The organism is Metabacillus lacus, from assembly GCF_009674805.1.
Lineage (GTDB): Bacteria > Bacillota > Bacilli > Bacillales > Bacillaceae > Metabacillus_C > Metabacillus_C lacus.
Genome location: NZ_WKKI01000017.1, coordinates 1 through 55,366 on the forward strand (window position 1 = coordinate 1; position 55,366 = coordinate 55,366).

Consider the following 55,366-nt stretch of genomic DNA (forward strand, 5'->3'; position numbering starts at 1 on the left):
TAGGCACGCCGCCAGCGTTCGTCCTGAGCCAGGATCAAACTCTCCAATAAGATTGTTTGACTTGCTCATAGTAAAAATTTAAAACTAGATTTAACGTTGACGTTCTGCTTTGTTTAGTTTTCAAAGATCATCTTCCGCTCAATCAGCGGCTTAAATAATATATCACATCTTCTTAAGATGGTCAACAACTTTTTTGTTTTTTTATTTCACTTTCAAATCCGCCTTTATTTAGCGAACGTTTATTAATATACCATCGTTAGTGGTGACCGTCAATATGTTTTTTCATTTTCTTTAAATTAAGCCATGTTGCAGAATCACCTGATTTTCCATAGTGAATGAAGGACCTCTCAAAAGGTTTGTTGTTGTCCATCTGTACGAGCCCCAATCAATATACGAGGTAATTTCATGATGCCAATTACATATAAGAAACACCTTCAATATGTCAGCCCTTCAGTTTCTTCACTGTTTTCAGCAACGTAACCAATGAAAAGAGGAATACAATAACTCGTTTACAGTTTAACCTGCTATTAACGCTTTATAGGAATCCGTTATATATTCTAGTTCCACAAGACGTCTATCCATCCTAACAAAGAAAGAATAAGCGTAAAAATTCCGGTTAAATACAAAATAGGCCGTTTTTTAGAGAATATAAGGGAATAAATTCCGCTTAAGCTGCTGAAAATACTGCATTACAAGGTTTTTTAGGTGCATAGACGGAAACCCTCCGTTTATTTCACTCCTTTTTCGTTGTTTTTTCTAAATAGGCGGAGTTCCTCCGTTTATATATGTATAGCGGCCTTCACAAGGTGCCACTCCACCCCTTCAAAAAGCTATTTATTTATGCAGAATACTTGTAAAACTTATGGACTTGACTCATAAAGAGAAATTTTACCGTCTATATAGAATGGTTAAAGCACTTGCTCGATTCCTCAATCACGTTCTATGTTATACCCTCCGGCTGTATTGCTGATTGTTTGAACGGCAAAGAATACAAGCGAAACAAATGTCCTCCTCATTATTTATCAACAGATTATTAACACAGCCTTTAATAAAACGTTTGTTTAATTTTTGAAAGAACCTCTCTTCTCTCAGTCAATGCCCTTAAGATCAAAGGTGACCGATGTTTTTCTGACATCAGCTTTTCAACTTCATTCAATTCCTTTTGAGCCAGCAGGCTGATTTCCCTTATCGATTTTTCATCAATCAAAAATCCTCTCATTATATTTTGTCCTCCTATTCATTTTCTAATTTGAACAAGCATACACATAACCATAAATATTAAGAGCCGGGAGGATGAACAGCGTGAATAATTTTTATGTATTTCATATAAAGAAGCTGAAGCAATTTATTGTCGTTGTGCTTGCTGCATTTGTGACAGCCGGCATTCTTTACCTTGAAAACACCATTCAGTACCCTGTGTTTTCAACAGCTGAAGGACCAAAGGCCATTTATAAGGGAGAAAATAAGGGAAATAAAGTTGCGTTAACCTTTAACATCAGCTGGGGAGACACTAAGGCAGTTCCTATTCTTGACGAGCTGAAAGAGAATGCATTAACCAATGCCACCTTTTTTGTTTCCGGAGCATGGGCGGAGCGCCACCCTGATGTTGTCAAACGCATCGTGAAAGACGGCCATCAGTTAGGAAGTATGGGATACTCCTATAAAAACTATACTTCCATTGAACCTGAAGAGCTGAAAAAGGATTTGATGCTGACAAGAGAAGTCTTTAAGAAGCTGGAGATAAAGGATGTACACTTGCTGAGGCCTCCTACAGGAAACTTTAATAAAGAGGTGCTGGAAATAGCGAGCTCTTATGGCTTTACTGTTGTCCACTACAGTATAGACACAGATGACTGGACCAACCCCGGCGTAAAAGAAATCGTCAAGCAGGTAAGCAAAACGCGAGCAGGCGACATCGTACTCCTGCATGCCTCAGATTCTGCCAAGCAAACAGCAAAGGCCCTGCCCCAGATTGCCTCTACACTTAAAAAGAAAAATTTGAGCAATGTGACTGTCGAGGAATTGATTGCCAACGTTAATGCACAAACTTCCGAGATAAACTAAAAAGGAGCCATCTGAGCTCCTTTCAGTCGTTTATATAAAAAGCTGACTTCTTATGAAGAAATCGGTAACCGCTGCAGCTGCTTCCTCATCCCAGCTCATTGTTTTTGCTTCGTAAACCTCGGAAGCATCAAGAGCTGATAGGCATTGCAGGCCAGCAGCGGAAAGAGCATTAAATACAGCCAGCTCTGTTCATTAATCCGCAGTACTGGAAACCATTCCACTGTTGTGACAACGACCATAAAAAACAACGCAGGCACAAAAGCTTCCCTGCTGGTAAATTTTTGTTTGAGATAAGCCGTTAACAGGCCTACACCAAGAAGAAACAGTCCAAGGAATATGTATGAAGCAATTGATTCATTATCATCCGCAAACAGCTGAAATCTAAAATAAATAAGATCAAAAATAACAAATGCGACAAGCAGGAGCTGTACGGCGTTCCATAATGAGGCAGATCGGAATATTCCCAGTCCAAAACGGTGAATCGTTAAATATGCGAAAAAACCCATTTGGCTGATAATACTGAAAATCAAGCCAATACCAATAAACCAAAACAGAACAGATACTATTTCCCCAATTTCAAATGAAAGGAATAAATGCTGATATTCACCCCACTTAACCGCAAAACCCACAATACCGGCCGTAACAGCTCCGACCAGCAGGGTCGAAAGAAAAAATCTAACCCAGTTTCTACTTTTCAAGACAGTTTCCCCCATAAGTTGATATCTTTTTGATTTTACCAATCCTTCATAAAAATTGCTATAAAGAGTAAATGTTTTCAGGATAAAAAGACATGAAAACATTCATATTAAAGGTAGGCAAGCTATTTGAAAGGAGCTCATTTTCATGCTAAAAAAAGCCCTGCTCCTCTTTCTACTTTCCAGCACATGTCTTGCTGCCTGTGCTCCCAGAGAAGAATCGGGGAGGCAAATGGATTATGACGAAACAAAAAAAATGATTGTTGATATTTTAAAGTCCGATGAAGGAAAAAATGCATTAAAAGATATTATGCAGGATGAAGAAATTAAGCAAAGTCTTGTATTGGATCAAAAAACAGTTACTGACACAATCAATACAACCCTCACGTCTCCAAAAGGAGTGGAGTTTTGGCAGAAAACCTTTGATGATCCAAAGTTTTCTGAAGGATTTGCAAAAACCCTTGAAAGCGAACATGAAGCTGTGATTAAAGACTTGATGAAGGACCCTGAATATCAGGCTATGCTGATGGACGTTCTGAAGAATCCTGAAATGGAAGAAGAAATGATTACTGTACTGCAAAGCCAAAAATTCCGCAAGCATCTTCAGCAGGTGGTAACGGACACACTGACAAGCCCACTCTTTAAAGTAAGGCTTGAAGAAACCCTTTTAAAAGCAGCCGAAGAAGCCGGCAAGGAAAAAGAAGGTGGCGGCGGAGATGAAGAAGGCGGCGGCGGAGGGCAAGGAAGCGGAAGCGAAGGCGGCTGACATTCCCTCCCCCGTTTCTTCCCTTGTTATACACAGCAAAACAAAAAGCGCATTTCTGCGCTTTTTATTATTTCTCGATTTCACCCAATACTTTTTGTGCAATTTCTTTATAAATTTTCCCTGTCGGGTGATCTTCTGCATACACCGACGGGGCGAAATCCTCTTCGTTCCAGTCAGGCTGCTGCAGCGGAATTTTACCAAGCAGAGGAACCCTTAGTTCCTCAGACAGCTTTTCTCCACCGCCTTTTCCAAATACATACTCCCGCTCTCCCGTTAATTTGCTTTCAAAGTATGCCATGTTTTCAATTACGCCTACCACTTCATGATCTGTCTGAAGCGCCATCGCTCCAGCTCTTGCTGCAACAAATGCTGCGGTAGGATGCGGTGTGGAAACGATGATTTCTTTACAGGCAGGAAGCATTGAGTGAACATCAAGCGCAACGTCTCCAGTGCCTGGCGGCAGATCAAGCAGAAGATAATCGAGATCTCCCCACTCTACTTCATGGAAGAAATTATTGAGCATTTTTCCGAGCATCGGCCCTCTCCATATAACAGGGGCATTATCTTCAACAAAGAAGCCCATAGAAATAACCTGAACACCGAAGCGGTTCACAGGAATGACCTGGTCCCCTCTTACCACAGGGCGCTTCGTAATCCCCATCATATCCGGAACGCTGAATCCGTAAATATCTGCATCTATCAAACCGACCTTTTTCCCAAGCCTGGCCAAAGCGATTGCCAAATTGACAGAAACAGTTGATTTCCCTACCCCGCCTTTACCACTGGCAATCGCAACAAATGTTGTTTTAGAATTTGGCGACAACAGACTAGCGCCGGCTTCCGGAGCAGCATCTTGATATTTTGCTATGACCTCGGCTGAAAGCTCCGTAAAACGAAGGCCGACAGATTCCGCACCCGCTTCTTTCAGCTTGGCTACAATTGCCTGCTGAAGCTGCAGCTGTTCACCTGTCCCCGTTTTGGAAATTCCAATCTTTACACTCACATGTTTCTTTTCTTCTTTTATGGAAACTTCTTCAACAGCGCCAATTTCCCCAAGTGTTTTATGTAGAAAAGGATCCGTTAATGAACCGATGATCTCGCGTACTTCCTGTTCTTGTATCACTATACTCACCCTTTGTATTCGTTTACACAAAATTATAGCATACTTGCTTTTTTTATATGGAGATTATGTTTTTCTATAACTGATGTGAAGGGGTGTGAGAAGAGATACTTCGGGTGATGACAGGCACTGTTCCCCTTCTCCACCGTGAAACAAGATGTGAAACAAGATTTTTCGGGTGGTGACAGGCACTGTTCCCCTTCTCCACCGTGACACTATTCAGGAGGATCCTCTTTGCTTGTATAGTATCTGAGCACACCTCTGTAGATGGATGCTGCCAGCTGATTCTGATACGCTTCATCTGCAAGCAGTTTATCTTCCTGTGGATTAGACAGGAAACCTACCTCCACAAGGGCACCCGGCTTTTCTGCGTATTTCATTAGGTATATGCCGTTTATTTGCTTTGCACGCCTGTCTGTATTATTTAAAACGGTTCTCAGTTCATCCTGGATAAACCGGGCCGCTCTCTTGTTTTCCTCAAACTTTCCGAAGTAAAATGTTTGAGCTCCGCTCCATTTGGGAGAAGGAATGGCATTCAGGTGAATGCTTAAGAACAGGTCGGCATTGGAGTCATTAATCATGTTTACCCGATTTCTCAAGTCCTCTTCTTTTCTTCTGCTGTATCCCTTTGTGCCGGGATCGGCGAGATCAGTATCTTTTTCCCTTGTCATGAGCACCAGCGCCCCCTGCTCCTGGAGGTAATCACGAAGCTTTAAGGAAATTGAAAGGGCAACCTCCTTCTCAAGCTTTGAGGCACCTGTTGCTCCTCCATCCGGGCCGCCATGCCCCGGGTCCAGATAGATGACTTTGCCGGTCAGCGGCAGATTCCATGCTTTCCAGGAGTCATCTTCGGTAAACTGATATTTTAAAATCATCATCAATAATATAAAGCCAGCGGTAAACCATACCCATCGCAGCTTCCTGTTCATCACTCATCCCCCTTGCTCGTCCCTAGATTATATGGGACAGGTAGGGCGATTATGATGAATTAGTTCAGCCTGAGCTTATATCTTTTTTCTCCCCTGAAAAATCCTTCTTTCCACCAGCTTGTAATAAAGAATTCGCAGGCAATAAAGATGGATTCATCAATAAACGGGTATTCTTTCGCTTTTCCCCAATAAAGGAGGTACTCGTATAAATCATCCACCAGATACTTTTCCTCCCGGCGGCATCTCAAACTTGCAGTTTCCATGGTTTCTCCAAAAAAACCAAAGCGGCTGTAGGAAGCTCCCAGAAGAAAAGACTCAATCGCAAAGTCCACGCAGCCTTCTTCTATTCTGGAAAGTTGAATGGATCCGCAGTGGGTCATTTCTCCAAAACAATGTTCAATGCTTCCCTGGATTTCTTTCAGAGACAGTTCTTTCAGCATGGTTTTTTCGTATTTCAGCTGCTTTTCCCGCCGCTTATCTTTTAACAAAAATGGTTTGTCCATTAAGCTGCCCCCTTTTCATTATCTTTTAACGAGGCAATTTATCTCATACAGAATTCAGCTTCCAAATAATGAAAAGGGCAGATTTTTATTTTACAGAAATTTTATAGAAGAGGGTCTTGGCCAAAGCCTTTAGCTTTTCTTCTGCTTCAGGAGGGTATACTGCGATAAAGCAGGTGGAAGGGCCTGATGACTTATGAAGATTCAAGTGACTTTCCAGCTTGTCTGAAGAAAAGCCGGCTTCAGGAAATAACGTGTTCAGCTCCTTTAAGATCCCTCTTGATCCGACAGGCAGGGTAACCACAGAATGTAACATGCTGATTTCCCGGAAGAGCTGTAAAGAAGCAATGTATTCACCCTCCTTCTTAACCTCCTCTCCAACCAGGGGCTTTCCGATTACCGCAATACCCATGCCCTTCGAAAAAACAGGGTTGCTGCACCTATCATGTTCCGTTTGGAGCTTTCCCAATACTGACATTCCGACTGCTGACTGCATTAGCTCAAAGTTGCTTTCCGTGCTGCCTGTCAGCTCAATTTCCCCAGCATCCAGTTCTGTTATGCCTTTTTCCACACCTGCTGCAAGATCAAGCCAGGCGTTATCTCCGCAGAAGTTGTGCAGTACTGCGGCAAATGGTTCTGCACCTGCTGCTATACATTCCATGACAGCCACTCGGAAGCAAAAATAGCCCACTGTTTCATAATCCGCTGAGACAACATCTCTGTTCTTCATGCCAACGCCCCCGCTGTTATCAGAGGCGATGACGATATACTCACTATCTCCTGCTGGTATCTTTATAACATCCCGCATCTCTTTTCACCTGCTTTACCTTCTGATTCAAACCATGCCAAATTACATCTACTTCGTCCGCTGATCCTGCCGCTTCCCTGAAAGTTCTTCCGGCAAGATCGCGCCAAGCCCTGTTTTCTGCCTCTACCGGAACAATTCCTTTTGTTATATCACTGCCAATCAGTACAGCACGGCGTCCAATTTCCTCCGCTTCCCACTTTACTAAGTTTTGAAAAAAGAGGACCATATTCTCGAGAATTTCCTCTTCTCTTTTTTCAATCAGCTGCTGTTTCAAAAGTGCTTCCAGCCCCTGCAGCACAATGATCTCCTCTCCCCAAGCTGTTGGAAAGCAATCATCTTTGTATGCCGAGATCCAGCGATGCTCCCTCTCTCTCAGCCGGTAGTGCTGCCTGACCCATTCGGATTTTCCGTTAAAAGCGCCTCCTGTAACAAAGTGCATAGCTCTCCCCTCCTAAGTGCCTCTCGGCTCCAGCCAAGCGTATATCCGCATGAATAATCTATTTTCCATTCCCAAAACTCTTTTTTAAACGGTGCGAGCACTGACAGCAAATGCCTGATCACGCCTCCATGCGTAACCACAGCAGCTGTATTGGAACCGGTGTTCAGTATAATTTCTGCGGCTGCTTTCCAGCCCTGCTCAACTCTGCCTGCAAATTCTTGATAAGTTTCCCCGGCTGGCGGCCTCAAACAAAAGGGGTCATCAAGCCATTTTTGATAATGATCAATCCCCGCTAAATCCTTATACGTTTTTCCCTCCCATTCTCCAAAGTTCATCTCTCTGAATTCACTGCAGAGGATAGGCGTGCTGGCAGGGAACATCAGCTCTGCCGTTTTTTTGCACCTTTGTAGATCACTTGAAAAGACCAGATCCTGCGCTGCAGGAAAGGGCTTTTGCCTGTCAGGAAAACATAGAGGAGAATCTGTCCAGCCCATGTACGCATGCTGTTTATTGGAAAGCGTCATAGCATGGCGTAATAATGTAACAGCCACAATATCATCCACAAAAACACCTCCGCTCCTTCTGTGCTTGCACCCAGCACATCACCGGTCATGCCCCCGAACCAGCTATTTGCTTTTTTCGCAGCTGTGAAGGCTGCAATTGCGGCCGCTGCAGCCAGGATGAGGCTTCCTGGAAGCAGGCCTGCAAAGAAGGATGCTGCCCATGCCGCAATCATGCAAATACTGTAGAAACCAAGAGTGCCAAGACCTGCTGCTTGTTTAAAAAGCGTGCCTAGCCCTTCCTTTCTGGCTGATTTAACTGTGACCAGCAGCAGCCCCATCAATGTTTTGCTGAAGTAAGGGATCAGCACTACTAAAAAATATGTACCAGAGTTCTGCAGAAGGAGAATTTCATATATGAAGAAAAAACGCAGGCTTAACAAAACAATGACAGATAGAACGCCAAATGCACCAGTTCTCGGATCTGACATAATATCCAGCCTTTTTTCCTTATCTCCATATGAAAAGTAAGCATCGCTCGCATCTATCCAGCCGTCCAGGTGTATACCTCCTGTAAAAATAATTCCGGCCAGCCAGAGAATCATGGCTGCAGTGAGTGTGGAAAAAGGAGTCCATTCACTCACCCCATACAGCAAGGCTGCATAAAGAAATCCCTGAGTCAGTCCCAGCAGGGGAAACATCTTGACAGCTTTATTCAAATGCCTACTGTCCATCGGCAGCTTCAGCGGAACAGGAACAGAAGTGAAAAATTGAAAAGCGATCAGCATACCTCGCAGCCATACCACTATGCTGCCGGCATCACATGCAGTCCAATTGCCATGCCTGCCTGCCTCCCTTCATCTTCATTGCAATCCCTGCCTCAACCAGGTATGCATCCCGCGCTTCTTTTACAATTTCCTGATGAAGCTCTCCCAGCAGTTTCATATAAGCATAGACGAGTGTTGAATTCTGTACCGTATCAAAGAAAACCTCATTGCTCACAAGAATCAGCGTGCTGCATTCCCGGCTTAGCATGACTGCAGCAGACAGGATAGAGTGTTTAATTTCCTCCAGCTGATCAGCATTCCATTCTTCTTTAGCACTGTGAAAAAGTTCATTGTTAACAAGCGTGGTTAAACAATCCAGCAGCACTACATCACTTCTGTCGAAGTTCCCTGACAACAGATGCAGAGAACGGTGCTGTTCCCACGTTTTCCAGCTTTGTCCGGAACGCATCCTGTCAGCCTGATGTTTTTGAATTCTGCTCTTCATCTCATCATCACTTGGTGTGCCGGGTGCGATATAATGCAGGCAGCCTCCATGCTTTGCGGCCTTCTGGATAGCAAGCTCTTCAGCAAACCTGCTTTTCCCGCTCCGAACGCCTCCGCTGATAAAAATTATTGTGTGGTGTTCATCCATTTTTCTACAGCCTCCATCAGGCGGTCATTTTCTGCTTCTGTGCGAATGGCAAATCTCAGCCATCGTCCTTCTATGCCCTTGAAATTCATCGAATGCCTGGGAATGATTCCGTGTTTCACCAGATATTCATAAAACTGAAACTGATCCTGCAAACCTGGAATTCTCAGCAAATAATAATTGGTACTGGAAGGAGAAACAAGAAGGTTCAGCGAGTGATAAAACTGAAACAGTCTTTCTCTCTCTCTGCTAACAGCCTTTTGGGTCTCCTGAACATGGCTTTCACAATCCAGGCACCACTCTCCCGCCTGCAGGGCAAGTGCGTTCACACTCCAATGGGGCTGAAGTTTGCTAAGAGAGCTGACCACCTCTTCATCAGCAAGAAGATATCCGAGGCGAAGCCCGGGGATTGCGTACATTTTTGTCAGTGATCTGATGATAATCAGCTGGGGAAATTCCTTTAAGAGCGGAACCAGTGATTCATATTCCTCCAGAAAGTCATAAAACGCTTCATCAATAATCAGCTTGCAATCATATTTTCTGCACTCCATAAGCAGCCTTACAATGTCTTTTCTGCCATAATAAACACCAGTAGGGTTGCTGGGATTGCACAGAAAAAGTGCATCTGAACGTTTTATCGAAAGAAGTATGTCTTCCTCTCCCCATCTCCAGCTCCCTTCCTCTGCCTGTACATAGGAAACAGCACAGTGATTCACTCTGCACGCTTCCTCATATTCTGTAAAAGAAGGCTGGACAATGGCAGCCTCCCTTCCAGCCAGCAGCCTTCCCAGTAATGAAATCAGCTCTGATCCTCCGTTGCCAATTAAAATACATCTTTCTGAGATTTCAAGAGCTTTTGACAGCTTTCTTTTTAAAGCTGCTCCATAAGGATCGGGATACTCTGTCACTAGTCCGGACAGTTCTCCCCACCGTTCTCTTATCACCGAAGGAGGTCCAAGCGGGTTTATATTTGCACTGTAATCCATTCTTTCTGTTGGCATAGGCAGATTCATAGCTTGATATACGTATTGCGGATTAGATCCATGAGCGGGCCATTTCAAAAAGCATTCCTCCCAGCCACATGATTATTAAAAAAAGAGGCACCGTTTTAGTCACAATTTTATTGGCTTCAGCGATATGTGTGACATTCAGCTCCAACAGCGGATCACCCATCCTTGCCCTGTTTGACGGTATCCCTTTATAGTAATTCAATCCTCCAAGCTGAATGCCAAGCAGAGCTGCCACGGCTGCTTCTCCCCAGCCGCTGTTCGGACTGGGATGTTTCTTGGCATCCCGCCTGACCACATTCCATGCTTTTTTCCTGCTGCCAGTTACAGGATTTGTTGAGAACACCATGCACAAAGCTGTCAGCCTGCTTGGTATCCAATTCACAACATCATCAAACACCGCCGATGCCCAGCCGAATTCTCTGTATTGCTCATTTTTATAGCCCACCATAGAGTCGCACGTATTTACAGCACGATAAATCAGGGCGAGCGGAGCACCTCCAATCAGCGCCCAGAACAGAGGTGCGGTAATGCCGTCGCTTGTATTCTCGGCAACTGTTTCAACAGCTCCCCTCACAATCTCCTGTTCTCCAAGTAATTCTGTGTCTCTGCCAACAATATAAGAAAGCTTAACCCTGGCCGCTGCAAAATCTTTTTCTACAAGCGGCTCATAAACGGAGAGAGCCGCTTCTTTTAATCCTTTTTGGGCAATGGCCGCTGAAATCAGCATTGCCTCCATGAAAATTCCTGCAGCAGGATGAAGGCTGTAGAAGGCCGCCACAAGCAGCAATGCGGCACCTCCTGATACGATCACCACCGCTGTTAACATGACAGTACCCTTTGCTCTTCTGTATTTTCCTTGGTTCAACTTCCTTTCAAGCTTATGTATAAGAGAACCGATCCACTTTACCGGATGCGGCCAATTGGGCGGATCTCCTGCTATTAAATCAATGAACACAGCGAGTGTTAAAGCTATCAGATGATATATCAGCATGTTTGCTGCCTTCTTTGGCTTTTCTCAATTGCTTTTCTCGTACATTGATAGACTCCTTTTCCAACACTTTTGCCAAGCGGCGTGATAGTTCCACCATATTCAAGCAGAGGCCCTGTCTGGGTAGCCGCTATGAGGATGCTGTCGGTTGATGTGCCTGATGCAGCTGTTCCGGTTATAGCATCTTTTATTCCTTCATCCTGCAGCGCCCTTGCTTTTGCTTCCGTTGCCGTCATGATGCATTGAATAAAAGCTTCATCAGTCAGTTCTCCATTTATGATGACCCATGTGTTAATCGTGCCCGGCATCATCAGCGGAGCATGCAGGCTGCTCATGGAGGCATCCACTGCATTTCCAGTTCCTGCAGTCACAGCTATGATGACGGAAAAATCTTTTTCTTTATATTCGCAGTATACTGCGTCCTCCGGAAAAACAGCTGTCATCATGCCAACCGTTTCAGCTGCCGGGAATCCCCTTCTCTCCAGATAGTCTGCCATCTCTGTCCGATGGCCGCTGCAGTCGTAATTCTTGTCCACATGCCTGTTCACAAAATATCTGTTCCAGCCGGCTCCTGCTCCTGTTACCCCGGAAGACATTGTTTTCAAGTAAACAGGTGACCGGTACACCACACAGCCGTGACTGATTTCCAAAAATGATGCATCGAGAACTGTCCGGACCTTTCTGGTATTCGGCAGCAGGACCATTTGCGGAACAGGCAGCTGAGGATGCTGCTGTTTACCAATGCTTGTTTGGTACACATCTCTAATACTTTTTTCTGCTAGAACTTCAGAAGGAGCACCGCTCTTGCTGATGCTTCCCTTGTTTAACAGAAGAAGCCGGTCACAATATAGAGCTGCAAGGTTCAGATCATGGAATATGGATAACACAGTCAAATCTCTTTCCTTTGTCAGCAATTTCAGCAGATCCAGCAGGTCTTTTTGAAACGCAAGATCCAAATGGTTTGTCGGTTCATCCAGCAAAAGAATCTCAGGCTCCTGGGCAAGTGCCTGTGCAAGGTATACCCTCTGCTGTTCTCCTCCTGATATTTCCACCATTTGCCGATGCTCCAGATGCTGTATCCCTGTTTGTCCCATTACTTCCCTCACAATATTTTCATCTTTCTCCGACCATGAATGCAGCAAGCCGCTTTGATGCGGATAGCGCCCAAGTGACACTGTTTCCCTGACTGTATACGAAAAGGACAGGGAGGAATGCTGAGGAAGAACAGCCATGCATCTGGCCCGCTCCCGTGAAGAATAATCATTGAGAGGCTTACCTTTTACAGAAATGGAGCCCTCATCTGCCGGATGAATTCCGCTGATCATTTTCAGCAGGGTGGTTTTGCCGCTTCCGTTGGGACCCAGTATGCCGAACAGCTCTCCTTTCTTTACGTGAAAGGATATGCCTGCAGCTGCAGGCTTTCCTGAATATGAACCAGTAACATCTTGAACATCCAGCATCCTTTATCCTCTTTTCTTCTTTTGTTTATTTACTAGTATGAGTGCAAATACCGGTGCGCCTATCAATGCAGTGATGACTCCGATAGGGAGCTCAGCCGGGGAAATGATCGTCCGGGCAAGAAGGTCGGCCAGAATGAGAAAACCTCCCCCTGTCATAGCTGAAAGCGGCAGAAGATGCAAATGATCCGGCCCCCAAAGCATTCTGCAGAAATGCGGAATGACCAGACCGACAAATCCAATGGTTCCTGAGACGGCCACCGCTGCACCTGTTAAAATGGAGCCTGCCAACAAAATCACAAGCTTTCTGCGCTGCACATTTACTCCAATGTGGTGCGCCCGCTCTTCTCCATAGCTCATCGCATTCAGCTCTCTTCTGTTGAAAAGGAGCAGCATCAATCCTATTAAAAAGAAAGGAAGGATAATCGCAACATACTCCCAGCCCCTCATCGAAACACTGCCGAGCAGCCAGCCAATAATCTGCCTGAGCTCCTCTCCAGTTAAAGCGATCATCAATGAGATGAGAGCTCCCATAAATGAACTGAAAATGATGCCCGTCAGGATGATTGTTTCCACTTTCAGGCTCTTGTCAATACTTCTGGCAAACAGCAGCACAATAAAAATGGTGAAGAACGCAAACAGGATACTGACAACCGGAAGTGTATACAACCCTAAGCCCGGCAGAGAAATGCCCAGAAATAAAATGGCAACAGCTCCGACAGATGCACCTGATGAAACACCAAGCGTGTAGGGATCAGCCAGCGGATTTCTTAACAAACCTTGAAATGCTGCCCCGGCAATTGCAAGAGATGCACCTACAAGGCCCGCAAGCAGCACTCTTGGAAGCCTGATATTCATCACAATATTAATATGCATGCTGTCTATGAAAGCAGGTGGTGTCAGCCCCAGTAACTCTGCTCCAAGAATACCCGCTATATCCATAGGCCCAACGGACACACTGCCAGCGGATATGCCTGCAAGTACAGCTGCAAGGAGAAAAAGTGCCGCTGCAAGGTAAGCAGCCCAATATGATTTTATCAACCAGCGTTTCGCCAACTCATCTACCCCTTTATAAACAAAAAACACCCCCACGAATGCATGGAGATGTTTGTGACGGCTCTATAACAAAAAAGAAATAGCCCTTCCAAACACCCCCTATCCTCGTAGGTTGAATGGTGTTAAGAAAAAGGCAGGTCTCCTGGCTCATGGTCATTGCTCTCGAAGCGCCTTCCCATACGGCAGACCGTACAGTGGCTATTGCTCTGAGCTTCCATTTACAGTGGCGGGACCGCGCTGGAATTACACCAGCTTCCCTTTTAAGCTTCCGTCTGTCCGGCGGAAGCACCCTCTTCTGTTTCTATGTATACTTCATATATCTTTGATTATACACCAACTATCAGGGACCGGGGTAGAAGAACTCATTTTGCTGCTTAGGTGACGGGTGATTCCCTTTGAAGTACAAGTGGAATAGGTGCAGCGTGGAAATCTTTAAAATAAGGTTCGTCCTTCTGAAAAATAATAAAAAAACCCTGTCCACAATAGTGGACAGGATCTTCCAAACGCATATTAACGTTTTGAGAACTGAGGTGCACGACGAGCGCCTTTAAGACCGTACTTCTTACGCTCTTTCATACGAGCGTCACGAGTCAATAGGCCAGCACGCTTAAGAGTGCCGCGGTATTCAGGATCTGCTTCAAGAAGCGCACGAGAGATACCATGACGGATTGCACCAGCTTGGCCGGCAAATCCGCCTCCGTTTACATTTACAAGCACATCGTAAGTGCCGGCAGTTTCCGTTAGGTTTAACGGCTGCTTTACATCTTCGATTAGTGCTTCAAATGGAATGTAATCATTAATGTCGCGATTGTTTACAACGATACGTCCTTCGCCTGGAACTAGGCGCACACGTGCTACTGAGCTCTTGCGACGGCCAGTACCGTAATATTGAACTTGTGCCAAATTAGTAACCTCCCTTTATAATTAACCGCGAAGTTCGTAAACTTCAGGTTGTTGTGCTTGATGTGGATGCTCTGCTCCGTTGTATACATGAAGCTTTTTGAACATTTGACGGCCTAGAGAACCTTTTGGAAGCATTCCGCGAATTGCTAGTTCAAGCATTTTCTCAGAATAGTTCGTACGCATTTCCAAAGCAGTTCTTGATTTCAATCCGCCTGGGAATTGGCTGTGACGGTAGTAGATTTTGTCAGTTAGTTTTTTACCAGTTAGTTCGATTTCACCTGCATTAACGATGATCACATGGTCACCAGTGTCTACATGTGGTGTGAAAGTTGGTTTATGTTTACCACGTAAGATAGATGCAACTTCGCTGGCAAGACGGCCTAGAGTTTTGCCAGAAGCATCTACTACGTACCATTTACGCTCGATTTCGTTAGCTTTCGCCATAAACGTTGTACGCATGAATTTCCCTCCTAGAATTTCAATCTGAAAATGAATTAGATTTATTTTATTTCAAAACACAAGATAAGACTTTCCGGGGCTTATTTGTGGGGTTGAAATACATACCATATGATATGTTATCCTGTATTTGACCTAATGTCAAGAAAATGTTACACCTGGTTTAGTTGTCATAAGACACTTTCCAAAGATACAAGCCATGTCCCGGTACGGTCCTGCCGCTCTCCGCTCTGTTTCTAGCCTCTAAAATCCGTGGAATATCTTCCGGAAAAATTTTTTTCCTGCCAACTTCCAGCAGCGTTCCTACCATTATACGAACCATATTATACAGAAATCCGCTGCCTGTTACATGAAAATAAAGCATACTTCCTTCTTCTACCAGCTGGAAGGAATAGATGGTCCTAATTCTATTCTCCACTGCCGTCTTGATAGAACAGAAGCTGGTAAAATCATGAGTTCCTTCCATAAGAGCGGCTGCTTTTCTCATAGAATCAATATCAAGCTGATAAGGATAGGAAAAAGCATATTTTCTGTTATAAACGTTACGTACAGGTGATAAAGAAACATGATATCGGTATTCCTTTTTTTTCACTTGGAACCTTGCATGAAAATCCTCAGGTGCAGGCTGTACGTTTAAAAGCGCTATGTCCTCGGGCAGCAGTGAATTTAGTGCAGCCGGCCATTTCTGGTTTGGAATGGCCAGGTTTGTTTCAAAATGAATCACCTGGCCGGCTGCATGTACTCCAGCATCAGTTCTTCCAGAGGCTATGATTTTTATTTCAGTACCCTTATGAAGTTTTCGCAGGGCTTTCTCTATTTCTCCCTGCACCGTTCTTCCATAGGGCTGTAGCTGAAAGCCGCTGAATTCCGAACCGTCATAGGAAATTGTACATTTCAGTTTCACTGTGATCCCCCCTAGCTTCGCAAAAACAGGAGCATGACGCCAAAACCGGCCAGGACTGCAATCAGGAGGGTATCATTCAGCCCCCACTTCAGCTGCCTCAGCTTTGTCCTGCCTTCCCCTCCCTGATATCCTCTTGCCTCCATGGCGGTGGCAAGCTCTTCCGCCCTCTTAAAGGCGCTGATAAAAAGTGGAACAAGAAGCGGAATAATGGCCTTTACCCGGTCTTTCACAGGTCCGCTGGCAAAGTCCACTCCCCTTGCCATCTGCGCTTTCATAATTTTATCTGTTTCTTCCATAAGCGTTGGAATGAATCTTAGACTGATGGACATCATGAGTGCAAGCTCATGTACCGGCAGCCTGACTTTCTTAAAAGGACCCAGAAGGCTCTCCATTCCATCAGTAACCTCAATCGGTGTTGTTGTCAGCGTCAGAATCGTCGTCATCATGATGAGGAACAGAAACCGCATAGAGATGAATATTCCCTGGCGCACTCCCTCCTCATGAATCCTCAGGAAACCCAAATCGAGCAGCAGAGGGCCGTCCTTTGTCACAAAGATGTGAAGCAGGAAGGTGAACATGACGATCCAGAGAATCGGTCTTAGCCCGTTCAGCAAAAAGACAGGCGGAAGCTTTGTCATGGAAACGACTGTAATGGTAAAAATGGCGAGAAGCAGGTATGTTAAGCTGTTGTTGGCGAAAAATACAATAAACACAAATAAAAAGATCATCATCAGCTTGGAGCGGGGGTCCAGGCGGTGTATCAGGGAGCTGCCCGGCACATACTTGCCAATAATCATGCTATTGAGCATCTTTGCCACCCCGCCCCAATAAGTTTTTGATCTGAGCAATGGACTCTTCCATTGTTAGTGGAATGGCACCGATTGACTGACCCAGCTTATCTTCCAGCTTTGATTTCAGCTTTATCGTTTCAGGAAGATCAAGTCCCATTTCCGCCAATGCCTGCGATTGCTTAAATATATCCCGCGGCGTACCTTCCATTTTAATGGTGCCGCCTTCCATTACAACAATCTGATCAGCATATCTGGCTGCATCCTCCATACTGTGTGTAACAAGTATCGTCGTCAGCCCCTGCTGTCTGTGAAGATCAGCAAACATTTCCATAATCTCATGCCGCCCGTGAGGATCCAGGCCCGCAGTAGGCTCGTCCAGCACAAGCACCTCAGGCTCCATCGCGAGCACCCCTGCTATTGCCGCTCTTCTCATCTGTCCGCCGCTGAGGTCAAAAGGAGACCTTGTGAGCAGCTCTTCTGAGAGACCGACCTTTGACAGTGCCTGCCGTGCTTTTTGCTTGGCTTCCTGTTCACTGACACCGAAATTGAGCGGCCCGAAAGCAATATCTTTTTCTACCGTTTCTTCAAACAGCTGATGTTCAGGAAACTGAAAAACGATAGCCACTTTTTTTCGAATACTTTTTAGATTCTTATATTTACGGCCTGCCTCTATTTCAGTGTCTCCAATCACGATTGACCCTTTTGTAGGCCTCAGGAGGGCGTTCAGATGCTGAAGGACGGTTGACTTGCCGGAACCGGTATGGCCGATGATGGCAAGGTAGGTGCCTTCCTTAATCGTCAGATTGATATTGTGCAGGGCAAGGCGTTCAAAGGGGGAACGAATTTGGTAGCGGTGCTCTAGTTCTTTGAGTGTAATGTCCATAGCTCGTTCACCAGTCCTTCTTGCGTTAAATGATCGTTTGATAAAGGAATACCGGCTTCCCTCAGCTGCCTGCTAAGCTTGTATGGAAATGGAAGATCAAGTCCAATTTCCACAAGCTTCTCATTCAGGGAAAACACTTGCTCCGGTGTTCCTTCTGCAAACTTTTTGCCCCGGTTCATCACAAACACCCTGTCTGCTCTTGCTGCTTCCTCAAGATCATGAGTAATGGAAACCACTGTGACGATACCCTTTTTGTTCAGTTCCTGTACTGTTTCAATGACTTCTTCACGCCCTAGGGGATCCAGCATGGAAGTGGCTTCATCTAAAATAATGATTTTAGGCTGGGCTGCAATGACACCCGCAATGGCTACACGCTGCTTTTGACCACCGGAAAGATGGTGCGGCTCTTGATCAAGAAACTTTTCCATTTTCACTTGCTGAATGGACCAATTTACCCGCCGTATCATCTCATCCCTGGGAACGCCATTGTTTTCTAAACCAAAAGCCACATCATCTCTGACTGTGGTGCCTACAAACTGGTTGTCCGGATTTTGAAATACCATACCAATTTGTTTGCGAATGTCCCAGACACTTTCTTCGGAAAGCGGAATTCCATTTACCTTAACCAGTCCCTCTTTAGGGAGAAGAAGGCCATTTAAAATTTTAGCGAGCGTTGACTTGCCTGAGCCGTTATGGCCCACAACTGCAAGCCATTCTCCTTCCCTGACAGTGAGACTGACACCTTGCAGAGCAGGTTCATCACTATTGTGGTATTGAAAGACTACATCTTCTATTCTGATCATATCGCTGCTCACCGCCCAGCCTCCTCAACTCATCCTGTATATCTCTCTCGGCTATTCTGCAGAAGGTATTCATCCCTATAAAAAAAGGGCATAGATCCAGTTTTGCAACTGTTCCGCCCTCGTAGTAGACAAATGTATTTATGATTAAACTAGCTCAATGATTACCATTGGTGCTCCGTCACCGCGACGAGGTCCAAGTTTCATGATACGAGTGTAACCACCTTGGCGCTCTTGGTAACGAGTAGCAACGTCACTGAATAGTTTTTGAAGCGCATCCTGCCCGCTCTCTTCATTAGCTACCTCATTACGGATGAATGCAGCAGCTTGACGACGAGCGTGAAGATCTCCGCGCTTACCTAGTGTAATCATTTTATCAACAAGAGAACGTAACTCTTTAGCACGAGCCTCAGTAGTTTCAATGCGTTCATTGATGATCAAATCTGTAGTTAAGTCACGTAGCATCGCTTTACGTTGAGCACTAGTACGACCTAATTTTCTGTATGACATGTATGTCCCCTCCTTTATGTTGAATCTTAACTGTATTTTTAAGAAGCACATGAAAAATACTAGTTATGGTTCCTAACTAGTTTCAGTCGTCTTTACGAAGACCTAACCCGAGCTCTTCAAGTTTTGCCTTAACTTCTTCAAGAGACTTGCGGCCTAAGTTACGAACTTTCATCATATCTTCTTCTGTTTTATTTGCCAGCTCATGAACTGTATTGATGCCGGCGCGCTTCAGGCAGTTATAAGAACGCACTGAAAGGTCCAGCTCTTCAATTGTCATTTCAAGAACTTTTTCTTTTTGGTCTTCTTCTTTCTCAACCATGATCTCAGCATTTTGGGCTTCATCTGTTAAGCCTACGAAAATATTAAGATGTTCAGTTAAGATTTTGGCACCAAGCGCAATCGCTTCTTTTGGACCATTGCTGCCATCTGTCCATACGTCAAATGTCAGTTTATCAAAGTTAGCGACTTGTCCTACCCTTGTCTTTTCGACTTGATAGGATACGCGAGATACAGGTGTATAAATTGAATCGATTGGAATCACACCAATAGGCTGATCCTCTCTTTTGTTTGCAACAGCTGGTGTATACCCGCGGCCGCGTCTGGCAGTCAGCCTCATGCGCAGAGTAGCATCCTTTGCAAGAGTAGCAATATGAAGTTCCGGATTCAGAATTTCAACATCGCTGTCGTGGGTTATATCAGCAGCTGTTACAACGCCTTCACCCTGTACATCAATCTCTAATGTTTTCTCTTCTTCTGAATAGATTTTTAGTGCAAGTTTCTTAATGTTCAAGATCATTGAGGTCACATCCTCAACGACACCTTCAATAGTAGAAAACTCATGCAGCACTCCATCTATCTGGATTGATGTTACAGCGGCACCAGGAAGTGAGGATAACAGGATACGACGTAAGGAGTTACCCAAAGTTGTACCATATCCACGCTCAAGTGGCTCGACGACGAACTTGCCGTACTTGGCATCGTCGCTGATTTCAACCGTTTCGATTTTTGGTTTTTCAATTTCGATCATCCAATAAAACCCTCCTTCAAAACGTCGAAACCCCGGCTAGACAATTGGTCTAACCGAAATTCCCCATAAAAAGTCCCGATTGTGCACAACAACAGAAGTATTTATCTGTGAAATGATAATAACTGTATCATAACCCATTATTGACAGGGATACAAAATCTATACAGAAAAATTATACACGACGACGTTTTGGTGGGCGGCATCCATTATGCGGAACTGGAGTAACGTCTCTGATAGCAGTTACTTCTAGTCCTGCAGCCTGAAGTGAACGGATTGCAGCTTCACGCCCAGCACCAGGACCTTTAACTGTAACTTCAAGAGTTTTCAGCCCGTGCTCCATGGATGTTTTAGCAGCAGACTCAGCAGCCATCTGTGCAGCGAATGGAGTAGATTTACGAGAACCTCTGAAACCAAGCGCACCAGCACTGGACCATGATAATGCATTACCATGTACATCTGTGATCGTTACGATTGTGTTGTTGAATGTTGAACGGATATGTGCCACACCAGACTCAATATTCTTTTTCACACGACGTTTACGAGTGTTAGTTTTACGTGCCATAGTTTGTTAACCTCCTTTACTTTACCTTATTTCTTTTTGTTAGCAACTGTACGACGTGGACCTTTACGGGTACGTGCGTTGTTTTTAGTGTTTTGTCCGCGAACCGGTAAACCGCGACGGTGACGTAAGCCACGGAAGCTTCCGATCTCGATTAGACGTTTGATGTTAAGAGAAATCTCACGACGAAGATCTCCTTCTACTTTCAATCTGTCAATTACTTCACGGATTTTCCCAAGCTCTTCTTCAGTCAGATCACGTACACGTGTATCCTCAGAAATTCCAGCTTCAGCAAGAATGTTTTCCGCAGATTTGCGTCCGATACCATAAATGTATGTTAAAGAAATGACAACACGTTTTTCACGTGGAATATCAACACCAGCAATACGAGCCATTATGCTGCACCTCCTTCTTTATTATCCTTGTTTTTGCTTATGCTTTGGATTTTCACAAATAACCATTACTTTACCTTTTCTGCGAATAACTTTACATTTTTCACAAATCGGCTTTACAGATGGTCTGACTTTCATGATTTTTCCAACCTCCTTAGTATAACGGAGTGCCTATTTGAAACGGTACGTAATTCTACCACGTGTTAAATCATATGGAGATAATTCTACCGTAACTTTGTCTCCAGGTAAAATGCGAATAAAGTGCATGCGGATTTTACCAGATACGTGCGCTAATACAGTATGACCGTTCTCAAGCTGAACTTTGAACATCGCATTCGGCAATGTCTCCTGGACCGTGCCTTCAACTTCAATTACATCATCTTTAGCCATTCAAGTGTTCTCCCTTCTTCAAATCAGCGACTTGCTCATTGACAAACTTTGTTAAAGCAAATCTAAGTTTGCCGTTTGTCACACGACCAGTCTCGACTATACTGCTCTGAACTTCCGGAGATAAGCAATCAAAAAATTCTAGATGGTTGATGTTTTTTTTCTTCGGAGAGTGAAACTTTCGTTTTTCTCCGTCAGCAAGTAAAACGAAGCGCTCATCGAGAATCTTAATCACAACAGCATATTGTCCTTCTTCTCTGCCTTGAGTGATCAAAACAAACTGCCCTATGCTCGGACTCGAATCAGGTTCGTTCAACAATTATCACCTTCACTTAGGCTTTAGTTAATATCTCATAGCCAGTTTCAGTTATCGCGATCGTGTGTTCAAAATGAGCACACATCTTGCCATCAACGGTAACAACCGTCCAATTATCAGACAGTGTTTTTACATAACGGGTTCCGGCGTTCACCATAGGTTCAACTGCCAGCACCATTCCAGGTTTCAGCCTGGGGCCTTTCCCTGGCGGACCGTAATGCGGAATCTGCGGATCTTCATGGAGATCCTGCCCTACACCATGCCCTACATATTCCCGAACAATAGAGAAGCCTTGTTCTTCGGCATATGTTTGTATTGCATGAGAGATGTTGGATAACCTCTCTCCTGGCTTAGCTTCTGTTAAGCCTCTATATAAAGACTCTTCCGTAACATCCAGCAATTTTTGCGTCTCATCATTTATATTCCCGACTGGATATGTCCATGCAGAGTCACCGTGGTATCCATTGAATTTTGCACCGATATCAACGCTAATGATATCTCCGTCACGTAACACTCGCTCTCCGGGAATACCATGAACGAGCTCTTCATTTACAGAAGCACAAATGCTTCCGCGAAAACCATTATAACCCTTAAAAGAAGGGATTGCATCATGATTACGAATAAACTTTTCGGCAATTGCATCCAGTTCTCTTGTCGAGATGCCTGGCACAATGCTTTTTTTCAGTTCTTGATGTGTCAGTGCTACAATGCGGCCAGCCTCACGCATAATATCAATTTCACGAGGAGTCTTACAGATGATCATTCACCTAATCCTCCAAGCAGACGATCGATGTCTTCAAATACAACATTGATATCCTTTTGACCATCAATATTGCGTAAGTAACCTTTTTCATCATAGAAAGCCAATAATGGCTCTGATTGATTCAAGTTGACTTCCAGACGGTTTGCAACTGTCTCTTCATTGTCATCAGCTCTTTGATAAAGCTCTCCGCCGCATTTGTCGCAAATGCCTTCTTGTGCAGGCGGATTAAAGACAAGATGATAGGTAGCACCGCAAGATTTACATATGCGTCTGCCGGTCAGGCGTTCCATCAGGATGCCTTTATCAACTGAAATGTTTACTACATAATCAAGTTTTTTCTCAAGGGATTTAAGAATATCTTCAAGAGCCTCTGCCTGAGCAACTGTTCTAGGAAAACCATCCAATAGGAAGCCTTTTGCACAATCATTCTTGCCCAATCTTTCACGGACAATACCAATTGTTACTTCATCAGGCACTAATTCACCTTTATCGATAAATGACTTAGCTTTAAGTCCAAGCTCAGTTTCTTCTTTCATAGCAGCTCTAAACATATCTCCTGTTGAGATATGAGGGATGTCGTATTTATCGACAATTCGTTCTGCCTGCGTGCCTTTACCGGCACCCGGCAAACCCATTAATACTAAATTCATCTGTATTCCCCCTCAGTCTCTATTTAGAGGGAATGGGAGCAGCTCCCATTTAACCTCATTGTTTGATAAAGCCTTTATAGTGACGCTTAACCAACTGACTTTCAAGCTGTTTCATCGTTTCAAGTGCAACACCGACAACGATTAGCAAGCTCGTTCCCCCGATTTGAGCAGCAGGAGGTAATCCAGCGAAACTAGTAAAAAACACAGGAAGAACTGCAATAACTGCCAAGAAAAGAGAACCTACGAGCGTTAATCGATATAGAACTCTAGTCAAGTACTCTTGAGTACTTACACCAGGACGGATCCCAGGAACATAGCCGCCTTGTTTCTTCAGATTATCTGCCATCTGTTCAGGGTTAACCTGAATGAATGCGTAGAAATACGTAAATGCGATAATCAGAGCTACATAGAACAGCATGCCGACGGGCTGCGAATAGTCAAAGTTTGTTTGTATCCATTGAGTTACATCATTTGGTCCGAAGAACGATGCAATCGTCGGCGGAGTAATGATGAAAGATACTGCAAAGATAACAGGAATAACACCTGCTGCATTCACTTTTAGCGGAATATGTGTAGACTGTCCTCCAGCTGGAGTACGGCCTGCCAGTCTTTTCGCATACTGAATAGGAATCTTCCGGTTGGCTTGCTGGATAAAGATAACCCCAACAATAATCGCAAGGACTGCCAACAGCAAGAGAACAACAGTTACAATGCGAAGAAACAGCTGATCACCGGCATCTTGGAATTGCTGAGCATATACCTGGTTAATGATGTTCGGAATGCCAGCAACGATACCTGCAAAGATCAGGATGGAAATACCATTTCCAACACCCTTTGCTGTGATCTGCTCACCAAGCCACATTAAAAATGCAGTTCCGGCAGTCAATACAATTGCAATCGTCAGATAAGTTCCAACACCCGGGTCCAGGATCAAAAGCCCTCCTGCAAGGTTGTTAAAACCGTACGACATGCCAAGAGCCTGAATAAACCCTAGAACAATAGTGAAATACCTTGTAAACTGCGTTAATTTACGACGGCCGGCCTCACCTTGTTTAGACCATTCAGTGAACTTTGGAACGACATCCATTTGAAGCAATTGAACGATAATTGAAGCAGTGATGTACGGCATAATCCCCATTGCTAGAATGGAAAAGTTGAACAGGGCGCCGCCGCCGAATGTATTAAGAATTCCAAACACATTAAGAGATTCATCCTGCGCCCTTAATACATCTGCATTAACACCTGGCACAGGGATGAATGAACCGATACGAAAGACGACAAGCAATAGTAGGGTGAAAATAATCTTATTTCGGATATCACCCACGCGCATAAAATTGGAGATTGTCTTTAACATTAGATCACCTCAGCTGTACCGCCAGCAGCCTCAATTGCTTCTTTAGCAGAAGAGGAAAATTTGTGTGCTTTTACTGTTAACTTTTTCTCTAATTTACCATTGCCAAGAACCTTAACTCCGGCATTAAGCTTGCTGATTACGCGAGTCTCAAGAAGCAATTCAGGAGTAACTTCAGTACCTTCCTCAAAACGGTTAAGATCTTCAAGGTTTAAGATAGCGAAGTCCTTACGGTTGATGTTAGTGAATCCACGCTTTGGAAGACGTCTAAACAAAGGAGTTTGACCACCTTCAAAACCAGGACGAACACCGCCGCCAGAACGAGCATTTTGACCTTTATGACCTTTACCAGATGTTTTACCATTTCCAGAACCGATTCCGCGACCTAGACGGTTGCGCTCTTTACGGGAACCTTCTGCAGGTTTTAATTCATGAAGTTTCATACTTACACCTCCTTATTTTTAAGAATGATATTATTGTTCTTTTACAGTAACAAGGTGTGCTACTTTGTTGATCATGCCACGGATTGCAGGATTGTCTTCATGCACGACAGTCTGGTGCATTTTTTTCAATCCAAGAGTTTTAACAGTTGTACGCTGGCCTTCCGGTCGGCCAATTACACTGCGAGTGAGGGTAATCGCTAATTTGTTTGCCATCATGTTTCCCTCCTTATCCTAACAGTTCTTCTACAGATTTTCCACGAAGCTTAGCAACGTCTTCAGCACGCTTCAGTTTACCAAGACCGCTGATTGTTGCACGCACCATGTTGATTGGTGTATTAGAACCAAGAGACTTAGATAAAATATCACTTACTCCAGCTAATTCTAACACTGCACGAACCGGTCCACCAGCAATAACTCCAGTACCTTCAGAAGCCGGCTTCAATAAGATGTTTCCAGCACCAAATTGACCGATGATTTCATGAGGAATTGTAGTTCCAACCATAGGAACTGCAACCAAGTTCTTTTTAGCATCTTCAATTGCCTTGCGGATTGCTTCAGGTACTTCTTGTGCTTTACCAGTACCGAATCCTACATGACCGTTTTTATCACCGACAACTACTAATGCAGCAAAACGGAAACGACGTCCACCTTTTACTACTTTAGCTACACGGTTTACGGTAACAACGCGTTCTTCAAGCTCTAATTTGTTTGGATCAATACGACGCATTCTGTGTGTCCCTCCTTTTTTGATTAAAATTCTAGTCCAGCTTCACGTGCAGCATCTGCCAAAGCCTGAATACGGCCATGGTAAAGATATCCGCCACGGTCGAATACTACAGATTTTACGCCTTTTTCTACAGCGCGCTCAGCCACTAATTGGCCAATCTTTTGAGCTGCTTCAAGGTTTGCAGTAGATTCCAAGCTTAGATCTTTATCTAAAGTAGATGCGCTAGCAACAGTTACACCATTAGCATCGTCAATAAGCTGTGCATAGATATGCTTGTTTGAACGGAATACGTTCAAGCGTGGTCTTTCAGCTGTACCAACAAGTTTAGCACGGACACGAGCATGTCTTCTCTTACGAGTTTCATTCTTGCTTACTTTCGTAATCATTTACGTCACTCCTTTCTTAACCTAGGCTGCATTACTTCGCAGTTTTACCTTCTTTACGACGAACGAATTCACCTTCATAACGGATACCTTTGCCTTTATAAGGCTCTGGAGGACGGATGCCGCGGATGTTAGCAGCTAGAGCTCCAACGCGCTCTTTGTCTACACCTTTAACAACAACCTTCGTTTGTGAAGGAACATCGATTTCTACACCCTCTTCAGGAAGAATTTCTACCGGATGAGAGTAACCAACACTAAGAACAAGCTTGTTTCCAGACTTTGTTGCACGGTAACCTACACCGATTAGCTCAAGTCCTCTTTCGAATCCTTTAGAAACACCTTCAACCATGTTTCCTAAAAGGCTGCGAGTTGTACCGTGAAGAGCACGGTGCTCTTTTTGGTCTGAAGGACGAGTTACTGATAACACGTTGTCTTCAACCTTTACATCAATATCAGAGTGAAACGTACGAGTTAGTTCCCCTTTTGGCCCTTTAACAGTTACAGTATCACCGTTGATAGTAACTGTTACGCCAGCAGGGATCTCAAGTGGTTTTTTACCTACGCGAGACATTCAATTGCACCTCCATTTCTATAACTGCTTATTACCAAACGTATGCTAATACTTCTCCGCCAGCTTGTTGTGCACGAGCTTCTTTGTCAGTGATGACACCTTGAGAAGTTGATAAGATTGCGATTCCTAAACCGTTTAAAACACGTGGAACTTCGTTTGATTTCGCATATACACGAAGACCTGGTTTGCTGATGCGTTTTAATCCAGTGATTACACGCTCATTATTTGAACCGTACTTCAAGAAAATACGGATAATACCTTGTTTGCTGTCCTCTACATATTCAACGTCACGAACAAAACCTTCACGCTTAAGGATTTCAGCGATGTCCTTTTTGATTTTAGAAGCAGGAAGCTCCAGCTTCTCGTGACGTACCATGTTCGCATTACGGATGCGAGTAAGCATATCTGCAATTGGATCTGTCATTACCATATCAAAATTACCTCCTTCCCATTTATGGGGTATTACCAGCTAGCTTTTTTAACGCCTGGAATTTGACCTTTATAAGCAAGTTCACGGAAACAAATACGGCAAAGTTTGAATTTGCGCAATACAGAGTGTGGACGTCCGCAGCGTTCGCAGCGAGTATACTCTTGTACTTTAAACTTTTGTTCACGCTTCTGCTTTATAATCATTGATTTTTTAGCCACGTTTTCGCCTCCCTTTTACGATTATTTTTGGAATGGCATGCCGAACTGAGTTAATAACTCACGAGATTCTTCGTCAGTGTTAGCAGTCGTTACAATAACAATATCCATACCGCGTACTTTGCTGACTTTATCGTAATCAATTTCAGGGAAGATTAACTGTTCTTTAACTCCAAGTGTATAGTTGCCGCGTCCGTCAAAAGATTTCTTTGAAACACCGCGGAAGTCACGTACACGTGGTAAAGATACAGATACAAGTTTGTCTAGGAACTCATACATGCGCTCGCCGCGAAGTGTTACCTTTGCACCGATTGGCATGCCCTCACGAAGACGGAAACCAGCGATAGATTTTTTAGCCTTTGTAATAACCGGTTTTTGACCAGTGATTAACGTAAGCTCTTCTACTGCGCTGTCAAGTGCCTTAGCATTTGCTACTGCGTCACCTACACCAGTATTGATAACGATTTTTTCAAGCTTAGGTACTTCCATTACTGATTTGTAATTAAATTTGCTCATCAGAGCAGGAGTAATTTCTTTATTAAACTTTTCTTTAAGGCGGTTCATCCGAAAGACCTCCCTTCCTTAGTTACTATTTATCTAAATTTTCACCGGATTTTTTCGCTACACGCACTTTCTTTCCGTCAACCACTGTATAACCAACACGAGTTACTTCACCTGTTTTAGGATCAAGTGGCATAACGTTTGATACATGGATTGGCGCCTCTTGGCTGTTAATTCCGCCTTGAGGATTTGCTTGGCTAGGTTTAGAGTGCTTTTTAACGATGTTTACACCTTCAACAAGCACGCGGTCTTTCTTTGGAAAAGCTTCAAGAATAACACCTTGTTTACCCTTGTCTTTACCAGAGATGACCATAACTTTATCACCTTTTTTTACATGCATCCCAGTCGCACCTCCTTAGTAAGGCAATCAATTTTTCTATTAAAGAACTTCTGGAGCTAGAGAAACAATTTTCATGAAGTTGTTGTCGCGTAATTCACGAGCAACAGGTCCGAAGATACGAGTTCCACGAGGACCTTTGTCGTCACGGATAATTACACAAGCATTTTCGTCAAATTTGATGTAAGTCCCGTCTGGACGGCGAGCACCACTCTTTGTACGAACGATTACAGCTCTAACAACATCACCTTTTTTAACAACGCCTCCTGGTGTTGCTTGTTTTACTGTACAAACAATTACATCACCAATGTTAGCTGTCTTACGGCCGGAACCGCCAAGCACTTTAATTGTTAATACTTCACGTGCACCAGAGTTGTCAGCAACTTTTAAACGAGATTCTTGTTGAATCATTCACGTTACCTCCCTTCGGAATTGTTTATCCGAACTATATTAGATAATAACAGCTTCTTCGACTACTTCTACAAGACGGAAACGTTTTGTCGCAGATAAAGGACGAGTTTCCATGATTCTTACGATATCGCCGATTTTAGCTTGGTTATTTTCATCATGAGCTTTGAATTTCTTAGAATACTTAACGCGTTTTCCATAAAGGGAATGCTTTTTATAAGTTTCTACAAGAACAGTAACCGTTTTGTCCATTTTATCGGACACTACGCGTCCTGTGTATACTTTACGCTGATTGCGTTCGCTCATTCTGTAAGCCTCCTCTCGAGATTAATTATTTGTTAGAAGCGATCTCTCTTTCGCGGATCACAGTTTTCATGCGAGCGATCGATTTACGAACTTCACGAATACGAGCAGTGTTTTCAAGTTGTCCCGTCGCAAGCTGGAAGCGAAGGTTGAAAAGCTCTTCTTTCAGTGATTTTACTTTTTGTTCAATTTCGGCAGTGGTTAGGTCACGGATATCATTAGCTTTCATTTGATTCACCACCAATTTCTTCGCGTTTCACGAATTTTGTTTTGATTGGTAATTTATGAGATGCAAGTCTAAGAGCTTCGCGTGCCACTTCTTCAGGTACACCGGAGATCTCAAACAATACTTTACCTGGCTTAACTACAGCCACCCATCCTTCAGGAGCACCTTTACCGGAACCCATTCGGACTTCTAGAGGCTTAGCAGTGTAAGGCTTAGAAGGGAAAATTTTGATCCATACTTTACCGCCACGTTTCATGTAACGAGTCATTGCAATACGAGCAGCTTCGATTTGACGGTTTGTAATCCAAGATGCTTCAAGAGCTTGGATTCCGTACTCTCCAAAGTGTACTTCAGCACCGCCTTTAGCACGACCGCGCATCTTTCCACGGTGTTCTCTGCGATACTTAACGCGTTTAGGCATTAACATATTATTTTCCTCCTTCCTCAGTTTTCTTCTTAGCAGGAAGAACCTCTCCACGGTAGATCCAAACTTTAACTCCTAATTTACCGTAAGTTGTGTCAGCTTCTGCTGTACCATAGTCGATATCTGCACGTAAAGTGTGCAATGGAACTGTTCCTTCGCTGTACTGTTCAGAACGAGCGATATCAGCTCCGCCAAGACGTCCGGAAACCATTGTTCTGATTCCTTTAGCGCCTGCACGCATTGCGCGTTGAATCGTTTGTTTTTGAGCACGACGGAAAGAGATACGGTTCTCTAATTGACGTGCAATGTTGTCAGCTACAAGCTTCGCATCAAGATCAGCTCTTTTGATTTCAACGATGTTGATATGAACACGTTTTTCAGTAAGCTGGTTAAGTGCTTTACGAAGAGCTTCAACTTCAGTACCGCCTTTACCAATAACCATACCTGGCTTAGCAGTATGAATTGTAATATTCACACGGTTTGCAGCACGCTCGATTTCAATCTTAGAAACAGATGCGTCGTTCAAACGCTTGTTTACATACTCACGGATTTTAATATCTTCATGTAAAAGGTCAGCATAATCTTTTCCTGCGAACCATTTTGATTCCCAATCACGAATAACACCAATACGAAGACCGACCGGATTAACCTTTTGACCCACTGATTATCCCTCCTTCTTTTCTGATACCACGATTGTAATGTGGCTCGTACGTTTGTTTATTTGGCTTGCACGTCCCATAGCACGAGGGCGGAAACGTTTCATTGTTGGACCTTCATCTACAAATGCTTGAGAAATAACCAGGCTGTTTACGTCCAAGTCATAGTTATGCTCAGCATTTGCAATAGCTGATTTCAACACTTTCTCGATAATTGGAGAAGCCGCCTTTGGCGTGTGCTGTAAAATCGCTACCGCTTCACCTACTTGCTTGCCTCGAATAAGATCAACTACTAAACGAACTTTACGAGGAGCAACACGTACTGTTCTAGCAACAGCTTTAGCTTGCATATAAAATGCCTCCTCTCTTAACGTCTTGTTTTCTTGTCGTCGGCTGCATGGCCTTTGTAAGTACGAGTAGGAGCAAACTCACCAAGTTTGTGACCTACCATATCTTCAGTAACATATACAGGAACATGTTTGCGACCATCATAAACCGCGATTGTATGACCAATGAATTGTGGGAAGATTGTAGAACGGCGAGACCAAGTTTTGATTACTTGCTTTTTCTCGGTTTCATTAAGTTTTTCAACTTTGTTCATTAAATGATCATCCACGAATGGTCCTTTTTTTAAGCTGCGACCCATTTTTGTACCTCCCTTCGCAATTGCGCTACGGTTCCTATGAACCGTAGGACAACCACGTTATTTTTTACGACGACGTACGATGAATTTATCTGATTTGTTTTTCTTCTTGCGAGTCTTGAATCCAAGAGTTGGTTTACCCCAAGGAGTCATTGGTGACTTGCGTCCGATAGGTGAACGTCCTTCACCACCACCGTGTGGATGGTCGTTAGGGTTCATAACAGATCCACGAACAGTTGGGCGCTTGCCTAACCAGCGTGAACGTCCTGCTTTACCTATTTTAATAAGTTCGTGCTGCTCGTTTCCAACCTGGCCGATAGATGCACGGCAAGTAGAAAGAATCATGCGAACCTCACCTGAAGTCAAACGTACAAGTACGTATTTTCCTTCTTTACCAAGTACCTGTGCAGAAGAACCTGCAGAACGTACCAGCTGTCCGCCTTTTCCTGGCTTAAGCTCGATGTTGTGAATTACAGTACCTACAGGGATGTTTTGCAATGGAAGTGCATTACCCACTTTAATGTCAGCTTCAGTTCCTGACATAAGTTCCATTCCAACCTCTAGGTTTTTAGGTGCTAGGATATAGCGTTTTTCACCATCAGCGTAATGAATTAACGCGATGTTTGCAGAGCGGTTAGGATCATACTCAATAGTAGCAACGCGTCCTGGTATACCATCTTTATCACGTTTAAAGTCGATAATACGGTATTGGCGCTTATGTCCTCCGCCTTGATGACGAACTGTGATTTTACCTTGATTATTTCGTCCAGCTTTTTTGCTAAGAGGAGCTAATAAGGATTTTTCCGGCTTATCAGTTGTGATTTCTGCGAAATCAGATACAGTCATACCACGACGTCCATTGGATGTCGGTTTGTACTTTTTAATCGCCATCTCGGTTTCCCTCCTTCACTTAATAGATTATTATACTTCGAATAGTTCGATTTCTTTGCTGTCAGCAGTCAGTTTAACGATCGCTTTTCTGCGGCGGTTCGTTAGACCTGAATAACGTCCTACACGCTTGAATTTCCCTTTGTAGTTCTGAATGTTGACTTTATCAACTTTCACGCCAAAGATTTCTTCAATCGCATCTTTCACTTCCGTTTTGTTGGCTCTAACGTCAACTTCGAAAGTGTATTTTTTATCAGCCATTAAGTCTGTAGATTGTTCCGTAATAACGGGGCGCTTAATAATATCACGAGGATCTTTCATTATGCAAGCACCTCCTCTACTTTTTGCACTGCGTCTTTAGTGAAAACAAGCTTGTTGTGGCTTACCACATCAAGAACGTTAACTCCGTTTGCATCTACTACAGTAACACCAGGGATGTTGCGAGCAGAAAGAGCAACATTTTCGTTAGCATCAGCAGTAACGATTAACGTTTTTTCTTCGATAGACAATCCTTTTAGGATGTTAGCAAACTCTTTAGTCTTTGGTGTTTCCAAAGCAAGGCTTTCCAACACTAAAACATTGTTATCTTGCACTTTAGATGATAGTGCCGATTTGATAGCAAGACGGCGAACCTTCTTAGGCAGCTTGAATGAGTAGCTGCGAGGTGTAGGTCCGAATACAACTCCACCGCCGCGCCATTGTGGTGAGCGGATTGATCCTTGACGTGCACGTCCAGTACCTTTTTGGCGCCAAGGTTTGCGACCTCCGCCTCTTACTTCAGAACGTCCTTTAACTTTGTGAGATCCTTGACGCAAGGATGCTCTCTGCATCACGATGGCCTCGAATACTACGCTCTCGTTCGGCTCAATACCGAAGATAGAATCGTTTAATTCGATTTCGCCTGCTGCAGATCCGTTTTGATTAAATAATGAAACTTTAGGCATTATCAAACTCCTCCTTTCTCGGAAAAATTATTTAGATTTTACTGCGCTTTTTACAGTAATCATAGCTTTTCTAGGACCTGGTACATTACCTTTGATCAATAGAAGGTTGCGTTCCGCATCCACTTTTACGATCTCAAGGTTTTGAACAGTGATTTGCTCTCCGCCCATACGGCCTGGAAGCAATTTGTTTTTGAATACGCGGTTAGGCGCTACAGGACCCATTGAACCAGGACGACGGTGATAACGAGAACCGTGAGACATTGGTCCGCGAGATTGGTTATGGCGCTTGATTGCACCTTGGAAACCTTTCCCTTTAGATACTCCTGATACATCTACAAATTCTCCTGCAGAGAAAATGTCAACTTTGACTTCCTGACCAACTTCATACTCTCCCAAGTTTACTCCGCGGAATTCTTTAACGAAGCGCTTAGGTGCAGTGTTCGCTTTAGCAACGTGTCCTTTTTCAGGCTTGTTAGCTAACTTTTCACGTTTGTCGTCAAATCCGATCTGGATTGCTTCATAACCATCATTTTCAGTGGATTTCTTTTGAAGAACAACGTTTGGAGCAGCTTCAATCACAGTTACGGGGATAAGATTACCGTTTTCAGCGAATACTTGCGTCATACCAATTTTTCTACCTAAGATTCCTTTGGTCATTAGTCACACCTCCTGTTAATTGTTTTTTATTTATTAAAGTTTGATTTCGATATCTACGCCGGATGGCAGGTCTAATCTCATTAATGCATCAACTGTTTGTGGAGTTGGATTAATGATGTCGATTAAACGCTTGTGAGTACGCATTTCGAATTGCTCACGAGAATCTTTATATTTATGCACCGCACGAAGAATCGTATAGATTGACTTCTCTGTCGGTAATGGAATCGGGCCGGATACGTTCGCACCTGAACGCTTAGCAGTTTCCACGATTTTTTCAGCAGATTGATCAAGAATTCTGTGATCATAAGCTTTTAAACGAATACGAATTTTTTGTTTTGCCATTACTTTCCCTCCTTTACGCCTACTAGTGATAGACAGTTCTCAACAAGAATTTCCCTCACACACTCGCCATGGCAAAGCGGCCGGGTGTGTCAGCAACCTCTTGTATCATCGCAGTCAAAGACCAACATGCACTATTATATAAAAAACCCAGAACAAATGCAAGGTTTTTTATGAAAAACTTTCTTTCCAGCGCACCTAAAATATTATACATGAAATCAGGGGCATTTTCAACAGAAGTTTAAGAGTTTTGTCCATAAAAAAAGACGGGCACGGAGCCCGTCTTTTTTTATCTATTTACTGATTACTCAGTGATTGTAGCAACTACACCAGCGCCAACTGTGCGTCCGCCTTCACGGATTGAGAATTTAGTACCTTCTTCAATCGCGATTGGAGCGATAAGCTCAACTGTCATTTCGATGTTGTCACCAGGCATAACCATTTCTACACCTTCAGGAAGGTTGCAGATTCCAGTTACGTCAGTTGTACGGAAGTAGAACTGAGGGCGGTAGTTAGTGAAGAAAGGAGTATGACGTCCACCTTCTTCTTTAGATAGAACATAAACTTCAGCTTTGAACTTAGTGTGTGGAGTGATCGTTCCTGGCTTTGCAAGAACTTGTCCACGTTGGATGTCTTCACGTGCTACACCACGAAGAAGGGCACCAATGTTGTCACCAGCTTCAGCGAAGTCAAGAAGCTTACGGAACATTTCTACACCTGTTACAGTAGTAGATTTTGGCTCTTCAGTGAAACCGATGATGTCGATTACTTCACCAACTTTAACTTGTCCACGCTCAACGCGTCCTGTAGCAACTGTTCCACGGCCAGTGATAGAGAATACATCCTCAACAGGCATCATGAATGGTTTTTCAGTGTCACGAGCTGGAGTTGGAATGTACTCGTCAACAGCGTTCATAAGTTCAACGATTCTTTCTTCCCACTCTGCTTCTCCTTCAAGAGCTTTAAGAGCAGAACCTTTAATTACAGGGATGTCATCGCCTGGGAAGTCGTACTCAGAAAGAAGGTCACGTACTTCCATTTCTACTAGCTCAAGTAGTTCTTCGTCGTCTACCATGTCACATTTGTTCATAAATACAACAAGGTAAGGAACGCCTACCTGGCGGGAAAGAAGGATGTGCTCACGAGTCTGAGGCATTGGGCCGTCAGCAGCAGATACCACTAGGATACCGCCGTCCATTTGAGCAGCACCAGTGATCATGTTTTTAACATAGTCAGCATGTCCTGGGCAGTCAACGTGCGCATAGTGACGAGTTTCAGTTTCATATTCAACGTGTGCAGTAGAGATTGTGATACCGCGCTCGCGCTCTTCCGGAGCAGCATCGATCATGTCGTATGCCATTGCAGCACCTTTACCGCTTCGCTTAGCAAGTACAGTTGTGATTGCAGCTGTTAATGTAGTTTTACCATGGTCAACGTGTCCAATTGTCCCGATATTGGCATGGGTTTTGGAACGGTCGAATTTTTCTTTACCCATTCTAAAATCCTCCTTAGTGATGATATAAGTATATAGATTATAGAAAGTGAAATTTCTTTCACTTTCTATTTATACATAAGTAGTTATACTTCAATAAAGGTAGAAAATCAATTATTCACCTTTATTTTTTTTGACAATTTCTTCAGAAATTGACTTTGGTACTTCTTCGTAGTGGTCGAAATGCATAGAGAATGTACCGCGTCCCTGCGTGTTTGAACGAAGGGCAGTTGCATATCCGAACATTTCAGAAAGTGGAACCATCGCACGAACAACTTGAGCGTTACCGCGAGCTTCCATACCTTCTACGCGTCCACGACGGGAAGTGATGTCACCCATAATGTCTCCCATGTACTCTTCAGGGATTACAACTTCAACTTTCATAACCGGCTCTAAAAGAACTGGGCTACATTTAGAAACTGCATTTTTAAGAGCTAGAGAAGCTGCTACTTTAAATGCCATTTCGTTGGAGTCAACATCATGGTAAGATCCGTCGAAAAGACGAGCCTTAACATCGATTAGCGGATAACCGGCTAATACACCATTTTTCATTGAATCTTCAAGACCGGATTGTACTGCTGGAATATATTCACGAGGAACTACCCCACCAACGATTCCGTTTTCGAATTCAAAGCCTTTGCCTTCTTCGTTTGGAGAGAATTCAATCCAAACGTGACCAAACTGACCGCGTCCACCTGACTGACGTACAAACTTACCTTCAACCTGTGCAGACTGACGGAATGTTTCACGGTAGGCAACCTGCGGAGCACCAACATTTGCTTCAACTTTGAACTCACGTCTCATACGGTCAACAATGATGTCAAGGTGAAGTTCACCCATACCGGAAATGATCGTTTGTCCAGTTTCAGGATCTGTATGTGCTTTGAAAGTTGGATCTTCTTCAGAAAGCTTTGTTAAAGCTGTAGACATTTTGTCTTGGTCAGCTTTAGATTTTGGTTCAACTGATAGAGAGATAACCGGCTCAGGGAATTCCATTGATTCCAGGATAACCAGGTTTTTCTCATCGCACAGAGTATCACCAGTAGTAGTATCTTTAAGACCTACCGCTGCAGCAATATCACCAGCATAAACAGTTGAGATTTCTTCACGAGAGTTAGCATGCATTTGCAGGATACGTCCTACACGCTCACGCTTGCCTTTCGTGGAGTTTTGTACGTATGAACCAGAGTTAAGGACACCTGAATATACGCGGAAGAATGTAAGCTTACCAACGTAAGGATCAGTCATAACCTTGAATGCAAGGGCAGAGAACGGACCTTCATCGCTGGATTCGCGTGTTACTTCTTCGTCACTGTCAGGAAGAATACCTTTAATAGCCGGAACATCAGTTGGAGCTGGAAGGTAGTCAAGAACAGCATCAAGCATTAGCTGAACACCTTTGTTCTTAAATGCTGATCCACAGATTACAGGGAAGAATTCAACGTTTACAGTACCTTTACGGATCGCAGCTTTGATCTCATCTACAGAGAACTCTTCACCTTCAAGGTATTTCAACATAAGTTCTTCGTCAAGCTCTGCTACCGCTTCAATTAGTTTTCCACGGTATTCTTCTGCCTGCTCTTTGTACTCTTCAGGAATTTCTCTCGCATCTGTACGAGTTCCAAGGTCATCTTCGTAGAAATATGCTACGTTTTCTACTAGGTCGATGATACCTTCGAATTGGTCTTCAGCACCGATAGGAAGCTGAATTGGGTGTGCATTTGCTTGCAAACGGTCATGGATAGTCCCTACAGAGTAAATGAAATCTGCACCGATTTTATCCATTTTGTTTACAAATACAACACGCGGTACACCATAAGTAGTAGCCTGGCGCCAAACAGTTTCAGTTTGAGGCTCAACTCCGGATTGTGCATCCAGAACTGCTACTGCTCCATCAAGAACACGAAGGGAACGTTCAACTTCAACAGTGAAGTCTACGTGGCCCGGAGTATCAATGATGTTTACACGGTGGCCTTTCCACGAGGCTGTTGTAGCAGCAGAAGTGATCGTGATACCACGTTCCTGCTCCTGCTCCATCCAGTCCATTTGAGAAGCACCCTCATGAGTTTCACCGATTTTGTGAATACGGCCAGTATAGTAAAGTACGCGTTCTGTTGTAGTCGTTTTACCGGCATCAATGTGAGCCATGATGCCGATATTCCGAGTATTTTCTAAGGAGAACTCTCTTGTCATATGGGTTTTTCTCCTTCCTCAAAAAGGAATATTAGTTTTAACGTATTATGAATCTTACCAGCGGTAATGAGCAAATGCTTTATTAGCTTCAGCCATTTTGTGTGTGTCTTCACGCTTTTTCACAGATGCACCAGTGTTGTTTGCTGCATCAAGAATTTCGTTAGCAAGACGCTCTTCCATCGTTTTTTCTCCGCGAAGACGAGCATAGTTTACCAACCAGCGAAGACCTAGAGTAGTACGGCGCTCAGGACGCACTTCCACAGGTACTTGATAGTTTGCTCCACCTACACGGCGGGCTTTTACTTCAAGAACTGGCATGATGTTTTTAAGAGCTTGTTCAAACACTTCCATAGGGTCGTTGCCTGTACGTTCTTTTACAGTAGCAAGCGCAGTATAAAGGATTGTTTGAGCAGTTCCTCTCTTACCATCGACCATGATTCTGTTGACTAAACGTGTAACAAGCTTTGAATTGTAAATCGGATCTGGCAAAACGTCTCTTTTTGTTACAGGACCTTTACGTGGCATGTTTGTTAGCCTCCCTTCCTTAAGTTTCCTTCTTTTTTAGTTCATTATTTTTTAACTTTAGGGCGTTTTGTACCGTACTTAGAACGGCCTTGCATACGGTTTTCAACTCCAGCAGTATCAAGCGCTCCACGAACAATATGGTAACGTACCCCCGGTAAGTCTTTTACACGACCGCCGCGGATCAGTACTACACTGTGCTCTTGCAGGTTGTGTCCGATACCAGGAATGTAGGCAGTAACCTCGATTCCGTTAGTCAAGCGTACACGAGCGTATTTACGAAGTGCTGAGTTTGGCTTTTTCGGTGTCATTGTACCAACACGTGTGCAAACACCGCGCTTTTGTGGTGAAGAAGTGTTAGTGTGCTCTTTTTTGAAGCTGTTGTAGCCTTTGTTCAATGCAGGAGACTTAGATTTTTCAATCTTGCTAATGCGTCCCTTGCGGACTAATTGATTAATAGTAGGCATTGTTTTTTTCCTCCCTTCCTTTTTTACTAAACCCACACATCCAGGTGGTTCATATTTGGGCAAAAACAAAGTCCTTGCAACCTAGTCTTATAGACTCTGCAAAAACAGGTTTTTATTCAATGATTGCTACAGTAGAGGCACCAACTTCTATGCCGCATGCTTTTCCAAGCTTCTTCATAGAAGGAACATTCAGGACCGGTATTTGTCTTTGCTGCGCTAATTGTATTACTTTAGAAGTAACTTTCGGATCAGCGTCTTCCGCAACGACCAGTTCCCTTACCTGATCATTCTTTAATGCTTTTACCGTTTGCTTTGTACCAACAATAATCTTTCTTGCCTGTGATACTTTTTCATAAGACATTTTTTGATATATCCTCCAAAGCAACAGGTTTCGATTTGAGCACCTTTGTAATAGTAACATCCTAAGAGGATGGATGTCAACCATGTATAAAATATTTTTTATACAAGACATCCACCTCTTAACATGTTTTTTAGTTTATTCCACAGTAACTGTATCTTCTGCGCTTTGAGTTTCTGGAATCGGGTTGACTTTTCTGTATCTTTGCATACCAGTTCCAGCTGGAACAAGCTTACCTATGATAACATTTTCTTTCAAACCGAGAAGCTCATCACGTTTTCCTTTAATTGCTGCATCTGTCAGGACACGCGTTGTTTCCTGGAATGATGCTGCAGAAAGGAATGAATCTGTTTCAAGCGATGCTTTTGTAATACCGAGAAGAACCGGACGGCCTGATGCAGGTCGTTTTCCTTCCAGGAGCACCTTTTTGTTTGCATCTGTAAACTGGTGAATATCCAGCAGCGAGCCAGGCAGTACGTCAGTATCTCCCGCATCAGACACTCTTACTTTTCTAAGCATCTGGCGAACCATTACTTCCACGTGCTTATCGCCGATTTCAACACCCTGCATACGGTATACCTTTTGAACTTCTCTCAGCAGGTATTCCTGTACGGCATTTAAATCTTTTACTTTCAGCAATTCTTTCGGATCTATAGAACCTTCTGTCAGTTCCTGCCCTCTTTCAACAGTGTCGCCTTCGGTTACTTTCAGGCGTGCATTGTATGGAGCAGTATAAGAACGTGATTCCACATCGTTTTGCACAACGATCTCCTGCTGTTTGTCACGTACTTCCGTAAGCGAAACAACTGTGCCCTCAATTTCAGAAATCGTTGCCTGCCCTTTAGGATTACGCGCTTCAAACAACTCCTGGATACGAGGAAGACCTTGTGTGATATCGTCTCCGGCTACTCCGCCTGTATGGAACGTACGCATTGTAAGCTGTGTTCCCGGCTCTCCGATAGACTGTGCTGCGATGATTCCAACAGCTTCACCAACTTCAACGTCCGAACCTGTCGCAAGGTTGCGGCCGTAGCATTTTTTACATACACCATGACGGGTGTTACAAGTAAATGCAGAGCGGATCCATACTTCTTCAATGCCTGCTTCAGTGATTTCAACTGCCAGGTCTTCAGTAATCAATTCGTTTTCACCCATGATTACTTCACCGGTTTGGGGATGCTTGATTGTTTTTCTGGAGAAACGTCCAATTAAACGTTCGTCCAAACGCTCAATAACCTCTGTTCCTTCTTTAATGGCAGCTGCAAGGATTCCTCTGTCAGTTCCACAGTCATCGTCACGGATAATAACATCCTGTGCAACATCCACAAGTCGTCTTGTAAGATAACCTGAGTCAGCTGTTTTCAGGGCTGTATCGGCTAGACCTTTACGCGCTCCATGAGTGGAGATAAAGTACTCGAGAACTGTCAGACCTTCACGGAAACTTGACTTGATCGGAAGCTCAATGATACGTCCGGCCGGGTTCGCCATAAGTCCGCGCATACCCGCAAGCTGGGTAAAGTTGGATGCGTTACCACGGGCTCCGGAATCACTCATCATAAAGATTGGGTTGCTTACATCAAGGGTCGCCATCAGCTTGCCCTGAATCGTATCCTTCGCCGCACTCCAGATTGAGATAACACGCTCATAGCGTTCATCTTCGGTGATTAGACCGCGTCTGAACTGCTTTAATATGTTATCTACCCTTTCCTGTGCTTCTTTCAGGATTTCCTGCTTTTCAGCCAGAACGATGATATCAGATACACCAACAGTAATACCTGCTTTTGTAGAGTATCTGAATCCAAGATCTTTCAGGCGGTCCAGCATTTTTGATGTTTCTGTGATCTGGAAGCTTTTGAAAATCTGAGCAATTATCTCGCCTAGTACTCCCTTTTTGAAAGGGTCAATGACTTCCTGGGCTTCTATAAATTCTTTAACGTTTACTGTCGGCTCAATAAAATATTTCTCAGGCATCTTTTCTTCAATATTCAACTTCGTCGGCTCATTCATGTACGGGAATGATCTAGGAAGAATCTCGTTGAAGATCAGTTTTCCAACTGTAGTGACAAGAAGCATTTTATTTTGCTCTTCAGTGAATGTTTCATTGTTTAATGATCCGGCATGAACGGCTACCCTTGTATGAAGGTGGGCATATCCAGTCTGGTATGCAGTCAGCGCTTCATTTGTATCCTTAAATATCATGCCTTCCCCGATTGCTCCCTCACGCTCCATAGTCAGGTAGTAGTTACCTAGAACCATATCCTGTGATGGTGTAACAACCGGTTTTCCATCCTTAGGATTCAGGATGTTCTGAGCAGCCAGCATTAGTATTCTTGCTTCCGCCTGTGCTTCTGCAGCAAGAGGCACGTGAACCGCCATCTGGTCACCGTCAAAGTCAGCGTTGTATGCTGTACATACAAGCGGGTGAAGACGGATGGCTCGGCCTTCTACAAGCGTTGGTTCGAATGCCTGGATGCCAAGTCTGTGAAGAGTAGGTGCGCGGTTTAATAGAACCGGATGCTCCTTAATGACAGACTCAAGTACATCCCACACTTCAGGCTGTACACGCTCAATTTTGCGCTTTGCACTCTTGATGTTATGTGCAAGGCCTTTTTCAACAAGCTCTTTCATGACGAAAGGCTTGAACAGCTCAAGTGCCATTTCCTTCGGCAGTCCGCATTGATACATTTTCAGGTTTGGACCAACGACGATAACTGAACGGCCTGAGTAGTCAACACGCTTACCGAGAAGGTTTTGACGGAAACGTCCCTGCTTTCCTTTCAGCATATGAGAAAGAGATTTAAGAGGACGGTTACCCGGTCCTGTAACAGGACGGCCGCGTCTTCCGTTATCAATCAGGGCATCAACTGCTTCCTGAAGCATACGCTTCTCATTTTGAACGATGATGCTTGGAGCACCAAGATCCAACAGACGCTTTAAGCGGTTATTACGGTTAATAACACGGCGGTACAAATCATTCAAGTCAGAAGTCGCAAAGCGTCCTCCGTCAAGCTGTACCATCGGACGCAGCTCAGGCGGTATAACAGGAAGCACATCAAGAATCATCCAGAAAGGCTCATTGCCTGAGTTACGGAATGCTTCGAGTACTTCCAGCCTTTTAATCGCTCTTGTACGACGCTGGCCCTGGGAAGTTTTCAGTTCTTCTTTCAGCTGCTCAACATCTTTGTCCAGATCAATGTCCTGCAAAAGCTTTTTAATCGCTTCTGCTCCCATTGCAGCCTGGAAAGTAGCACCATACTTATCACGGTATGCACGGTACTCCTTTTCAGAAAGAAGCTGTTTCTTGTCAAGAGGTGTATCTCCCGGTTCTGTCACAACATAGGAAGCAAAGTAGATCACTTCCTCCAAAGCACGAGGGGACATGTCAAGTACAAGTCCCATTCGGCTTGGAATTCCTTTGAAGTACCAGATGTGAGACACAGGGGCAGCAAGCTCAATGTGCCCCATACGTTCACGGCGGACTTTCGCCCTCGTTACTTCTACTCCGCATCTGTCACAAACAACGCCTTTATAACGGACGCGTTTATATTTGCCGCAATGGCATTCCCAGTCTTTTTGTGGACCGAAGATGCGTTCACAGAAAAGTCCGTCCTTTTCCGGTTTTAGAGTACGATAATTTATTGTTTCTGGCTTCTTTACTTCACCAAAAGACCATGAACGAATCTTATCTGGTGATGCAAGACCAATGCTCATATACTCAAAATTATTTACATCTAGCAAGGGGCCTACCTCCCTTTTGATCTGCGGGTTTTACCCTGTTTGCCTAAAGTTATTCCTTAGTGACTGTTTCTCTTTCAACGCTTGTTTCCACTAGTTCACCATTTTGGTTTAGTGAAATTCCGTCGCCTTGCTGCCCTTCTTCTTCATCTTCAAGATCTCTCATCTCAATTTCCTTCTCATCGCCGGAAAGGATTTTAACATCCATCCCCAAGCTTTGAAGTTCTTTGATAAGAACCTTGAATGATTCAGGAACACCAGGTTCTGGAACGTTTTCGCCTTTTACGATTGCTTCGTATGTTTTCACACGGCCTACAACGTCATCAGATTTCACAGTTAATATTTCTTGAAGTGTATATGCAGCACCATAAGCTTCGAGCGCCCAAACCTCCATCTCACCAAAACGCTGTCCGCCGAATTGTGCTTTTCCGCCAAGCGGCTGCTGCGTAACAAGTGAGTATGGTCCAGTTGAACGCGCATGCAGCTTGTCATCAACCATGTGCGCAAGTTTAATCATGTACATGACACCGACAGATACGCGGTTATCAAACGCTTCTCCTGTACGGCCATCGTAAAGAACTGTTTTGGCATCTCTCGCCATTCCAGCTTCTTCAAGAGTGGACCACACATCTTCCTCACGGGCTCCGTCAAATACGGAAGATGCAACATGGATGCCCAGCTGGCGTGCAGCCATTCCCAGATGCAGTTCCAATACCTGCCCGATATTCATACGGGACGGTACCCCAAGCGGATTTAACATGATATCAACCGGAGTTCCGTCTGGAAGATACGGCATATCTTCTTCCGGAAGGATACGGGAGATAACACCCTTGTTTCCATGTCGTCCTGCCATTTTATCTCCTTCAGAAATTTTACGTTTCTGAACAATGTAAGCACGGACAAGCTGGTTTACACCAGGAGGAAGTTCATCGCCGTCTTCACGGTTGAACACTTTCACGTCCAGTACAATACCGCCGCCTCCATGAGGAACACGAAGAGATGTATCGCGTACTTCTCTAGCTTTTTCACCGAAGATTGCATGAAGCAGGCGCTCTTCTGCAGTCAGCTCCGTAACTCCCTTAGGCGTTACTTTACCTACAAGCAGATCGCCGTCTTTCACTTCTGCCCCTACACGGATAATTCCTCTGTCATCAAGGTTGCGAAGTGCATCTTCCCCAACGTTTGGAATGTCACGTGTAATTTCTTCAGGACCAAGCTTTGTATCACGGGATTCTGATTCATATTCTTCAATATGGATAGATGTATAAACATCGTCTTTTACCAGACGCTCGCTCATAATGATCGCATCTTCGTAGTTATAGCCGTCCCATGTCATGAACGCTACAAGCACGTTGCGGCCAAGAGCCAATTCGCCTTTTTCCATTGATGGGCCGTCTGCAAGGATTTCTCCTTTTACTACCTCATCGCCTTCGCTTACAATCGGGCGCTGGTTGTAGCATGTACCCTGGTTCGAACGGATGAATTTTTGCAGGCTGTAACGGTCAAGGTTTCCTTTGACAGTGCTGCCGTCTACTTCATCATATCTTCTTACCCAGACATTTTTCGCTTCTACTTTTTCAACAACGCCCGGATATTTACAAATGACTGCCGCACCTGAATCCTTGGCAGATACATACTCCATGCCGGTTCCAACAATTGGAGCTTCCGGATTCATAAGAGGTACTGCCTGACGCTGCATGTTTGCTCCCATTAGGGCACGGTTGGAGTCATCGTTTTCCAGGAACGGTATACAAGCTGTCGCAGCTGATACTACCTGTTTAGGAGAAACGTCCATATAATCGACGCGGTCTCTGATAACAACAGTGTTCTCACCGCGGAAACGGGCTACGATATCTGAATCAAGGAAAGAGCCGTCGTCATCCAGGCGCGCATTGGCCTGTGCAACTACGTAGTTATCCTCTTCATCAGCTGTCAGGTAATCTATTCTTGATGTTACTTTTCCAGTCTCAGGATCTACTCTTCGGTACGGAGTTTCAATAAACCCGAATCTGTTTACTTTCGCAAAGCTGGAAAGTGAGTTGATCAAACCGATGTTTGGACCCTCTGGAGTTTCAATCGGACACATACGGCCATAGTGGGAGTAGTGAACGTCACGGACTTCAAATCCGGCGCGTTCACGAGTCAGCCCACCAGGTCCCAATGCAGACAAACGTCTCTTATGCGTAAGCTCAGCAAGCGGGTTTGTCTGATCCATGAACTGTGAAAGCTGGGAGCTTCCAAAGAACTCTTTTATAGATGCAATTACAGGCCTGATGTTGATTAACTGCTGCGGTGTAATTGTGTTTGTATCTTGAATGGACATTCTTTCGCGTACAACACGCTCCATACGGGACAGACCGATACGGAACTGATTTTGAAGAAGCTCTCCTACAGAACGGAGGCGTCGGTTGCCCAGATGATCAATATCATCTGTATCCCCTACTCCATGCAGCAAATTGAAGAAGTAGCTGATAGAAGAAAGGATATCTGCAGGTGTGATGTTTTTAACGCCTTCTTCGATATAGGCATTGCCAATCACGTTTATCTCCTGCTCGCCTTCAGGGTCGTTAGGAGAATAGATTTTAATGGACTGCAGAAGTACTTCATTCTCGACTACTCCGCCGGCAGGATCAAGCTTTTTGAAGCCTACGCCGCTTTCAAGATTCGGAATGATGCGGTCGAGCGTTCTTCTGTCTATTAAAGTTCCTTTTTCCGCAATAATTTCGCCAGTTTCTCCGTCTGCTAGAGTTTCAGCAAGACGCTGGTTGAATAAGCGGTTTTTAATATGAAGCTTTTTGTTGATTTTGTAGCGTCCTACACTTGCAAGATCATAACGCTTAGGATCAAAAAATCTTGATTCTAGCAAGCTCTTTGCATTGTCCACTGTAGGCGGTTCGCCAGGGCGGAGTCGCTCATAAATCTCCAGCAGCGCTTTTTCAGAGCTTTCTGTATTGTCTTTATCAAGTGTATTGCGCAGATATTCGTTTTCGCCAAACAGATCGATGATTTCTTGATCAGAGCCAAACCCAAGGGCACGCAAAAGAACCGTAACCGGCAATTTTCTTGTGCGGTCGATGCGGACATAAACCACATCTTTTGCATCTGTTTCATATTCTAGCCATGCACCGCGGTTTGGAATGACTGTCGCAGAGAAGCCTCTTTTACCATTTTTATCGACTTTACCGCTGTAATAAACGCTCGGTGAACGCACTAATTGAGAAACAATTACACGCTCTGCACCGTTGATGACGAATGTACCTGTTTCAGTCATCAATGGGAAATCTCCCATGAAAACATCCTGGTCTTTTACTTCACCAGTTTCTTTGTTAATTAGACGGACTTTCACTCGCAAAGGTGCAGAATAAGTGACATCACGCTCTTTTGATTCTTCAACAGAGTATTTTGGCTCACCTAAACTATAGTCAATAAATTCTAGCGAGAGGTTACCAGTGAAATCTTCAATTGGAGAAATATCTTGAAACATTTCTCTCAGACCCTCATCAAGAAACCACTGATATGAAGAGGTTTGAATTTCAATGAGATTTGGTAAGTCTAAAACTTCGCTAATACGTGCATAACTTCTGCGTTGGCGGTGTCGTCCATACTGAACTAGTTGACCTGTCAACTGATTCACCCCTCAAATCATGCATTTTATTTTTCGTAATAGAATTGGACAGATCAGTTCCAAAACTATTACAATTTAAAAAACAAAAAAGAAAAAGGGTTTTCAAATAAAAACCACAGTCCCTTTATCGTACTTTTTATTTTATAAGTCTTTCCAGCCAAACCAATTTTATACATTATGTATAGAAAATTAGTCACTTATGGAATTATACATCTTGGCATTATATAATGCTAACATAGCCCCATATACCAGTCAAGATTTTTTTGCTTTGATTATAAAATAACCTTTATCCTTGTTTACAACTTCCGCTTCACCAAACAAATCGTTTAATTTATCAAGCGCGGATGGAGCACCTTGCTTTTTCTGGATGACAATCCATAATTCACCGCGGGGATGCAATTGATGAAAGCTTTTTTCAAAGATTTCATGAACAACTTTTTTGCCGGCTCTAATCGGCGGATTTGATAAGATAGCAGCATACTTTTTGCCGGCGGTCTGCTCCAGAAGATTGCTTTGATAAATACGTACATTGCGAATGTTATTCTTCTCCGCATTATCTTTTGCAAGTTGTATTGCACGCTCATTGATATCCACCATCTCAATCAATGAATCAGGGAATTCCGCAGCAAGTGAAATTCCGATTGGCCCGTACCCGCAGCCAACATCCAGAAGATCTCCCTCAGCGTCAGGAAAAATAAATGATTCAATCAGCAGCCGCGAACCAAAGTCCACTTCATTTTTTGAAAAGACGCCGCGATCACTTTGAAAAACAAATGGCTTGCCTCTTAAAGTGAATTCCCAGGTTTTTCGTTCACTTTTCACACTTGGTTTTTCGGAGTAATAATGGTCACTCATTTTTTATTCCTCCCGCAAGGAGATTTCATTTCAATACGAATAAAAAAGCCCGCTACTGACAGCGAGCTTTTCTTTTACATTACTTAACTTCTACAGAAGCTCCAACTTCTTCAAGTTTAGCTTTTGCTTCTTCAGCTTCTTCTTTAGAAACAGCTTCTTTAAGAGCTTTTGGAGTGTTGTCTACTAATTCTTTAGCTTCTTTCAAACCAAGACCAGTAAGTTCACGAACAGCTTTGATAACTTTGATTTTTTGAGCGCCAGCGCCAGTCAATACTACGTCAAACTCAGTTTGCTCAGCAGCAGCTTCGCCACCAGCAGCTCCGCCCATCATTGCTACAGGAGCAGCAGCAGTTACACCAAATTCTTCTTCAATTGCTTTTACTAGGTCATTAAGTTCTAGAACTGTCATTTCTTTGACAGCTTCAATGATTTGTTCTTTAGTCATTTTTGTTTCCTCCTTGATTATCGTATGGTTTTTTTTATTTATTCGTACGTTAGGGCGAGATTAAGCGCCTTGTTCTTCTTTTTGCTCTGCAACTGCTTTAGTAGCAAGTGCAAGGTTGCGAATCGGAGCTTGAAGTACGCTAAGCAACATAGAAAGCAAGCCTTCTCTTGAAGGAAGATCAGCAAGAGCTTTAATTTCCTCAACTGTTGCAATGTTTCCTTCGATTACACCAGCTTTGATTTCAAGCGCTTCGTGATTTTTCGCGAAGTCATTCAAAATTTTGGCTGGCGCAACAACGTCCTCGTTGCTGAACGCAATTGCGTTTGGACCAGTAAGAGCTTCGTTCAGACCTGTAAGCTCAGCTTGTTCTGCAGCACGGCGTGTTAAAGTGTTTTTGAATACTTTGAACTCAATGCCGGCATCACGCAATGTTTTACGAAGTTCAGTTACTTCAGATACAGTAAGACCGCGGTAGTCAACTACGATGGTAGATTTGCTTTCGCGAAGCTTAGCTGTAATATCTTCAACCATTTGTTTCTTTTGTTCAATTACGCTGCTCATTGTTACACCTCCTGTAGTTTCTTGTAAAGCTTTATACCGTTCGGAGTTTTTAAATAAAAAAGCCCCCATAATAGACATGGAGGCTGTATATACGTTAGTTAATTTGATTAACAAGTTCGTAACATATACACCTCGGTAGGAAATTAAGCCTTACAGGCTCCTACTGTCTACGGTATAAAAGATATAAAATTAGTAAAGCAACATTTAGTACTATATCAAACCTAACTTATAAAGTCAAGAATTATTTAGCTGAGAAAGATGAAGCGTCTACTTTCACACCAGGTCCCATTGTTGAAGTAACAGCAACGTTCTTCATGTAAGTCCCTTTAGCTGCAGCAGGTTTTGCTTTTAGCAGTGTTTCGTAGATTGTGTTGAAGTTTTCAACAAGCTTTGCATCCTCGAAAGATACTTTGCCGATTGGCACGTGTATGTTTCCAGCTTTATCAACGCGGTATTCTACTTTACCAGCTTTGATTTCATTTACTGCACGCTCTACTTCAAACGTAACTGTTCCAGTTTTAGGGTTTGGCATCAAGCCTTTAGGACCAAGTACACGGCCAAGCTTACCAACTTCACCCATCATGTCAGGAGTCGCTACGATTACATCGAAGTCGAACCAGCCTTGTTGAATTTTAGTGATGAATTCTGAATCGCCTACGAAGTCAGCTCCAGCAGCTTCAGCTTCTTTTGCTTTTTCTCCCTTAGCGAATACAAGAACACGCTGAGTTTTGCCAGTACCGTTTGGAAGTACTACTGCACCGCGGATTTGCTGATCATTTTTACGAGGATCAACTCCAAGACGGAATGCAACTTCTACAGATGCATCAAATTTAGCGTTGTTTGTTTTTTTAACCAATTCTACAGCTTCTCCAACAGAGTAAGCTTTCGTACGGTCTACTAATTTAGCAGCTTCTACGTACTTTTTACCTCTTTTAGCCATTTTAAAGTCCTCCTTAGTGGTTTTAGCGGAATAACCTCCCACGAATAAGGGTTGCGAACTTGGAAATCAAACCCGCAACCCACCTTAAAACATTAGTCTTCGATAACAATTCCCATGCTTCGTGCAGTACCTTCAACCATACGCATTGCAGATTCAACGTTTGCAGCGTTTAGATCCGGCATTTTTGTTTCAGCAATTTCACGTACTTTGTCACGTTTTACAGTCGCAACTTTATTACGGTTTGGTTCACCTGAACCAGACTCAATACCAGCAGCTTTCTTAAGAAGAACCGCAGCGGGCGGAGTTTTCGTAATAAATGTAAATGAACGGTCTTCAAAAACCGTGATTTCAACCGGGATGATAAGACCAGCCTGATCAGCTGTGCGCGCATTGAATTCTTTACAGAATCCCATGATGTTCACACCAGCCTGACCTAGTGCAGGACCAACCGGCGGAGCTGGATTAGCTTTGCCAGCAGGAATTTGCAATTTCACCAATTTTATAACTTTTTTAGCCACGAGACACACCTCCTTAAGTCCGTGATGTGGTAATAGGGATGACCCTCCCACTCATAAACTCATTCTTTATATGAATGATGTAAAAAAAATCAAGTTTGTTGTCCCGGATAACCGAGACATACTGACCTATGAAATATTACCACTTTTCCTATTCTATTTCAAGTTCTTTTCAATTATAATTTGCTAATTTGTGAAAAATCAAGTTCTACCGGGGTTTCACGGCCGAACATATTCACCAGCACTTTCAGCTTTTGCTTATCTTCATCAATCTCCTCAATGGAGCCTGTGAAGTTTGCAAATGGGCCTTCAGCTACTTTCACCGTTTCTTTCAATTCAAAATCAAATTCCAGGTTGCGTTCATCCATGCCCATCCTCTTGAGGATAACCTCAGCTTCTTCAGGAAGAAGCGCAGTCGGCTTGGAGCCTGAACCCGCTGAACCTACAAAACCTGTCACTCCCGGGGTGTTTCGCACAACATACCAGGAATCGTCAGTCATAACGATCTCCACAATCACGTAGCCGGGAAAAACCTTTTTCTTCGAAACTTTCTTTTTACCATTTTTAAAATCTGTTTCTTCCTCTTCAGGCACGATTACCCGGAAAATCTTGTCCTGCATGCCCATAGACTCTACGCGCTTTTCAAGATTCGCCTTTACTTTGTTCTCATAGCCTGAGTATGTATGAACAACATACCAATTCTTTTCCATGATGGTTTGGACGACGTGTCCTTCCCTCCCGCCTGCTTTATATTCCGGCTGTGCAGATCAGGCGCTTTTCCCCCGGTATTTGGGCGGGGGAGTAAGCACCTTTTCTTCACAAAGCCTCTTTTAGTGTATTTTTAAGCAATGAAAAAACCCGATGAACGGGTTTTTGAGACATTTAATCAATATCTACATTATAGCATGTTTTTACAGCATTTATTCAAGGATAAAGCGGATAAGCGAAGAAATGCCTAAATCAACAACCGAGAAGAAAACTGCAGCAAAAGCTACCGTGGCAAGAACAGTCAGCGTGTAGCGGTACAGTTCCTTTCCTTTCGGCCAGCTGACCTTCTTCATCTCACGGGAAACATCTTTTAAAAAGTTTACCAATCGTTGCATGTACGTTACCTCCAAAAATAGTCAAAAAACCTTCAAGCACTGCAAGCATTACTTGGTTTCACGATGTACTTCCTGTGAGCTGCATTTCTTGCAATACTTTTTTATCTCCAAACGTTCCAAAGAACTACTAACATTCTTCATTGTCGAATAATTACGGCTTCCACAGACAGAGCAAGCCAGTATGACTTTTTTTCGCATGTGACATCACACCTATAATAGCAATTCTATAAAACTTTATCACAGGCTTGTTTTTTCTGTCAATAAAGCATTGAGATTAAAGGCTTATTTCTCGGAGCTCAAGGTATCTCTCAAGCTTTCTTTTTACCCGTTGAAGAGCGTTGTCAATAGATTTGACGTGACGGTTCAGATCCTCGGAAATTTCCTGATAGGAACGGCCGTCAAGATACAGGGCCAGCACCTTTCGTTCCAGGTCACTGAGCAGCTCGGCCATTTTCAGTTCAATATCATCGAATTCTTCCTGATTGATAATCAGATCCTCCGGATTCATCACTTTAGCGCCGGAGATCACATCCATAAGTGTACGGTCAGATTCTTCATCATAAATGGGCTTGTCTAGTGAAACATAAGAGTTAAGCGGAATATGTTTTTGACGGGTAGCAGTTTTAATAGCGGTAATAATTTGGCGGGTTATGCACAATTCTGCAAATGCCTTAAAAGAGGTCAGCTTGTCCTCTTTAAAGTCACGAATTGCCTTGTAGAGGCCTATCATTCCTTCTTGAATAATATCTTCGCGGTCAGCTCCTATTAGAAAATACGATCTGGCCTTGGCACGGACAAAATTTCTGTACTTTGTTATTAAATAATCCAGCGCATCACTGTCACCATTATGAACCAACTCGATAATCTGATCATCTTCCATCGTGTGAAATAACTCTTTGTTGACCTTACCCTTGTTGATTTGCGAGTTCAAGCCGATCCCCCCGGACGCACAAAAGATAGCAATATTATACAGTACATATTTTGGAAGCGTCAACCTGTTATAAATCTCCCCTGCGCCATTTTTCAAAAGTTTTCATGATATCTTCAGAGATAGCAATCTTTGAGGAAGGTCGCCCTTCCTCAATTTTTTTTACTTTTTTTTGAATCCGCTTTTCAATCAGGTTCATTTCAGTCAGCAGCTCCCGTGCTGATTTCCTCAATGCTCCCTGGCCGAAAATGGCCCACTGCTCAGTAAAATCAGAAGTTGCCACATGAATCTGGGTTTTAATATTGGACAGCTCTGATGCCAGTTTTTCAATCCGTTCGTCAGCCGTTTCATTCTCCCGTGTATAAATGACCTCTACCCTGTAATTTTTATATTTTTTCTCTACACCCTTTACGAGATGGGCATCGAATATGATCATGACACGGTATCCTGTATAACCCTGATATTCTGCCATTTTTTGAACAAGCAGATCTCTTGCTTCGGCAAGATTATCTTTTTTCAGCCTCTCCAATTCCGGCCATGCACCAATGATGTTATAGCCATCTACCAAAAGGATGTCCATGCCTCTTATTCTCCCAGCGGCTGGCGTTTGCGGTATACCTCATACATGAGAAGACCTGCAGCTACAGAAGCATTTAAAGATGTCACTTTGCCTGCCATTGGCAGCCGCACAAGGAAGTCACAGCCTTCCCTGACAAGCCTTCCCATTCCTTTTCCTTCACTCCCGATCACGAGGCCGATCGGCATGCCGCCATCCATATTTCGATAATCATCAGAACCCTTGGCATCCGTTCCGACAATCCATATTCCTTCTTTTTTCAGGTCTTCCATGGTTCTGGCTATGTTCGTCACCCTTGCTACAGGAATGTATTCAATCGCTCCTGTGGATGCCTTCGCTACAGTGGCAGTCAGCCCAACAGCTCTCCGCTTCGGAATGATGATGCCATGCGCACCGACCGCATCCGCTGTCCTCATAATGGAGCCAAGGTTATGAGGATCTTCAAGCTCGTCCAGTATCAGAATAAAAGGTGCTTCATTTCTATCCCTGGCAGCAGCCAGAATGTCATCCACCTCAGCATATTCATATGCAGCTACCTGAGCCACCACACCCTGATGATTGCCCTCCACCATCTGATCCAGTTTTTTCTTGGGAACATACTGGATTGTCAGTCCTTTTTCGGCTGCCAGACGGGTCACCTGCTGAACCTGACCTTTCTGGGAATTCTCAGCTACCCAGATTTTATGGATTTCCCTTGATGATTTAAGGGTTTCAATCACCGTATTTCTGCCCATGATATATTCACTTTCCATCTGTTTTCCTCCTTTCAGCGAGAATGTTTTCCAGAGCTGCCGAGACTATTTCCTGCAGCCTTGTTTCTCTTTTTGTAAGATAGCAATAGCCAATTACTGCTTCAAACGCAGTGCTGTGCTTGTAGGTTTGTACATCTGTGTTTTTTGGAATCGTACCCGATTTGGCATTTCTGCCTCTTTTTATAATGGAGATTTCTTCCTCTGTGAAAAATCCCCCGTCTATGAGTTCATGCAGAACTTTGGCCTGTGCCTTTGCAGAAACATACTGCCTGGCAAGGCGGTGGAGCTGATGGGGCCTTACAATGCCTTCAGCAAGGAGGTGATGCCGTACGTATATCTCGTACACTGCATCACCCATATATGCGAGGGCCAGACCGTTCAGCTGTTTTGCATCCTTAAATTCAGCCATTTCCACCATGTTTATCCTCTTTTCCATCTCGTTCCTTGAGGAGTGTCCTCCAGTATAATATTCAAGCTTTTCAGTTCATCGCGTATTGAATCTGCAAGCGCAAAATCCCTGTCCTTACGGGCCTGAATTCGCTTTTCAATCAGTGCATCAATCTCTTCGTCCAGCAGTTCATTCTCGCTAAATACAAGGCCGAGTACCTCTCCAAGGCTGTCAAACTCATTCAAAAATGCCTGAATGACTTGTTCTGCAGTATTTTTTTCCTGAAGATAATAGTTGGCCTGTCTGGCAAGCTCAAACAAAACGGAAACTCCGTTAGCTGTATTAAAGTCATCATCCATTTCCACGATGAAGTTCTCCCGCAGCTTTTCTATCTGCTGCAGCCACTTATCATCATCAGAAGTGAGGTTTGAGCTGCTTTGTTTTCTGTGTACCAGATTTGCATAGGACGTTTTCAGCCGGTCCAGTGAATTTTTCGTACTGTTCAGAAGATCAACTGAATAGTTAATCGGGTGACGGTAGTGGACTGACAGCATGAAAAACCTTAAAACCTGAGGATCATGCTCTTTTACAATGTCCTTGACCATCACAAAGTTCCCGAGGGATTTTGACATTTTTTCGTTATCGATATTAATATACCCATTATGGAGCCAGTAGTTGGCGAATGTTTGATTTGTCAGTGCTTCAGACTGTGCAATTTCATTTTCATGGTGAGGGAAGGTTAAATCCTGCCCGCCTGCATGAATGTCTATTGTGTCCCCAAGATATTTGCGTACCATGGCGGAGCATTCAATATGCCAGCCGGGGCGCCCTTTGCCCCATGGACTGTCCCAGTGGATTTCCCCTTCTTTGGCAGCTTTCCACAGTGCAAAGTCCAGAGCATCCTGCTTTTTCTCGCCCACTTCGATCCTCGCACCTGAGCGCAGCTCATCAATTGACTGGTGGGAAAGCTTGCCGTACCCGTTAAAGGCTCTTGTTTTATAATACACATCGCCTTCAGCTTCATAAGCAAAGCCTTTTTCAATCAAGGCGGCAATAAAATCAATAATTATATCCATGCTTTCTGTTACCCGCGGATGAGCATCAGCCTTTTTGCACCCCAGTGCGCCCACATCCTGAAAGTAAGCCTCAATGAAACGGTCTGCAATAGCCGGCACATTTTCACCAAGTTCATTAGCAGCTTTAATCAGCTTATCATCCACATCAGTAAAATTGGAAACATAATGAACATCATAGCCTCTGTACTCCAGATAGCGCCTGACAGTATCATAAACAATTGCAGGCCTGGCGTTTCCGATATGAATATAGTTGTATACGGTCGGTCCGCATACATACATCTTTACCTTTCCTTCTTCAAGAGGCTTAAATTCTTCCTTTTGTCTCGTTAGCGTATTGAATAACTTTATCGTCACGTTCACTCTTCCCTTCCTGCAGTTGTTGTACTTCCTGCTTCAGCTTGAGAATCTCTGCTTCCAATTCCTTAAAGCGGTCCGCGACAGGATCCGGCAGATTGCAATGATCGAGATCCTGGTTTACGCGCTTTCCATTTTGAACTTTCACTTTTCCGGGAATGCCTACCACCGTGGAGTTGGCCGGAACATCATGCAGTACAACTGAACCTGCTCCTATTTTGGAATATTCTCCGATAGTAATAGAACCGAGCACCTTGGCTCCTGTCGCAATAAGAGCATGATCCTGAATGGTGGGATGCCTTTTGCCTTTTTCTTTTCCTGTGCCTCCCAGCGTAACTCCCTGAAATACCGTCACATTGTCTCCGATCTCACAGGTTTCTCCAATCACAACACCCATTCCATGATCTATAAAAAAACGCCTTCCTATTTTGGCACCCGGATGTATTTCTACTCCGGTAAAGAAGCGGCTTACTTGCGAAATAATACGTGCAAGAAAGAAGAATCTGCGTTGAAACAATCCATGTGCAAGGCGGTGCGCCCATATTGCATGAAGACCGGAGTAGGTTAAAATTACTTCAATATAGCTTCTTGCAGCAGGGTCCTGCTCAAAAACAATCTCAACGTCTTCTTTTAACATCTTAAACATTTGGAATCCCTCCAATCTTTCCGTATTCATAAAAAAACGCCCCTGTCAAATGACAGAGACGCTGTATGCGCGGTTCCACTCTGTTTAAGGAAAGATCTCTTTCCCTCAACTCAGGCTCTGTAACGTAGAGCTCCCGCTTCTGTCTACTATAATGCATATATTTCAACAGAAGGCTCGAAGGTGCATTTCAACTGTTCCTTCTCATAAACCTCTTTCAGCCATGAAGGTTCTCTCTGGAAT

General features: G+C 43.8%; 74 protein-coding genes, 1 riboswitch and 2 other annotated features (1 of these 77 cut by a window edge). Of the genes, 2 read left to right on the forward strand and 72 right to left on the reverse strand.

Annotated features, from left to right (window positions below):
- Positions 1-1,045 precede the first annotated feature (1,045 nt).
- Positions 1,046-1,219 (reverse strand): hypothetical protein, encoded by a 174-nt coding sequence (locus tag GJU40_RS10210; protein ID WP_154307660.1) that lies wholly within the window; start codon positions 1,217-1,219, stop codon positions 1,046-1,048.
- Between the two features lie 83 nt (positions 1,220-1,302).
- Here GJU40_RS10210 and pdaB point away from each other — a divergent pair, with 83 nt between their 5' ends.
- Positions 1,303-2,064: a polysaccharide deacetylase family sporulation protein PdaB gene (gene pdaB / locus GJU40_RS10215; RefSeq protein WP_343031504.1), complete on the forward strand. Its 762-nt coding sequence runs from the start codon at positions 1,303-1,305 to the stop codon at positions 2,062-2,064.
- 95 nt (positions 2,065-2,159) lie between these two features.
- On the opposite strand, the gene GJU40_RS10220 is transcribed toward pdaB, so the two are convergent.
- On the reverse strand, positions 2,160-2,762 hold the full coding sequence (locus GJU40_RS10220) for a KinB-signaling pathway activation protein (protein ID WP_154307662.1): 603 nt from the start codon (positions 2,760-2,762) through the stop codon (positions 2,160-2,162).
- A gap of 145 nt (positions 2,763-2,907) precedes the next feature.
- Here GJU40_RS10220 and gerD point away from each other — a divergent pair, with 145 nt between their 5' ends.
- Positions 2,908-3,525 carry a spore germination lipoprotein GerD gene (gene gerD, locus GJU40_RS10225; protein WP_154307663.1) on the forward strand — a complete coding sequence of 206 codons (618 nt, stop codon included), beginning with the start codon at positions 2,908-2,910 and terminating at the stop codon, positions 3,523-3,525.
- A gap of 67 nt (positions 3,526-3,592) precedes the next feature.
- Here the strand turns inward: gerD and GJU40_RS10230 are convergent, their stop codons facing one another.
- The 70 genes from GJU40_RS10230 to cysE form a co-directional block, all read right to left on the reverse strand.
- Entirely contained in the window at positions 3,593-4,648 is a 1,056-nt protein-coding gene (locus GJU40_RS10230; RefSeq protein WP_425481217.1) for an Mrp/NBP35 family ATP-binding protein, read from the reverse strand.
- Positions 4,649-4,860: 212 nt separating this feature from the next.
- Positions 4,861-5,574, reverse strand: coding sequence for an N-acetylmuramoyl-L-alanine amidase CwlD (cwlD, locus tag GJU40_RS10235; RefSeq protein ID WP_154307665.1), 714 nt, complete (start codon positions 5,572-5,574; stop codon positions 4,861-4,863).
- Positions 5,575-5,633: 59 nt separating this feature from the next.
- Positions 5,634-6,077, reverse strand: a complete 444-nt coding sequence (locus tag GJU40_RS10240; RefSeq protein ID WP_154307666.1) for a DUF2521 family protein — start codon at positions 6,075-6,077, stop codon at positions 5,634-5,636.
- Between the two features lie 85 nt (positions 6,078-6,162).
- Positions 6,163-6,882, reverse strand: a complete 720-nt coding sequence (locus GJU40_RS10245; protein ID WP_154307667.1) for an ATP-binding protein — start codon at positions 6,880-6,882, stop codon at positions 6,163-6,165.
- Entirely contained in the window at positions 6,848-7,321 is a 474-nt protein-coding gene (locus GJU40_RS10250; protein ID WP_154307668.1) for a bifunctional adenosylcobinamide kinase/adenosylcobinamide-phosphate guanylyltransferase, read from the reverse strand. The genes GJU40_RS10245 and GJU40_RS10250 overlap by 35 nt, the downstream gene beginning before the upstream one ends.
- On the reverse strand, positions 7,255-7,884 hold the full coding sequence (locus GJU40_RS10255; protein WP_343031505.1) for a histidine phosphatase family protein: 630 nt from the start codon (positions 7,882-7,884) through the stop codon (positions 7,255-7,257). The genes GJU40_RS10250 and GJU40_RS10255 overlap by 67 nt, the downstream gene beginning before the upstream one ends.
- A complete protein-coding gene (gene cobS, locus GJU40_RS10260) occupies positions 7,842-8,627 on the reverse strand; it encodes an adenosylcobinamide-GDP ribazoletransferase (RefSeq protein WP_343031506.1) in 786 nt (261 codons plus the stop codon). The genes GJU40_RS10255 and cobS overlap by 43 nt, the downstream gene beginning before the upstream one ends.
- Positions 8,628-8,640: 13 nt before the next feature.
- Positions 8,641-9,240, reverse strand: a complete 600-nt coding sequence (locus tag GJU40_RS10265; RefSeq protein ID WP_154307669.1) for a bifunctional adenosylcobinamide kinase/adenosylcobinamide-phosphate guanylyltransferase — start codon at positions 9,238-9,240, stop codon at positions 8,641-8,643.
- Positions 9,219-10,298, reverse strand: coding sequence for a threonine-phosphate decarboxylase CobD (gene cobD / locus GJU40_RS10270; RefSeq protein ID WP_154307670.1), 1,080 nt, complete (start codon positions 10,296-10,298; stop codon positions 9,219-9,221). The genes GJU40_RS10265 and cobD overlap by 22 nt, the downstream gene beginning before the upstream one ends.
- Positions 10,273-11,238 (reverse strand): adenosylcobinamide-phosphate synthase CbiB, encoded by a 966-nt coding sequence (cbiB, locus tag GJU40_RS10275; protein WP_154307671.1) that lies wholly within the window; start codon positions 11,236-11,238, stop codon positions 10,273-10,275. The genes cobD and cbiB overlap by 26 nt, the downstream gene beginning before the upstream one ends.
- A complete protein-coding gene (locus GJU40_RS10280) occupies positions 11,232-12,695 on the reverse strand; it encodes a heme ABC transporter ATP-binding protein (protein WP_154307672.1) in 1,464 nt (487 codons plus the stop codon). Before GJU40_RS10280 ends, cbiB begins: the two co-directional genes overlap by 7 nt.
- 3 nt (positions 12,696-12,698) lie before the next feature.
- Positions 12,699-13,748 carry a FecCD family ABC transporter permease gene (locus tag GJU40_RS10285; protein WP_154307673.1) on the reverse strand — a complete coding sequence of 350 codons (1,050 nt, stop codon included), beginning with the start codon at positions 13,746-13,748 and terminating at the stop codon, positions 12,699-12,701.
- 115 nt (positions 13,749-13,863) lie between these two features.
- A riboswitch (cobalamin riboswitch) is annotated at positions 13,864-14,056 on the reverse strand.
- A 202-nt stretch (positions 14,057-14,258) separates the two neighbouring features.
- Positions 14,259-14,651, reverse strand: a complete 393-nt coding sequence (rpsI, locus tag GJU40_RS10290; RefSeq protein ID WP_154307674.1) for a 30S ribosomal protein S9 — start codon at positions 14,649-14,651, stop codon at positions 14,259-14,261.
- A 21-nt stretch (positions 14,652-14,672) separates the two neighbouring features.
- Complete coding sequence (rplM, locus tag GJU40_RS10295) at positions 14,673-15,110, reverse strand: 50S ribosomal protein L13 (protein ID WP_154307675.1); 438 nt, start codon at positions 15,108-15,110, stop codon at positions 14,673-14,675.
- A gap of 160 nt (positions 15,111-15,270) precedes the next feature.
- A complete protein-coding gene (gene truA / locus GJU40_RS10300; RefSeq protein ID WP_343031507.1) occupies positions 15,271-16,011 on the reverse strand; it encodes a tRNA pseudouridine(38-40) synthase TruA in 741 nt (246 codons plus the stop codon).
- Between the two features lie 11 nt (positions 16,012-16,022).
- Positions 16,023-16,820 carry an energy-coupling factor transporter transmembrane component T family protein gene (locus GJU40_RS10305; RefSeq protein ID WP_154307676.1) on the reverse strand — a complete coding sequence of 266 codons (798 nt, stop codon included), beginning with the start codon at positions 16,818-16,820 and terminating at the stop codon, positions 16,023-16,025.
- Positions 16,810-17,685 (reverse strand): energy-coupling factor ABC transporter ATP-binding protein, encoded by an 876-nt coding sequence (locus GJU40_RS10310; protein ID WP_154307677.1) that lies wholly within the window; start codon positions 17,683-17,685, stop codon positions 16,810-16,812. The genes GJU40_RS10305 and GJU40_RS10310 overlap by 11 nt, the downstream gene beginning before the upstream one ends.
- Positions 17,661-18,488: an energy-coupling factor ABC transporter ATP-binding protein gene (locus tag GJU40_RS10315; protein WP_154307736.1), complete on the reverse strand. Its 828-nt coding sequence runs from the start codon at positions 18,486-18,488 to the stop codon at positions 17,661-17,663. Before GJU40_RS10315 ends, GJU40_RS10310 begins: the two co-directional genes overlap by 25 nt.
- 144 nt (positions 18,489-18,632) lie before the next feature.
- Entirely contained in the window at positions 18,633-18,995 is a 363-nt protein-coding gene (rplQ, locus tag GJU40_RS10320; protein ID WP_154307678.1) for a 50S ribosomal protein L17, read from the reverse strand.
- Between the two features lie 82 nt (positions 18,996-19,077).
- Complete coding sequence (locus tag GJU40_RS10325) at positions 19,078-20,022, reverse strand: DNA-directed RNA polymerase subunit alpha (protein WP_154307679.1); 945 nt, start codon at positions 20,020-20,022, stop codon at positions 19,078-19,080.
- 171 nt (positions 20,023-20,193) lie between these two features.
- Positions 20,194-20,583: a 30S ribosomal protein S11 gene (gene rpsK, locus GJU40_RS10330; protein ID WP_154307680.1), complete on the reverse strand. Its 390-nt coding sequence runs from the start codon at positions 20,581-20,583 to the stop codon at positions 20,194-20,196.
- A 26-nt stretch (positions 20,584-20,609) separates the two neighbouring features.
- Positions 20,610-20,975: a 30S ribosomal protein S13 gene (gene rpsM, locus GJU40_RS10335; RefSeq protein WP_154307681.1), complete on the reverse strand. Its 366-nt coding sequence runs from the start codon at positions 20,973-20,975 to the stop codon at positions 20,610-20,612.
- Positions 20,976-20,996: 21 nt separating this feature from the next.
- The gene (gene rpmJ / locus GJU40_RS10340; RefSeq protein WP_003156543.1) at positions 20,997-21,110 is read right to left on the reverse strand and encodes a 50S ribosomal protein L36; all 114 of its coding nucleotides are present in this window, start codon (positions 21,108-21,110) and stop codon (positions 20,997-20,999) included.
- Between the two features lie 33 nt (positions 21,111-21,143).
- Positions 21,144-21,362 (reverse strand): translation initiation factor IF-1, encoded by a 219-nt coding sequence (gene infA, locus GJU40_RS10345; RefSeq protein WP_154307682.1) that lies wholly within the window; start codon positions 21,360-21,362, stop codon positions 21,144-21,146.
- Entirely contained in the window at positions 21,355-21,675 is a 321-nt protein-coding gene (locus tag GJU40_RS10350; protein WP_154307683.1) for a KOW domain-containing RNA-binding protein, read from the reverse strand. The genes infA and GJU40_RS10350 overlap by 8 nt, the downstream gene beginning before the upstream one ends.
- Positions 21,676-21,691: 16 nt before the next feature.
- Entirely contained in the window at positions 21,692-22,438 is a 747-nt protein-coding gene (gene map / locus GJU40_RS10355) for a type I methionyl aminopeptidase (RefSeq protein WP_154307684.1), read from the reverse strand.
- The gene (locus tag GJU40_RS10360; protein ID WP_154307685.1) at positions 22,435-23,088 is read right to left on the reverse strand and encodes an adenylate kinase; all 654 of its coding nucleotides are present in this window, start codon (positions 23,086-23,088) and stop codon (positions 22,435-22,437) included. The genes map and GJU40_RS10360 overlap by 4 nt, the downstream gene beginning before the upstream one ends.
- Positions 23,089-23,143: 55 nt before the next feature.
- Complete coding sequence (gene secY, locus GJU40_RS10365; RefSeq protein WP_154307686.1) at positions 23,144-24,442, reverse strand: preprotein translocase subunit SecY; 1,299 nt, start codon at positions 24,440-24,442, stop codon at positions 23,144-23,146.
- Positions 24,442-24,882 (reverse strand): 50S ribosomal protein L15, encoded by a 441-nt coding sequence (gene rplO / locus GJU40_RS10370; protein WP_154307687.1) that lies wholly within the window; start codon positions 24,880-24,882, stop codon positions 24,442-24,444. The genes secY and rplO overlap by 1 nt, the downstream gene beginning before the upstream one ends.
- 30 nt (positions 24,883-24,912) lie before the next feature.
- Entirely contained in the window at positions 24,913-25,095 is a 183-nt protein-coding gene (gene rpmD, locus GJU40_RS10375) for a 50S ribosomal protein L30 (RefSeq protein WP_154307737.1), read from the reverse strand.
- A gap of 13 nt (positions 25,096-25,108) precedes the next feature.
- On the reverse strand, positions 25,109-25,609 hold the full coding sequence (gene rpsE / locus GJU40_RS10380) for a 30S ribosomal protein S5 (RefSeq protein WP_154307688.1): 501 nt from the start codon (positions 25,607-25,609) through the stop codon (positions 25,109-25,111).
- A gap of 23 nt (positions 25,610-25,632) precedes the next feature.
- Positions 25,633-25,995: a 50S ribosomal protein L18 gene (gene rplR, locus GJU40_RS10385; protein ID WP_154307689.1), complete on the reverse strand. Its 363-nt coding sequence runs from the start codon at positions 25,993-25,995 to the stop codon at positions 25,633-25,635.
- A 31-nt stretch (positions 25,996-26,026) separates the two neighbouring features.
- Positions 26,027-26,563 (reverse strand): 50S ribosomal protein L6, encoded by a 537-nt coding sequence (gene rplF / locus GJU40_RS10390; protein WP_154307690.1) that lies wholly within the window; start codon positions 26,561-26,563, stop codon positions 26,027-26,029.
- A gap of 31 nt (positions 26,564-26,594) precedes the next feature.
- A complete protein-coding gene (rpsH, locus tag GJU40_RS10395) occupies positions 26,595-26,993 on the reverse strand; it encodes a 30S ribosomal protein S8 (RefSeq protein WP_154307691.1) in 399 nt (132 codons plus the stop codon).
- A gap of 32 nt (positions 26,994-27,025) precedes the next feature.
- Positions 27,026-27,211 (reverse strand): type Z 30S ribosomal protein S14, encoded by a 186-nt coding sequence (locus tag GJU40_RS10400; RefSeq protein ID WP_343031508.1) that lies wholly within the window; start codon positions 27,209-27,211, stop codon positions 27,026-27,028.
- 21 nt (positions 27,212-27,232) lie between these two features.
- Complete coding sequence (gene rplE / locus GJU40_RS10405) at positions 27,233-27,772, reverse strand: 50S ribosomal protein L5 (RefSeq protein ID WP_154307692.1); 540 nt, start codon at positions 27,770-27,772, stop codon at positions 27,233-27,235.
- Between the two features lie 25 nt (positions 27,773-27,797).
- On the reverse strand, positions 27,798-28,109 hold the full coding sequence (gene rplX, locus GJU40_RS10410) for a 50S ribosomal protein L24 (RefSeq protein ID WP_154307693.1): 312 nt from the start codon (positions 28,107-28,109) through the stop codon (positions 27,798-27,800).
- Positions 28,110-28,148: 39 nt separating this feature from the next.
- Positions 28,149-28,517, reverse strand: a complete 369-nt coding sequence (rplN, locus tag GJU40_RS10415; protein WP_154307694.1) for a 50S ribosomal protein L14 — start codon at positions 28,515-28,517, stop codon at positions 28,149-28,151.
- Between the two features lie 39 nt (positions 28,518-28,556).
- Entirely contained in the window at positions 28,557-28,820 is a 264-nt protein-coding gene (gene rpsQ / locus GJU40_RS10420) for a 30S ribosomal protein S17 (protein WP_154307695.1), read from the reverse strand.
- Positions 28,821-28,845: 25 nt separating this feature from the next.
- Complete coding sequence (gene rpmC / locus GJU40_RS10425; protein ID WP_154307696.1) at positions 28,846-29,046, reverse strand: 50S ribosomal protein L29; 201 nt, start codon at positions 29,044-29,046, stop codon at positions 28,846-28,848.
- The gene (gene rplP / locus GJU40_RS10430) at positions 29,036-29,470 is read right to left on the reverse strand and encodes a 50S ribosomal protein L16 (RefSeq protein WP_154307697.1); all 435 of its coding nucleotides are present in this window, start codon (positions 29,468-29,470) and stop codon (positions 29,036-29,038) included. Before rplP ends, rpmC begins: the two co-directional genes overlap by 11 nt.
- Position 29,471: 1 nt before the next feature.
- Positions 29,472-30,128 (reverse strand): 30S ribosomal protein S3, encoded by a 657-nt coding sequence (rpsC, locus tag GJU40_RS10435; protein ID WP_343031509.1) that lies wholly within the window; start codon positions 30,126-30,128, stop codon positions 29,472-29,474.
- A gap of 3 nt (positions 30,129-30,131) precedes the next feature.
- Positions 30,132-30,473 carry a 50S ribosomal protein L22 gene (gene rplV, locus GJU40_RS10440; protein ID WP_154307698.1) on the reverse strand — a complete coding sequence of 114 codons (342 nt, stop codon included), beginning with the start codon at positions 30,471-30,473 and terminating at the stop codon, positions 30,132-30,134.
- Positions 30,474-30,490: 17 nt separating this feature from the next.
- The gene (gene rpsS, locus GJU40_RS10445; protein ID WP_154307699.1) at positions 30,491-30,769 is read right to left on the reverse strand and encodes a 30S ribosomal protein S19; all 279 of its coding nucleotides are present in this window, start codon (positions 30,767-30,769) and stop codon (positions 30,491-30,493) included.
- A 57-nt stretch (positions 30,770-30,826) separates the two neighbouring features.
- Positions 30,827-31,657, reverse strand: a complete 831-nt coding sequence (rplB, locus tag GJU40_RS10450) for a 50S ribosomal protein L2 (protein WP_154307700.1) — start codon at positions 31,655-31,657, stop codon at positions 30,827-30,829.
- A 30-nt stretch (positions 31,658-31,687) separates the two neighbouring features.
- On the reverse strand, positions 31,688-31,975 hold the full coding sequence (rplW, locus tag GJU40_RS10455; RefSeq protein WP_154307701.1) for a 50S ribosomal protein L23: 288 nt from the start codon (positions 31,973-31,975) through the stop codon (positions 31,688-31,690).
- Positions 31,975-32,598 carry a 50S ribosomal protein L4 gene (gene rplD / locus GJU40_RS10460; protein ID WP_154307702.1) on the reverse strand — a complete coding sequence of 208 codons (624 nt, stop codon included), beginning with the start codon at positions 32,596-32,598 and terminating at the stop codon, positions 31,975-31,977. The genes rplW and rplD overlap by 1 nt, the downstream gene beginning before the upstream one ends.
- A gap of 27 nt (positions 32,599-32,625) precedes the next feature.
- A complete protein-coding gene (gene rplC / locus GJU40_RS10465; protein WP_154307703.1) occupies positions 32,626-33,255 on the reverse strand; it encodes a 50S ribosomal protein L3 in 630 nt (209 codons plus the stop codon).
- Positions 33,256-33,288: 33 nt separating this feature from the next.
- The gene (rpsJ, locus tag GJU40_RS10470) at positions 33,289-33,597 is read right to left on the reverse strand and encodes a 30S ribosomal protein S10 (protein ID WP_029282834.1); all 309 of its coding nucleotides are present in this window, start codon (positions 33,595-33,597) and stop codon (positions 33,289-33,291) included.
- A 301-nt stretch (positions 33,598-33,898) separates the two neighbouring features.
- Entirely contained in the window at positions 33,899-35,089 is a 1,191-nt protein-coding gene (tuf, locus tag GJU40_RS10480) for an elongation factor Tu (protein WP_154307705.1), read from the reverse strand.
- Between the two features lie 111 nt (positions 35,090-35,200).
- On the reverse strand, positions 35,201-37,279 hold the full coding sequence (gene fusA, locus GJU40_RS10485) for an elongation factor G (protein WP_154307706.1): 2,079 nt from the start codon (positions 37,277-37,279) through the stop codon (positions 35,201-35,203).
- 54 nt (positions 37,280-37,333) lie between these two features.
- Complete coding sequence (gene rpsG / locus GJU40_RS10490) at positions 37,334-37,804, reverse strand: 30S ribosomal protein S7 (RefSeq protein ID WP_154307707.1); 471 nt, start codon at positions 37,802-37,804, stop codon at positions 37,334-37,336.
- A gap of 44 nt (positions 37,805-37,848) precedes the next feature.
- Complete coding sequence (rpsL, locus tag GJU40_RS10495; RefSeq protein WP_154307708.1) at positions 37,849-38,268, reverse strand: 30S ribosomal protein S12; 420 nt, start codon at positions 38,266-38,268, stop codon at positions 37,849-37,851.
- Positions 38,269-38,380: 112 nt separating this feature from the next.
- Positions 38,381-38,629 (reverse strand): 50S ribosomal protein L7ae-like protein, encoded by a 249-nt coding sequence (locus GJU40_RS10500; RefSeq protein ID WP_154307709.1) that lies wholly within the window; start codon positions 38,627-38,629, stop codon positions 38,381-38,383.
- A 135-nt stretch (positions 38,630-38,764) separates the two neighbouring features.
- The gene (gene rpoC, locus GJU40_RS10505) at positions 38,765-42,364 is read right to left on the reverse strand and encodes a DNA-directed RNA polymerase subunit beta' (RefSeq protein WP_154307710.1); all 3,600 of its coding nucleotides are present in this window, start codon (positions 42,362-42,364) and stop codon (positions 38,765-38,767) included.
- A gap of 49 nt (positions 42,365-42,413) precedes the next feature.
- The gene (gene rpoB / locus GJU40_RS10510) at positions 42,414-45,986 is read right to left on the reverse strand and encodes a DNA-directed RNA polymerase subunit beta (protein WP_154307711.1); all 3,573 of its coding nucleotides are present in this window, start codon (positions 45,984-45,986) and stop codon (positions 42,414-42,416) included.
- Positions 45,987-46,238: 252 nt separating this feature from the next.
- A complete protein-coding gene (locus tag GJU40_RS10515; protein WP_154307712.1) occupies positions 46,239-46,841 on the reverse strand; it encodes a class I SAM-dependent methyltransferase in 603 nt (200 codons plus the stop codon).
- A 79-nt stretch (positions 46,842-46,920) separates the two neighbouring features.
- The gene (gene rplL, locus GJU40_RS10520) at positions 46,921-47,286 is read right to left on the reverse strand and encodes a 50S ribosomal protein L7/L12 (RefSeq protein ID WP_154307713.1); all 366 of its coding nucleotides are present in this window, start codon (positions 47,284-47,286) and stop codon (positions 46,921-46,923) included.
- 60 nt (positions 47,287-47,346) lie between these two features.
- Positions 47,347-47,847: a 50S ribosomal protein L10 gene (rplJ, locus tag GJU40_RS10525; RefSeq protein ID WP_154307714.1), complete on the reverse strand. Its 501-nt coding sequence runs from the start codon at positions 47,845-47,847 to the stop codon at positions 47,347-47,349.
- 46 nt (positions 47,848-47,893) lie between these two features.
- Positions 47,894-48,038, reverse strand: a sequence feature (ribosomal protein L10 leader region).
- Positions 48,039-48,088: 50 nt separating this feature from the next.
- Positions 48,089-48,787, reverse strand: coding sequence for a 50S ribosomal protein L1 (gene rplA / locus GJU40_RS10530; RefSeq protein WP_154307715.1), 699 nt, complete (start codon positions 48,785-48,787; stop codon positions 48,089-48,091).
- 92 nt (positions 48,788-48,879) lie between these two features.
- Positions 48,880-49,305, reverse strand: a complete 426-nt coding sequence (gene rplK / locus GJU40_RS10535) for a 50S ribosomal protein L11 (RefSeq protein WP_343031511.1) — start codon at positions 49,303-49,305, stop codon at positions 48,880-48,882.
- Positions 49,306-49,478: 173 nt separating this feature from the next.
- Positions 49,479-50,012: a transcription termination/antitermination protein NusG gene (gene nusG, locus GJU40_RS10540; protein ID WP_154307716.1), complete on the reverse strand. Its 534-nt coding sequence runs from the start codon at positions 50,010-50,012 to the stop codon at positions 49,479-49,481.
- Between the two features lie 210 nt (positions 50,013-50,222).
- A complete protein-coding gene (gene secE / locus GJU40_RS10545; RefSeq protein ID WP_154307717.1) occupies positions 50,223-50,405 on the reverse strand; it encodes a preprotein translocase subunit SecE in 183 nt (60 codons plus the stop codon).
- 48 nt (positions 50,406-50,453) lie between these two features.
- The gene (rpmG, locus tag GJU40_RS10550) at positions 50,454-50,603 is read right to left on the reverse strand and encodes a 50S ribosomal protein L33 (RefSeq protein ID WP_154307718.1); all 150 of its coding nucleotides are present in this window, start codon (positions 50,601-50,603) and stop codon (positions 50,454-50,456) included.
- Between the two features lie 76 nt (positions 50,604-50,679).
- Entirely contained in the window at positions 50,680-51,336 is a 657-nt protein-coding gene (sigH, locus tag GJU40_RS10555; RefSeq protein WP_154307719.1) for an RNA polymerase sporulation sigma factor SigH, read from the reverse strand.
- A gap of 67 nt (positions 51,337-51,403) precedes the next feature.
- Positions 51,404-51,913, reverse strand: coding sequence for an NYN domain-containing protein (locus GJU40_RS10560; protein ID WP_154307720.1), 510 nt, complete (start codon positions 51,911-51,913; stop codon positions 51,404-51,406).
- A 5-nt stretch (positions 51,914-51,918) separates the two neighbouring features.
- Complete coding sequence (gene rlmB / locus GJU40_RS10565; RefSeq protein ID WP_154307721.1) at positions 51,919-52,662, reverse strand: 23S rRNA (guanosine(2251)-2'-O)-methyltransferase RlmB; 744 nt, start codon at positions 52,660-52,662, stop codon at positions 51,919-51,921.
- On the reverse strand, positions 52,652-53,080 hold the full coding sequence (locus tag GJU40_RS10570; RefSeq protein WP_246188337.1) for a Mini-ribonuclease 3: 429 nt from the start codon (positions 53,078-53,080) through the stop codon (positions 52,652-52,654). Before GJU40_RS10570 ends, rlmB begins: the two co-directional genes overlap by 11 nt.
- Positions 53,081-53,082: 2 nt before the next feature.
- Positions 53,083-54,480: a cysteine--tRNA ligase gene (gene cysS / locus GJU40_RS10575; RefSeq protein ID WP_343031513.1), complete on the reverse strand. Its 1,398-nt coding sequence runs from the start codon at positions 54,478-54,480 to the stop codon at positions 53,083-53,085.
- Entirely contained in the window at positions 54,431-55,126 is a 696-nt protein-coding gene (gene cysE, locus GJU40_RS10580) for a serine O-acetyltransferase (protein WP_154307722.1), read from the reverse strand. Before cysE ends, cysS begins: the two co-directional genes overlap by 50 nt.
- A gap of 51 nt (positions 55,127-55,177) precedes the next feature.
- Positions 55,178-55,366: a binding site (T-box leader), on the reverse strand; it runs 37 nt beyond the window's last position.

Bases quoted from the DNA above. Each gene is read 5' to 3' on its own strand.
- GJU40_RS10210 (WP_154307660.1), bottom strand. From the start codon at position 1,219: ATGAGAGGATTTTTGATTGATGAAAAATCGATAAGGGAAATCAGCCTG.
- gerD (WP_154307663.1), top strand. From the start codon at position 2,908: ATGCTAAAAAAAGCCCTGCTCCTCTTTCTACTTTCCAGCACATGTCTT.
- cwlD (WP_154307665.1), bottom strand. From the start codon at position 5,574: ATGAACAGGAAGCTGCGATGGGTATGGTTTACCGCTGGCTTTATATTA.
- GJU40_RS10240 (WP_154307666.1), bottom strand. From the start codon at position 6,077: ATGGACAAACCATTTTTGTTAAAAGATAAGCGGCGGGAAAAGCAGCTG.
- GJU40_RS10245 (WP_154307667.1), bottom strand. From the start codon at position 6,882: ATGCGGGATGTTATAAAGATACCAGCAGGAGATAGTGAGTATATCGTC.
- GJU40_RS10250 (WP_154307668.1), bottom strand. From the start codon at position 7,321: ATGCACTTTGTTACAGGAGGCGCTTTTAACGGAAAATCCGAATGGGTC.
- GJU40_RS10265 (WP_154307669.1), bottom strand. From the start codon at position 9,240: ATGGATGAACACCACACAATAATTTTTATCAGCGGAGGCGTTCGGAGC.
- cbiB (WP_154307671.1), bottom strand. From the start codon at position 11,238: ATGCTGATATATCATCTGATAGCTTTAACACTCGCTGTGTTCATTGAT.
- GJU40_RS10280 (WP_154307672.1), bottom strand. From the start codon at position 12,695: ATGCTGGATGTTCAAGATGTTACTGGTTCATATTCAGGAAAGCCTGCA.
- rplM (WP_154307675.1), bottom strand. From the start codon at position 15,110: ATGCGTACAACGTTTATGGCGAAAGCTAACGAAATCGAGCGTAAATGG.
- GJU40_RS10305 (WP_154307676.1), bottom strand. From the start codon at position 16,820: ATGCTCAATAGCATGATTATTGGCAAGTATGTGCCGGGCAGCTCCCTG.
- GJU40_RS10310 (WP_154307677.1), bottom strand. From the start codon at position 17,685: ATGGACATTACACTCAAAGAACTAGAGCACCGCTACCAAATTCGTTCC.
- GJU40_RS10315 (WP_154307736.1), bottom strand. From the start codon at position 18,488: ATGATCAGAATAGAAGATGTAGTCTTTCAATACCACAATAGTGATGAA.
- rplQ (WP_154307678.1), bottom strand. From the start codon at position 18,995: ATGTCATACAGAAAATTAGGTCGTACTAGTGCTCAACGTAAAGCGATG.
- GJU40_RS10325 (WP_154307679.1), bottom strand. From the start codon at position 20,022: ATGATCGAAATTGAAAAACCAAAAATCGAAACGGTTGAAATCAGCGAC.
- rpsK (WP_154307680.1), bottom strand. From the start codon at position 20,583: ATGGCACGTAAAACTAACACTCGTAAACGTCGTGTGAAAAAGAATATT.
- rpsM (WP_154307681.1), bottom strand. From the start codon at position 20,975: ATGGCTCGTATTGCTGGTGTTGATATTCCACGTGAAAAACGTGTTGTC.
- rpmJ (WP_003156543.1), bottom strand. From the start codon at position 21,110: ATGAAAGTCAGACCATCTGTAAAGCCGATTTGTGAAAAATGTAAAGTT.
- infA (WP_154307682.1), bottom strand. From the start codon at position 21,362: ATGGCTAAAGATGATGTAATTGAAGTTGAAGGCACGGTCCAGGAGACA.
- map (WP_154307684.1), bottom strand. From the start codon at position 22,438: ATGATCATCTGTAAGACTCCTCGTGAAATTGATATTATGCGTGAGGCT.
- GJU40_RS10360 (WP_154307685.1), bottom strand. From the start codon at position 23,088: ATGAATTTAGTATTAATGGGTTTGCCGGGTGCCGGTAAAGGCACGCAG.
- secY (WP_154307686.1), bottom strand. From the start codon at position 24,442: ATGTTAAAGACAATCTCCAATTTTATGCGCGTGGGTGATATCCGAAAT.
- rplO (WP_154307687.1), bottom strand. From the start codon at position 24,882: ATGAAACTTCATGAATTAAAACCTGCAGAAGGTTCCCGTAAAGAGCGC.
- rpmD (WP_154307737.1), bottom strand. From the start codon at position 25,095: ATGGCAAACAAATTAGCGATTACCCTCACTCGCAGTGTAATTGGCCGA.
- rpsE (WP_154307688.1), bottom strand. From the start codon at position 25,609: ATGCGTCGTATTGATCCAAACAAATTAGAGCTTGAAGAACGCGTTGTT.
- rplR (WP_154307689.1), bottom strand. From the start codon at position 25,995: ATGATTACGAAAGTAAGCAAGAATGAAACTCGTAAGAGAAGACATGCT.
- rplF (WP_154307690.1), bottom strand. From the start codon at position 26,563: ATGTCTCGCGTAGGTAAAAAACCACTTGAGATCCCTGCTGGCGTAACA.
- rpsH (WP_154307691.1), bottom strand. From the start codon at position 26,993: ATGGTAATGACAGATCCAATTGCAGATATGCTTACTCGCATCCGTAAT.
- rplE (WP_154307692.1), bottom strand. From the start codon at position 27,772: ATGAACCGCCTTAAAGAAAAGTTTAATAAAGAAATTACTCCTGCTCTG.
- rplX (WP_154307693.1), bottom strand. From the start codon at position 28,109: ATGCATGTAAAAAAAGGTGATAAAGTTATGGTCATCTCTGGTAAAGAC.
- rplN (WP_154307694.1), bottom strand. From the start codon at position 28,517: ATGATTCAACAAGAATCTCGTTTAAAAGTTGCTGACAACTCTGGTGCA.
- rpsQ (WP_154307695.1), bottom strand. From the start codon at position 28,820: ATGAGCGAACGCAATCAGCGTAAAGTATACACAGGACGCGTAGTGTCC.
- rpmC (WP_154307696.1), bottom strand. From the start codon at position 29,046: ATGAAAGCTAATGATATCCGTGACCTAACCACTGCCGAAATTGAACAA.
- rplP (WP_154307697.1), bottom strand. From the start codon at position 29,470: ATGTTAATGCCTAAACGCGTTAAGTATCGCAGAGAACACCGTGGAAAG.
- rplV (WP_154307698.1), bottom strand. From the start codon at position 30,473: ATGCAAGCTAAAGCTGTTGCTAGAACAGTACGTGTTGCTCCTCGTAAA.
- rpsS (WP_154307699.1), bottom strand. From the start codon at position 30,769: ATGGGTCGCAGCTTAAAAAAAGGACCATTCGTGGATGATCATTTAATG.
- rplB (WP_154307700.1), bottom strand. From the start codon at position 31,657: ATGGCGATTAAAAAGTACAAACCGACATCCAATGGACGTCGTGGTATG.
- rplW (WP_154307701.1), bottom strand. From the start codon at position 31,975: ATGAAAGATCCTCGTGATATTATTAAGCGCCCCGTTATTACGGAACAA.
- rplD (WP_154307702.1), bottom strand. From the start codon at position 32,598: ATGCCTAAAGTTTCATTATTTAATCAAAACGGATCTGCAGCAGGCGAA.
- rplC (WP_154307703.1), bottom strand. From the start codon at position 33,255: ATGACCAAAGGAATCTTAGGTAGAAAAATTGGTATGACGCAAGTATTC.
- rpsJ (WP_029282834.1), bottom strand. From the start codon at position 33,597: ATGGCAAAACAAAAAATTCGTATTCGTTTAAAAGCTTATGATCACAGA.
- tuf (WP_154307705.1), bottom strand. From the start codon at position 35,089: ATGGGTAAAGAAAAATTCGACCGTTCCAAAACCCATGCCAATATCGGG.
- fusA (WP_154307706.1), bottom strand. From the start codon at position 37,279: ATGACAAGAGAGTTCTCCTTAGAAAATACTCGGAATATCGGCATCATG.
- rpsG (WP_154307707.1), bottom strand. From the start codon at position 37,804: ATGCCACGTAAAGGTCCTGTAACAAAAAGAGACGTTTTGCCAGATCCG.
- rpsL (WP_154307708.1), bottom strand. From the start codon at position 38,268: ATGCCTACTATTAATCAATTAGTCCGCAAGGGACGCATTAGCAAGATT.
- GJU40_RS10500 (WP_154307709.1), bottom strand. From the start codon at position 38,629: ATGTCTTATGAAAAAGTATCACAGGCAAGAAAGATTATTGTTGGTACA.
- GJU40_RS10515 (WP_154307712.1), bottom strand. From the start codon at position 46,841: ATGAGTGACCATTATTACTCCGAAAAACCAAGTGTGAAAAGTGAACGA.
- rplL (WP_154307713.1), bottom strand. From the start codon at position 47,286: ATGACTAAAGAACAAATCATTGAAGCTGTCAAAGAAATGACAGTTCTA.
- rplJ (WP_154307714.1), bottom strand. From the start codon at position 47,847: ATGAGCAGCGTAATTGAACAAAAGAAACAAATGGTTGAAGATATTACA.
- rplA (WP_154307715.1), bottom strand. From the start codon at position 48,787: ATGGCTAAAAGAGGTAAAAAGTACGTAGAAGCTGCTAAATTAGTAGAC.
- nusG (WP_154307716.1), bottom strand. From the start codon at position 50,012: ATGGAAAAGAATTGGTATGTTGTTCATACATACTCAGGCTATGAGAAC.
- secE (WP_154307717.1), bottom strand. From the start codon at position 50,405: ATGCAACGATTGGTAAACTTTTTAAAAGATGTTTCCCGTGAGATGAAG.
- rpmG (WP_154307718.1), bottom strand. From the start codon at position 50,603: ATGCGAAAAAAAGTCATACTGGCTTGCTCTGTCTGTGGAAGCCGTAAT.
- GJU40_RS10560 (WP_154307720.1), bottom strand. From the start codon at position 51,913: ATGGACATCCTTTTGGTAGATGGCTATAACATCATTGGTGCATGGCCG.
- rlmB (WP_154307721.1), bottom strand. From the start codon at position 52,662: ATGGAAAGTGAATATATCATGGGCAGAAATACGGTGATTGAAACCCTT.
- GJU40_RS10570 (WP_246188337.1), bottom strand. From the start codon at position 53,080: ATGGTGGAAATGGCTGAATTTAAGGATGCAAAACAGCTGAACGGTCTG.
- cysE (WP_154307722.1), bottom strand. From the start codon at position 55,126: ATGTTTAAGATGTTAAAAGAAGACGTTGAGATTGTTTTTGAGCAGGAC.